This is a genomic window from Nostoc sp. (genome assembly GCF_036919575.1).
Classification (GTDB): Bacteria; Cyanobacteriota; Cyanobacteriia; order Cyanobacteriales; family Nostocaceae; genus Nostoc.
Genome location: NZ_JBALBY010000074.1, coordinates 1 through 57,671, shown reverse-complemented (window position 1 = coordinate 57,671; position 57,671 = coordinate 1). Strand labels below are relative to the sequence as shown.

At 41.2% G+C, this 57,671-nt stretch carries 52 protein-coding genes, 1 tRNA gene and 1 pseudogene; 19 read left to right on the top strand and 35 right to left on the bottom strand.

Annotation, left to right across the window (positions count from 1 at the left end; all coding sequences use genetic code 11):
- Nucleotides 1-134 precede the first annotated feature (134 nt).
- From V7K27_RS19530 to psbD, 7 genes are all read right to left on the bottom strand, one after another.
- The gene (locus tag V7K27_RS19530) at nt 135-1,007 is read right to left on the bottom strand and encodes a 6-carboxytetrahydropterin synthase (protein ID WP_334949740.1); all 873 of its coding nucleotides are present in this window, start codon (nt 1,005-1,007) and stop codon (nt 135-137) included.
- A 126-nt stretch (nt 1,008-1,133) separates the two neighbouring features.
- A complete protein-coding gene (locus tag V7K27_RS19525) occupies nt 1,134-1,841 on the bottom strand; it encodes a J domain-containing protein (protein WP_334949739.1) in 708 nt (235 codons plus the stop codon).
- Nucleotides 1,842-1,856: 15 nt separating this feature from the next.
- Nucleotides 1,857-2,819, bottom strand: coding sequence for a cysteine synthase A (gene cysK / locus V7K27_RS19520; RefSeq protein ID WP_334949738.1), 963 nt, complete (start codon nt 2,817-2,819; stop codon nt 1,857-1,859).
- Nucleotides 2,820-2,966: 147 nt separating this feature from the next.
- Nucleotides 2,967-3,404: an RrF2 family transcriptional regulator gene (locus tag V7K27_RS19515; RefSeq protein ID WP_334949737.1), complete on the bottom strand. Its 438-nt coding sequence runs from the start codon at nt 3,402-3,404 to the stop codon at nt 2,967-2,969.
- Nucleotides 3,405-3,883: 479 nt separating this feature from the next.
- The gene (locus V7K27_RS19510) at nt 3,884-5,611 is read right to left on the bottom strand and encodes an iron uptake porin (RefSeq protein WP_334949736.1); all 1,728 of its coding nucleotides are present in this window, start codon (nt 5,609-5,611) and stop codon (nt 3,884-3,886) included.
- Between the two features lie 657 nt (nt 5,612-6,268).
- Nucleotides 6,269-6,553 (bottom strand): 4a-hydroxytetrahydrobiopterin dehydratase, encoded by a 285-nt coding sequence (locus V7K27_RS19505; protein ID WP_334949735.1) that lies wholly within the window; start codon nt 6,551-6,553, stop codon nt 6,269-6,271.
- A 765-nt stretch (nt 6,554-7,318) separates the two neighbouring features.
- On the bottom strand, nt 7,319-8,374 hold the full coding sequence (gene psbD / locus V7K27_RS19500; protein ID WP_334827233.1) for a photosystem II D2 protein (photosystem q(a) protein): 1,056 nt from the start codon (nt 8,372-8,374) through the stop codon (nt 7,319-7,321).
- Between the two features lie 344 nt (nt 8,375-8,718).
- On the opposite strand from psbD, the gene V7K27_RS19495 reads away from it, so the two are divergent.
- From V7K27_RS19495 to V7K27_RS19480, 4 genes are all read left to right on the top strand, one after another.
- Nucleotides 8,719-8,991 (top strand): hypothetical protein, encoded by a 273-nt coding sequence (locus tag V7K27_RS19495; RefSeq protein ID WP_012410874.1) that lies wholly within the window; start codon nt 8,719-8,721, stop codon nt 8,989-8,991.
- 13 nt (nt 8,992-9,004) lie between these two features.
- A complete protein-coding gene (locus tag V7K27_RS19490; RefSeq protein ID WP_334949734.1) occupies nt 9,005-9,682 on the top strand; it encodes an ABC transporter ATP-binding protein in 678 nt (225 codons plus the stop codon).
- 291 nt (nt 9,683-9,973) lie between these two features.
- A complete protein-coding gene (locus V7K27_RS19485) occupies nt 9,974-10,525 on the top strand; it encodes an NYN domain-containing protein (RefSeq protein ID WP_334949733.1) in 552 nt (183 codons plus the stop codon).
- Nucleotides 10,526-10,668: 143 nt separating this feature from the next.
- Nucleotides 10,669-10,740, top strand: a tRNA-Asn gene (locus V7K27_RS19480).
- A gap of 523 nt (nt 10,741-11,263) precedes the next feature.
- Here the strand turns inward: V7K27_RS19480 and V7K27_RS19475 are convergent.
- Nucleotides 11,264-12,103, bottom strand: a complete 840-nt coding sequence (locus V7K27_RS19475; RefSeq protein ID WP_334949774.1) for a M56 family metallopeptidase — start codon at nt 12,101-12,103, stop codon at nt 11,264-11,266.
- Nucleotides 12,103-12,522 (bottom strand): BlaI/MecI/CopY family transcriptional regulator, encoded by a 420-nt coding sequence (locus V7K27_RS19470; protein ID WP_334949732.1) that lies wholly within the window; start codon nt 12,520-12,522, stop codon nt 12,103-12,105. Before V7K27_RS19470 ends, V7K27_RS19475 begins: the two co-directional genes overlap by 1 nt.
- A gap of 433 nt (nt 12,523-12,955) precedes the next feature.
- On the opposite strand from V7K27_RS19470, the gene V7K27_RS19465 reads away from it, so the two are divergent.
- Nucleotides 12,956-13,696 (top strand): 2-phosphosulfolactate phosphatase family protein, encoded by a 741-nt coding sequence (locus tag V7K27_RS19465; protein ID WP_334949731.1) that lies wholly within the window; start codon nt 12,956-12,958, stop codon nt 13,694-13,696.
- 195 nt (nt 13,697-13,891) lie between these two features.
- Here V7K27_RS19465 and rfbD read toward each other — a convergent pair whose 3' ends face one another.
- The 17 genes from rfbD to V7K27_RS19380 all read right to left on the bottom strand — a co-directional run bounded on the left by rfbD (nt 13,892) and on the right by V7K27_RS19380 (nt 33,865).
- Complete coding sequence (gene rfbD, locus V7K27_RS19460; protein ID WP_334949730.1) at nt 13,892-14,782, bottom strand: dTDP-4-dehydrorhamnose reductase; 891 nt, start codon at nt 14,780-14,782, stop codon at nt 13,892-13,894.
- Between the two features lie 39 nt (nt 14,783-14,821).
- Nucleotides 14,822-15,367 (bottom strand): dTDP-4-dehydrorhamnose 3,5-epimerase, encoded by a 546-nt coding sequence (gene rfbC / locus V7K27_RS19455; protein WP_334949729.1) that lies wholly within the window; start codon nt 15,365-15,367, stop codon nt 14,822-14,824.
- A 118-nt stretch (nt 15,368-15,485) separates the two neighbouring features.
- Nucleotides 15,486-16,562, bottom strand: coding sequence for a glucose-1-phosphate thymidylyltransferase (locus tag V7K27_RS19450; RefSeq protein ID WP_334949728.1), 1,077 nt, complete (start codon nt 16,560-16,562; stop codon nt 15,486-15,488).
- A 97-nt stretch (nt 16,563-16,659) separates the two neighbouring features.
- Nucleotides 16,660-17,727: a glycosyltransferase family 4 protein gene (locus V7K27_RS19445; RefSeq protein ID WP_334949727.1), complete on the bottom strand. Its 1,068-nt coding sequence runs from the start codon at nt 17,725-17,727 to the stop codon at nt 16,660-16,662.
- Between the two features lie 14 nt (nt 17,728-17,741).
- A complete protein-coding gene (locus tag V7K27_RS19440) occupies nt 17,742-18,590 on the bottom strand; it encodes a glycosyltransferase (protein WP_334949726.1) in 849 nt (282 codons plus the stop codon).
- 145 nt (nt 18,591-18,735) lie between these two features.
- The gene (locus tag V7K27_RS19435) at nt 18,736-19,656 is read right to left on the bottom strand and encodes a glycosyltransferase family 2 protein (RefSeq protein WP_334949725.1); all 921 of its coding nucleotides are present in this window, start codon (nt 19,654-19,656) and stop codon (nt 18,736-18,738) included.
- A gap of 181 nt (nt 19,657-19,837) precedes the next feature.
- On the bottom strand, nt 19,838-20,206 hold the full coding sequence (locus V7K27_RS19430; protein WP_334949724.1) for an EamA family transporter: 369 nt from the start codon (nt 20,204-20,206) through the stop codon (nt 19,838-19,840).
- Nucleotides 20,207-20,242: 36 nt separating this feature from the next.
- The gene (locus V7K27_RS19425) at nt 20,243-20,938 is read right to left on the bottom strand and encodes a hypothetical protein (protein ID WP_334949723.1); all 696 of its coding nucleotides are present in this window, start codon (nt 20,936-20,938) and stop codon (nt 20,243-20,245) included.
- A 72-nt stretch (nt 20,939-21,010) separates the two neighbouring features.
- Nucleotides 21,011-22,174 (bottom strand): glycosyltransferase family 2 protein, encoded by a 1,164-nt coding sequence (locus tag V7K27_RS19420; RefSeq protein WP_334949722.1) that lies wholly within the window; start codon nt 22,172-22,174, stop codon nt 21,011-21,013.
- Nucleotides 22,175-22,293: 119 nt separating this feature from the next.
- Entirely contained in the window at nt 22,294-23,961 is a 1,668-nt protein-coding gene (locus tag V7K27_RS19415) for an ArnT family glycosyltransferase (RefSeq protein ID WP_334949721.1), read from the bottom strand.
- A gap of 98 nt (nt 23,962-24,059) precedes the next feature.
- Nucleotides 24,060-25,235: a methyltransferase domain-containing protein gene (locus tag V7K27_RS19410; protein WP_334949720.1), complete on the bottom strand. Its 1,176-nt coding sequence runs from the start codon at nt 25,233-25,235 to the stop codon at nt 24,060-24,062.
- An 83-nt stretch (nt 25,236-25,318) separates the two neighbouring features.
- Nucleotides 25,319-28,513 (bottom strand): glycosyltransferase, encoded by a 3,195-nt coding sequence (locus tag V7K27_RS19405; protein ID WP_334949719.1) that lies wholly within the window; start codon nt 28,511-28,513, stop codon nt 25,319-25,321.
- A 28-nt stretch (nt 28,514-28,541) separates the two neighbouring features.
- A complete protein-coding gene (locus V7K27_RS19400; RefSeq protein WP_334949718.1) occupies nt 28,542-29,888 on the bottom strand; it encodes an ABC transporter ATP-binding protein in 1,347 nt (448 codons plus the stop codon).
- Nucleotides 29,889-30,046: 158 nt separating this feature from the next.
- On the bottom strand, nt 30,047-30,895 hold the full coding sequence (locus tag V7K27_RS19395) for an ABC transporter permease (RefSeq protein ID WP_334949773.1): 849 nt from the start codon (nt 30,893-30,895) through the stop codon (nt 30,047-30,049).
- 702 nt (nt 30,896-31,597) lie between these two features.
- Nucleotides 31,598-32,293, bottom strand: a complete 696-nt coding sequence (locus V7K27_RS19390; protein WP_334949717.1) for a Uma2 family endonuclease — start codon at nt 32,291-32,293, stop codon at nt 31,598-31,600.
- Between the two features lie 12 nt (nt 32,294-32,305).
- Nucleotides 32,306-33,061, bottom strand: a complete 756-nt coding sequence (locus V7K27_RS19385; RefSeq protein ID WP_334949716.1) for a Uma2 family endonuclease — start codon at nt 33,059-33,061, stop codon at nt 32,306-32,308.
- Nucleotides 33,062-33,067: 6 nt separating this feature from the next.
- On the bottom strand, nt 33,068-33,865 hold the full coding sequence (locus tag V7K27_RS19380; protein WP_334949715.1) for a Uma2 family endonuclease: 798 nt from the start codon (nt 33,863-33,865) through the stop codon (nt 33,068-33,070).
- A gap of 401 nt (nt 33,866-34,266) precedes the next feature.
- Here V7K27_RS19380 and petP point away from each other — a divergent pair, with 401 nt between their 5' ends.
- Entirely contained in the window at nt 34,267-34,455 is a 189-nt protein-coding gene (petP, locus tag V7K27_RS19375) for a cytochrome b6f subunit PetP (protein WP_334949714.1), read from the top strand.
- A 121-nt stretch (nt 34,456-34,576) separates the two neighbouring features.
- Complete coding sequence (locus V7K27_RS19370; RefSeq protein WP_334949772.1) at nt 34,577-35,677, top strand: Get3/ArsA fold putative tail anchor-mediating ATPase NosAFP; 1,101 nt, start codon at nt 34,577-34,579, stop codon at nt 35,675-35,677.
- Here V7K27_RS19370 and V7K27_RS19365 read toward each other — a convergent pair.
- A complete protein-coding gene (locus tag V7K27_RS19365) occupies nt 35,674-35,844 on the bottom strand; it encodes a hypothetical protein (RefSeq protein WP_334949713.1) in 171 nt (56 codons plus the stop codon). The genes V7K27_RS19370 and V7K27_RS19365 overlap by 4 nt on opposite strands.
- A gap of 37 nt (nt 35,845-35,881) precedes the next feature.
- Here V7K27_RS19365 and chlG point away from each other — a divergent pair, with 37 nt between their 5' ends.
- The 4 genes from chlG to V7K27_RS19345 all read left to right on the top strand — a co-directional run bounded on the left by chlG (nt 35,882) and on the right by V7K27_RS19345 (nt 38,327).
- The gene (chlG, locus tag V7K27_RS19360) at nt 35,882-36,949 is read left to right on the top strand and encodes a chlorophyll synthase ChlG (RefSeq protein ID WP_334949712.1); all 1,068 of its coding nucleotides are present in this window, start codon (nt 35,882-35,884) and stop codon (nt 36,947-36,949) included.
- A gap of 76 nt (nt 36,950-37,025) precedes the next feature.
- Nucleotides 37,026-37,313, top strand: coding sequence for a hypothetical protein (locus V7K27_RS19355; RefSeq protein ID WP_334949711.1), 288 nt, complete (start codon nt 37,026-37,028; stop codon nt 37,311-37,313).
- Between the two features lie 235 nt (nt 37,314-37,548).
- On the top strand, nt 37,549-37,935 hold the full coding sequence (locus V7K27_RS19350) for a DUF433 domain-containing protein (RefSeq protein ID WP_334949710.1): 387 nt from the start codon (nt 37,549-37,551) through the stop codon (nt 37,933-37,935).
- Nucleotides 37,932-38,327, top strand: coding sequence for an ACP S-malonyltransferase (locus V7K27_RS19345; RefSeq protein WP_334949709.1), 396 nt, complete (start codon nt 37,932-37,934; stop codon nt 38,325-38,327). Before V7K27_RS19350 ends, V7K27_RS19345 begins: the two co-directional genes overlap by 4 nt.
- Before the next feature lie 117 nt (nt 38,328-38,444).
- Here V7K27_RS19345 and V7K27_RS36530 read toward each other — a convergent pair whose 3' ends face one another.
- The 3 genes from V7K27_RS36530 to V7K27_RS19335 form a co-directional block, all read right to left on the bottom strand.
- Entirely contained in the window at nt 38,445-38,591 is a 147-nt protein-coding gene (locus V7K27_RS36530; RefSeq protein ID WP_442947630.1) for a DUF7660 family protein, read from the bottom strand.
- Nucleotides 38,592-38,695: 104 nt separating this feature from the next.
- Nucleotides 38,696-38,908 (bottom strand): DUF7660 family protein, encoded by a 213-nt coding sequence (locus tag V7K27_RS19340; protein WP_334949708.1) that lies wholly within the window; start codon nt 38,906-38,908, stop codon nt 38,696-38,698.
- A 336-nt stretch (nt 38,909-39,244) separates the two neighbouring features.
- On the bottom strand, nt 39,245-40,168 hold the full coding sequence (locus tag V7K27_RS19335) for a nucleoside hydrolase (RefSeq protein ID WP_334949707.1): 924 nt from the start codon (nt 40,166-40,168) through the stop codon (nt 39,245-39,247).
- A gap of 15 nt (nt 40,169-40,183) precedes the next feature.
- On the opposite strand from V7K27_RS19335, the gene V7K27_RS19330 reads away from it, so the two are divergent.
- Nucleotides 40,184-40,615: a nucleoside deaminase gene (locus V7K27_RS19330; protein WP_334949706.1), complete on the top strand. Its 432-nt coding sequence runs from the start codon at nt 40,184-40,186 to the stop codon at nt 40,613-40,615.
- Nucleotides 40,616-40,797: 182 nt separating this feature from the next.
- Here the strand turns inward: V7K27_RS19330 and V7K27_RS19325 are convergent, their stop codons facing one another.
- Nucleotides 40,798-41,922, bottom strand: a complete 1,125-nt coding sequence (locus V7K27_RS19325; RefSeq protein ID WP_334949705.1) for a metallophosphoesterase family protein — start codon at nt 41,920-41,922, stop codon at nt 40,798-40,800.
- 704 nt (nt 41,923-42,626) lie between these two features.
- On the opposite strand from V7K27_RS19325, the gene V7K27_RS19320 reads away from it, so the two are divergent.
- Nucleotides 42,627-43,277 carry a peptidoglycan-binding domain-containing protein gene (locus tag V7K27_RS19320; protein ID WP_334949704.1) on the top strand — a complete coding sequence of 217 codons (651 nt, stop codon included), beginning with the start codon at nt 42,627-42,629 and terminating at the stop codon, nt 43,275-43,277.
- Here the strand turns inward: V7K27_RS19320 and wecB are convergent.
- Nucleotides 43,274-44,383, bottom strand: coding sequence for a non-hydrolyzing UDP-N-acetylglucosamine 2-epimerase (wecB, locus tag V7K27_RS19315; protein WP_334949703.1), 1,110 nt, complete (start codon nt 44,381-44,383; stop codon nt 43,274-43,276). The genes V7K27_RS19320 and wecB overlap by 4 nt on opposite strands.
- A gap of 266 nt (nt 44,384-44,649) precedes the next feature.
- Nucleotides 44,650-45,021: a hypothetical protein gene (locus V7K27_RS19310; RefSeq protein WP_334949702.1), complete on the bottom strand. Its 372-nt coding sequence runs from the start codon at nt 45,019-45,021 to the stop codon at nt 44,650-44,652.
- Between the two features lie 732 nt (nt 45,022-45,753).
- Between V7K27_RS19310 and V7K27_RS19305 the strand changes: the two genes are divergently transcribed.
- From V7K27_RS19305 to V7K27_RS19290, 4 genes are all read left to right on the top strand, one after another.
- Nucleotides 45,754-47,040, top strand: coding sequence for a type IV pilus twitching motility protein PilT (locus V7K27_RS19305; RefSeq protein WP_334949701.1), 1,287 nt, complete (start codon nt 45,754-45,756; stop codon nt 47,038-47,040).
- A 439-nt stretch (nt 47,041-47,479) separates the two neighbouring features.
- Nucleotides 47,480-50,188, top strand: coding sequence for an MGH1-like glycoside hydrolase domain-containing protein (locus V7K27_RS19300; RefSeq protein WP_334949771.1), 2,709 nt, complete (start codon nt 47,480-47,482; stop codon nt 50,186-50,188).
- A gap of 663 nt (nt 50,189-50,851) precedes the next feature.
- On the top strand, nt 50,852-52,285 hold the full coding sequence (locus V7K27_RS19295) for a sensor histidine kinase (RefSeq protein ID WP_334949700.1): 1,434 nt from the start codon (nt 50,852-50,854) through the stop codon (nt 52,283-52,285).
- 20 nt (nt 52,286-52,305) lie between these two features.
- Nucleotides 52,306-52,980 (top strand): response regulator transcription factor, encoded by a 675-nt coding sequence (locus tag V7K27_RS19290; protein ID WP_334949699.1) that lies wholly within the window; start codon nt 52,306-52,308, stop codon nt 52,978-52,980.
- A 296-nt stretch (nt 52,981-53,276) separates the two neighbouring features.
- Here V7K27_RS19290 and V7K27_RS19285 read toward each other — a convergent pair whose 3' ends face one another.
- Nucleotides 53,277-53,597 (bottom strand): RNA recognition motif domain-containing protein, encoded by a 321-nt coding sequence (locus tag V7K27_RS19285; RefSeq protein ID WP_334949698.1) that lies wholly within the window; start codon nt 53,595-53,597, stop codon nt 53,277-53,279.
- A gap of 359 nt (nt 53,598-53,956) precedes the next feature.
- Nucleotides 53,957-55,132 (bottom strand): annotated as a pseudogene (locus V7K27_RS19280) (group II intron reverse transcriptase); the annotation flags it as partial.
- Between V7K27_RS19280 and V7K27_RS19275 the strand changes: the two are divergent.
- Both V7K27_RS19275 and V7K27_RS19270 read left to right on the top strand, forming a co-directional pair.
- Nucleotides 55,072-55,608, top strand: coding sequence for a hypothetical protein (locus tag V7K27_RS19275; protein ID WP_334949697.1), 537 nt, complete (start codon nt 55,072-55,074; stop codon nt 55,606-55,608). The pseudogene V7K27_RS19280 and the gene V7K27_RS19275 sit on opposite strands and share 61 nt — an antisense overlap.
- A gap of 11 nt (nt 55,609-55,619) precedes the next feature.
- Nucleotides 55,620-57,671, top strand: a 2,052-nt coding sequence (locus V7K27_RS19270; protein WP_334949696.1) for a recombinase family protein, incomplete at its 3' end; no start/stop codon positions are given.

The window sequence follows — 57,671 nt, the reverse complement described above, 5'->3', positions numbered from 1 at the left end:
ACCCCGCTTCCATTCCTCTCCCCCACTCCTGAGAGGCTTTGATTCTTGCTCCCCAACGCTGGTAGGGAAGGGGTTGGGGGTTAGGTTTGAAAGAAAGTTGAACACGGCGTTATGTCCTATGCCTTTCCAATTACCTAAACTTGTGCCAATACTGGCTGATTCACGGCTGCACTGGCCGACTCTGATTCTGACTCAGTACAGTAGATTTCACAGGAGTTATTAGGACTTTCAATCAATTTTACTTTGTAAAGTTTAGCTCCCAATTCCTGAATAGGCGATCGCAGTAAATTACTAATGTAAAGTGCGATATTCTCAGCAGTCGGCACAACTTCGGCAAAGTAAGAAATGTCTTTGTTCAAAAAGGTGTGATCGAATGGCTCTATCACATAATCTTCTACCACTTGATTCAGGGCAACTAAATCGACAATCATGCCGGTGCGTGGGTCAATTTTCCCTTTGACAGTGACTTCTAGATGGTAGTTGTGTCCGTGACCGTTGGGACGAGCGCACTTACCATAAATCTCAGTGTTTTCTTCGTTACTGAGGTTAGGATGAGCTAGCCGATGGGCAGCGCTAAAGTGAGTACTGATGGTGAGGTAGGCTTCCATTGCGTTTCCCATATAATCTGCCCAAAGTTCAGGATGTTCAAATAACTGCACACGGACTAGAGGCAAATGGGGTGCTAACCTCTGCCAGATAATCCGTGCAATATTCTCAGTGGTGGGCAGAGTTTGTTGAAATTCTGCCCACACATCGTTGAGATAAGAAAAGTCCAATTGACTGGTAATTTCCCGTTGGATTACGTGTTTCACATCAGACAAGTTCAGCACCATGCCATATTGATCCAATTCCCCGGCTAGGGAGATGAATAAGACATAATTATGTCCGTGTCCCGGAAATCTAGAGCAAGCACCAAAGTTCTCAATATTCTCGGCTTCACTCAGTTCTGGCAACCAATAGCGATGACTTGCCGAAAACTGGGCGCGGCGATTAACAATACATTGCATGAGTACACTATGAGCAGAATTTAAAATTTCTTAATCTTTTTCTGTTTCCAGCATAAACTAATTTCTTTGTCAGTTGTCATTAGTCATTTGTTATTTGACTAATGACCAATGACTAATGACCAATGACTAATGACTATTTACAGACACTTGCGCCTCACAATGTAATCCCGTAGCTATGCGGAATAATTCTTGACCTGTGTGTAAATAACGCTCATCGTAGTTCAAAGGAAAGTAACCCAACTCTTCAAGTCCATCTGCTACTTGATCGAGGCTGTAGTAAAGATGAGCCGCCGTTCTTGCTAGACTAGGGGGATTTGGCAGGGAGCGAAAAGTAATTTGTGCTTGCTTGAGGTCATCTCGACAGGCTTGTAAATATTCCTGAAATTCATCTAACAACTGATCATCAAAGGGATCAGCCGCTAATTGATCCATTTGTTCTTCTAGAGAATACAAAATGTTACAAAGTAAGCGATTAACTGGTTGGTAAACTTGGCGCAGCCATTCCTCAACTTGCTCGTCAACATCCCGTCCTGTTTTTCGTCTTGTCTGGTAATGCTTTTGCGCCGATGCTGTACGCTGTTGGCGATCGCTATTTAAATTTTGAGACTCATCTTGCAGTTGTTGGTCATAATTGCGGCGATTTTGGTTATCGCCTAAAACCTCATAAGCTGCATTGATGCGGATAATCTGCTCGTAATCGGCTGTTTGGTGATTACTGTCGGGATGAAACAACTTAACCAAGCGGCGATAAGCTTGCTTAATCTCCGCAAGGCTTGCACTTGGACTAACTTTGAGAGTTTCGTAATGGTTAGAAACGTGCTTAGAATTGACCATTAATTCAATGTATCGTTAACTGACGCTAGCGGCTAACCTTGCCTCCAGGTCTTGGAACAACGGCGTACTCAAATACCTCTCACCAAAACTGGGCTGAATCATCACAATTAAACGCCCTTTGTTTTCTTGACGTTGAGCAACGCGAACTGCTGCACATAAAGCTGCACCACTGGAAATGCCAGATAGTAGCCCTTCTTCTTTTGCTAAACGCCGACTGTAGGCGATCGCTTCTTCATCGGTGACGGTAATCACTTCATCAATCAATTTTATCTTTAGGACTTGGGGAATAAACCCAGCACCAATTCCCTGGATTTTGTGTGGGCCTGGTCGTCCCCCCGATAAAACTGGGCTATTGGCTGGTTCAACAGCGATCGCCTTAGAACTAGGCTTGCGTGCTTTAATAACTTCTGCTACACCAGTGATCGTACCACCTGTGCCGACCCCTGCCACAATTATATCCACTTGTCCATCGGTATCTTCCCAGATTTCAAGAGCAGTAGTTTCCCGATGCACTCTTGCATTGGCTGGATTGCGAAACTGCTGCAACATATAGGTATTTGGTGTAGTATTAACTATTTGCTGCGCCCGTCCAATTGCCCCACTCATGCCTTCCATACCTGGTGTTAGTTCCAGTTCTGCTCCATAAGCCCGCAACATTGCCCGTCGTTCCCCAATCATTGTCTCTGGCATTGTCAAAATTAATCGATAACCCTTTGCTGCTGCTGCCATTGCTAGGGCAATTCCTGTGTTTCCAGAGGTCGGTTCTACCAATACTGTCTTAAAAGGAGTAATCAGCCCTTCCTCTTCGGCGGCATTAATCATACTCACCCCAATCCGATCTTTAACTGATGCGGATGGGTTCATACTTTCCAGTTTCACCACAATTTCCGCAACACATCCTTCTGTTTGGGGAATGCGGTTCAACTGCACTAGGGGCGTACAACCAGCCAATTCTGTAATGTTACGAGCTATTCGCATAATTTAGTCCTTAGTTATGAGTTATGAGTTATGAGTTATGAGTTATGAGTTATGAGTTATTTGTCATCAACAAATGACCAATGACAAATGACCAATGACAAATGACCAATGACAAATGACAAATGACCAATGACAAATGACTCTTGACTAAATGTAGTACATGATATCGAACTGCCGCCGGGAATCTCGTTTTTCACAAAGATCCTGGAGCGTATATTTTTGCAACACTGAATTTGCCGCGCGACTTGCTTCTTGCCAAATTTCGTCTATAACCGAACTGTCTACCGTTTTGGAATTAACGTTTTCTTCACAAGTTCGCACATCTAACCCTTCTAAACATTCCAAAATCTCAAAAAGGATTATTTTTCGGGGTTCTCGCGTTAACAGATAGCCACCTTTTGCTCCGCGCTGACTCTTGACTATACCCCCACGCCTCAAGGTTGCTAGTAGCTGTTCCAGATAGCGATCGGGTATGTTTTGTTGTGCTGCAATTTGTCGAATTTGCAGAGGTTCGCCACTTTCGTAATGAGCCGCCATCTCTAATAAGGCCAGAATTGCGTATTCCGATTTACATGATAGTTCCACAAGCAGCAATAAGTTAGGGGTTAGGAGTTAGGAGTAGAGACGCGATTAATCGCGTCTGTATTGGAGTTAAGAGTTATTCAATTTGGATTTTAGATTTCGGCGTGAGCGCTCAGTCCTTAAAAATCAGGACGCTACGCGTAGCAAGATCCCGTTCGCCCCTGGCATCTCGTAGGGAAGGGTACGACAAGGCTCAGGAACCATCGAACGCTTTTTCCTTGAATCTAAAATCCAAAATTCAAAATCTCAAATTTTTCTTAGTCCGCCTTTGCGGACTAAGTTTCTGTAGCCGCGAATGTCCTTCGCCAGGGCTTCAGATAAAACCCACCATAACTCCTAACTCCTAACTCACAACTCCTAACTTTTCTAGTATACTCCGGTTAACCACTGGGGTTTGTTAGTTGTTGCTATGGGCAACAAAAAGCCCCGCCTGATGGCGGGGAGCAATAGAGTTCAATAATTGTCAGTGGATAGTCAACACTCTAGAAGGTGAAAGTTGTTCTGAGCGTACCGATAATCGCATCGTCGTTATTGCTGTTTTGACCAGGAGAGGTCAACCAGATTACACCAGGGGTGATTGAGATGTTATCAGAAACACGATACTTGTAGAAGCCTTCAAAGTGATAAGGTATATCATTTCCAACAAAACCTGGTCGGTTAAAGGAATAGGGTTCTGCACCAGCAAAAATACCTAAAACGTTACCCTTTTTACCGAAATCAGGTAAGGCTACTCCAATACCATAGCTCCAAGCTTGAAAATTATCATTTGCACCGAAGCCGATGACATCGTGGTAAGAGACGAAGCCACTAATTGACAGCTTGTCGCTGGGTCTAAACGCAGCCTCCACACCATAGGAATTACTTGAAGATCCATTTGTGGTACTCAGAATATTAGCTTGTCCAGTACCTACTGCAACATCATTTCCAAAAGTTCCATCTGAGGTGGAACCTGAGTTGAACAACAAACCACCTGGACCATTATATCCGTGAACGTAGGTAGCAGCTAAAGCTATGCGATCGCCAACACTAAAGTTCAACTGTCCAAGAGCTGCATAGTCGCCGTTGGTCAGACCTTGACCAATACCAGGATTATTAGCTTCCGATGCCAAGTAACCCGCAGTGATTGAACTATTTCCCAGGATGCCGCCACCTTTACCAAGGGGTAGATTGAGCGCTATACCTGCACCTCCACCAATCCGATAGATGGGACTTTCAGAAGCCAAGGTAGATAAAGCACCGTTACCGCCGTCGGTTTGGTCGAAAAAGTAAGGGTTGTTGACGGAAGCATAATGGCTGTGTCGTCCGCCACTAGCTGCGAGGTAAACATGGGCTGGGCCTATGGGAACTTCATATGTCAAGCGGTCAATCTTGACACTGTTGTTACCATCCCCAGCACCGACTTGAAATGTTTGTGTGCCTTCAGCAGTAGAAAGCGGATTACCAGCGTTATCAAATGTTGCAAAGGATCTTGCATTACCAGCAGATAGACGAGTATGTAAAACGTCTCTACCCGTGAAACTGGTTTGCAAGTCTAAACGTACCCGATCTTGGAAGACGGTATTGTTGTTGTCACCAATCTTACCCCCAAACACATCAGTAACACCAAAAATGGCTTCACCGACTAGTTTGGTAGTAGTGGAGAACTGATTAGCTTCCAATTCAGCAGTCCGCGCTTCTAAGGAATCTACACGACCGCGTAGAGTTGCCAATTCTGCGGAAAATTCTTCTTGCAACCGTTGTAAGGTAGCTAAATCTTGTTTCGTCACCAAGTCAGCTGTTGCTGTGGCAATCAATTCGTTAACCCGATCTAAACAGGCATTCAAACCAGCCGCAAATTCATACCGAGTTAAAGCCCGATTACCGCGATAAGTGGCATTCGGATAACCTGCAATACAACCATAGCGCTCAACCAAGGACTGCAATGCTTGGAATGCCCAGTCGGTGGGTTGGACGTCGGAAAATTGAGAAACCGATGTTACTTGAGACTGAGAGTTATTTTGGTTGCCTTCGTTGCTGTAGCGGTTAACTTGATCTATCGTTGTTTGAGCCAATATTTCTGGCTGTTGGGCAACTTCCGTTACACTCGCTTGTTTGGCTGCTGATACTTCAGTGCTTGTACTTGGAGCCGCAATTGCTGTTGTCGAAACTAACAATGTTGCTCCCAAAATTGCTGGGCTAACCACTAAGGATTTCCACAAGAGATTAGACATTTTCCTTTACTCCTCACACCTTGTTTAGATAATTGGCTTCGTTACACCTAAATCTCAAAAATGCAACATCTCATTGAAACCTGTGGATGAGGCATAGTCGTCACTACTACAATTTTAGTTTTTGCAAAGCTAATAAACGATTAACTTAGGGTTAAAAACTTATGTGATTAACTTATGCAAAAACATATCTTTATATCATAACATTATAAAACATTCGATCTAGATGGCAAGAGGAGAGGGATCGCCTTAGTAACTGTCACACATAGTTATCTAAATATCTAAGTAGGGAGTAGAGTTTAGGGCATTCGCTCCCTACGCAAGCTAAATTACTTAAAGGTTTAGACACTTAGCAGTTTCTCAGGAAAAATCACTTCTTGCACTTAGCCCTAGTCTAAATCCCACACCAGTTAGAACACACTCGTCGGCTATATACAAACGTAGGCAAAGCCTTCTCGCAGGCTAGTTCCCCTAGTATTGTTTGAATAAACACAAAATCAGGAATCAAGGTTATTTAAACCCGCGCACTCCAAAGCAAAACCCATACCTCTATTCTTTAGCAAGCTACGGGCTGCGTCTATCTCAGGAGAAGGATAGGCGGGTTTTGTCTGCGTCGCGGTCACTTCCAATCGCCTGGTGCAAGATGTCAGAAGAAATCACTTAGTTGATTTGGGAAATCACCTGCGCTACATCAAAGTCTGTCTGCGTCAACCCGCCTGCATCATGTGTTGTCAGTGTAATCTTCACTTTGTTGTAGGAAATCTCTATATCTGGATGATGTCCTGCTGACTCAGCCGGCTCCACCAGCTTATTGACAAACTCAATTGCTTGGATAAAATCCTTGAATGTGCGGGTAATTTGCAACTTCTTGGAGTCTTCAACAGTCCAATCTGACAGAAGCTTTGCTTGTTCTTGAATTTCCGCTTTAGTGAGTAGTTGTGCCATATCAAAAAATTCCTCTCCTATATATTTGATTTGTTACATCTTGCATCTGATAAAGGCAAACCCCTTTTATTTTCCACACAGAAAGTATGAGAGGAGAAACTAAGGCATAATGCGTGTGTGTATATTTAAATCACACTTGGTAGATAGAGCCTATTGCTCACTTCTGGTCAGACTCGAAGGTTTAATGCAAAATATTTTTCTTTTTAAGAAAACTTCAATGCGTTGGCATCGCCATCTAAGTTTTTAACAGCAACCCTTGATAAAACAAAAGTCACCCACAAAAAACTATCCGCGCTGGTTTAGATCAGTTGATCTAAATCAGCGCGGTCTAGCGGGTCTTCAGGTTGCAACCAGACTGCCGGAAGGAACTCCGAGCTTGCCTAGCTACTTGAGCTAACTTAGTCTCTCAAGATGACTAAGGCTAACTTTAGAGAACAGCCCCGGCACACAGCCGGCTAACTGCAACCTGATGACCCATGCTTTTACTACTTTCAATCATGGGCATCACCTCCTTATTGCCTAAGCGGTCTTAGTTTTAAAAGGGCAGAGTATTTACTCTGGGTTTATCACCTTCACCTAATATAACACATAAATTTAGAGATATTAACCATATACAGAAAAAATCCCCCACCAAAAGGCGGGAGATCCTGGAAAATGGGGAATATTGACACTTTATTGGCTGATCACAAGGAGGTTATTTAATCCGGGTGGTGTCAATTTTCAGCAACCACAACCTTGATTCAAGTCATGGTCAGCTTTTAATTCTTAGAGAGCATTACCGCGAGGTAGAACTTCCTCAGGGAATACAAATTGTTCGTGGGGTTGATCTTGAGGAGCCATCCAAGCGCGGATACCCTCATTCAGCAAAATGTTTTTGGTATAGAAGGTTTCAAACTCTGGGTCTTCCGCCGCCCGTAATTCTTGGGAGACGAAATCATAAGCCCGCAGGTTGAGTGCTAAACCGACGATGCCGACGGCGCTCATCCATAAGCCTGTGACTGGCACAAACAACATGAAGAAGTGCAACCAGCGCTTATTTGAGAAGGCAATCCCGAAAATCTGTGACCAGAAACGGTTTGCCGTCACCATTGAGTAGGTTTCTTCTGACTGGGTGGGATTGAAGGCGCGGAAAGTATTAGCACCTTCACCATCTTCAAACAAGGTATTTTCTACTGTGGCTCCGTGAATGGCGCATAATAAAGCACCACCCAATACACCAGCAACGCCCATCATGTGGAAGGGGTTGAGTGTCCAGTTGTGGAAGCCTTGCAGGAATAATAGGAAGCGGAAAATTGCCGCAACGCCAAAGCTAGGTGCAAAGAACCAGCTAGATTGTCCCAAGGGGTACATCAAAAAGACGCTGACGAATACCGCAATCGGGGCAGAGAAGGCGAGGGCGTTGTAAGGACGGATACCTACTAGACGCGCAATTTCAAATTGCCGCAACATGAAGCCAATCAAAGCGAAGGCTCCGTGTAGAGCCACGAATGGCCACAAGCCACCCAGTTGGAACCAACGGGTGAGGTCGCCTTGGGCTTCTGGTCCCCACAACAGCAATAGGGAATGTCCCATGCTGTCTGCGGGGGTGGATACTGCCACTGTGAGGAAGTTAGCACCTTCTAGGTAGGAGGAGGCTAATCCGTGGGTGTACCAAGAGGTGACGAAGGTGGTGCCGGTCAGCCAACCGCCTAGTGCTAGGAAAGCGCAGGGGAATAATAGTATCCCTGACCAACCTACGAATACGAAGCGATCGCGCTTGAGCCAGTCGTCTAGAACGTCAAACCACCCTCTACTGGGGGCGCGTCCAACTGCGATGGTCATGAGAGCAAATCTCCAAATGTTTATAATTACAGGTTGTATCTGTATTATAGATGGCTAGATAAAAGCCTTCCATAAGCAGAAAGTTAACCGGGTTGTTAACCAAGTTTACAATTTTTTACATACCTTTAATCATATTAGGTGCAAATCGCTAATTTTTCTAGGGTATTTGTCATAAAAATTAATTTTTGATCTAGATAAAGTTAGATATAGATGTGGAGCAGGGAGTAGGGGGACAAAGAAAATAACCATGCCCAATGCCCAATGCCCAATGCCCCATGCCCATTTCCCTAGAATCACTCAGCTGACGCTAAAATGAGTCCACAGTTAAATTTGATTATTGCTAAATGTTTACCATCGATTTAAGCATCAGAAACACTGCTTTCCCGATCTCAGTACAACGTAAGTCAGCAGAGGATGCTGAGGCTGTCTATCAGCTAATTTTGGCAGCAATACGCTCTGGGAACCCTGATATTGTGGAACTCAAGTGCGAGGGCAAGACAGAGAAAAAAATTGCTGTCCGCGCTAGTGAAATTTCTGGGGTGCAGATTGTTCAGAAAGATGGTACAACCCCTGGTGGTGGCAGACCTCCTGGCTTTTTCGCTGTAGCTGCTGAGTAACCAAGGTTGACAAATGGCTCAAGTGGGCATTGAGGTCAAGGATTTAAATTTCAGCTGGCCGAATGGAGAGAAAGTTATCAAATCTTGCTCTTTAGAAGTACCCAAGGGTGAGTTTTGGATGCTCTTGGGTACAAATGGCAGTGGAAAATCAACGTTACTTAGACTGCTGGCGGGGCTATTAGCTCCTGAATCTGGCGAAATTCGGGTTTTGCACCCGGTTGGCTTTGTCTTCCAAAATCCTGATCATCAACTGGTGATGCCAACGGTTGGTGCTGATGTGGCTTTTGGTTTGGTGGAAGAAAAGTTGCCACCTGCTGCTACAAGAGCCAGGGTTGAGGAGGCGCTAGGGGCGGTGAATTTGCTTACCCTGCAACGACGCCCTATCTATGCACTCTCTGGGGGACAGAAACAGCGAGTCGCGATCGCTGGTGCGATCGCCCGTCGCTGTGAAGTCTTATTATTAGATGAACCCACTGCCTTACTAGATCCAGATAGCCAACTGGATTTAGTTGCTGGTGTCCGCCGCCTTGTCAAAAGTCGAGGTCTTACAGCCCTGTGGGTAACGCATCGATTAGACGAGTTAAATTACTGTGACGGCGCTTTCTTACTAGAAAAAGGTTCTCTTGTTGATGGGGGTGAAGCCCAGCGCCTTAAACAACGTCTGATGGAGGTAGACAGCGAAGCCTCTTAATTAGGTGCTGAGTTACGAGTTCTGAGTAAAGTAAAAACTACTCAGGACTTTTGCGCCGAGTATATGTTTCGTTCTTTCTGGGCGGTCTTTTCACTCAGCACTATTAAATAAAGTGATGCCACGCGCCTTTGTTCAAAAGGCGCGTTTTAAATTAGTGCGTCTATTTTAAGGTAAGTTTTATGAGCTTATCGCATTTTTGTCTTGTGTAACATAGTGCTACACACAACGCATCAATTATTATAAAACTTATGAATGAATTTTGTAAACTCTAGAAAATTGTGATTAAAAACCATGTCCCGTTCCTTACTCCAAGCCGTTTTGTTAGTGGACGGCTACAATATAATAGGCGCTTGGCCTTGCCTTAAAAAAACGCGTGATAGTGTTGGACTAGAGGCAGCACGGGGCGAACTTGTGGAAGCGATGACTGGTTATAGTGCGTTTCAAGGTTATGCAACTCAAATAGTTTTTGATGCCCAATATCAGAATTGCTCTAGTAATAAAGAAATTATTACTGAGCTTTTATCAGTTTATTACACTGATTTTGGGCAGACAGCAGATACTTATATTGAAAAATCTTGTGCTTCTTTTCGCCAGCAAATAGCCCAATGTCTGATTTCTCGTGTGATTGTCGCTACATCAGATCGGGCACAGCAGCTGATGATACAAGGGTATGGGGCTGAATGGTTGTCGGCACAACAACTCTGTGGGGAAGTGGAAGCTACAGTTTGTCGGATGCGACAGAAGTATCATACGCGCAAACAATCTAAGAGTAGGTTTTTAGCCAATGCCATTGATGCTAAGGCGCGGCAGCGTCTGGCTGAATTACGAATGGGATTACAGTAAATATTTAGTATTTAAAAGTCTCTGCTTAAGTTTCTGAATGGATTTTGGCTGCAAAATTTCTATAATTAAGCATTTAAAAAAAATATTGGCCAAAGTACTTGCCAAATCCTATTTTTAGCCCTACTATTATAAATCGTGGGTGGTCCTCAGTAGCTCAGTGGTAGAGCGATCGACTGTTAATCGATTGGTCGCTGGTTCGAATCCAGCCTGGGGAGTTTAGCAATTTTGGATTTTAAATATACAGCAGAATTCAGAATTAAGGAGTCAGAATTCAGAAGTAAAATAGGCTTTATATCTGGATTTGAAACGAATTCTTGTATACTTCACTTTCCTTGAAATCTGTTGTAAAAGCCTTAGCGATTAGAAATCGTGGCTGCACAGACAAAACGCGCCTACGCGGGTTATTTCATCAAGTCCACGCAGTTGAACTTGGTTTGTATCGTAGTAAATTCTATTCCAATACGCTTGGATTAAGGATTTTTGGTGCTGATTTTAAACCTGTAAAGATGCGAAATTGGACTTCGCTTCTCTACTAAGGATTTTGGGCTTAAGGTGAATTGTAGTAATAAATTTACCATAGTCGTTGGTTTCGACTCAGATCAACCAACTTGGGAGCATCTCAATGAGTGTAAAAAGCCTTGTAAAACCTCACCCCAACCCTCTCCGTGGGTTCGGAGAGGGAGCAAGAATCTTGTTTCTTATCTGGTATATTTGCTTTTACTGAGATGCTCCCAAGCATTAACTATGAAATATCACAGCTACTAAAGGCAATAATGCCAAAAGAAAACTATGCCAAGACTGCAATTGAGTTTCTTGGATTGGTTCTGGTGGCGCTAATAAGGCTTCGATTCTTTGTTCTAAGCGATCTGCACCAGAGGAACCTAATGCAGCACAGCAAATTTCCGATAAGACGGGGCTGCTACTAACTACTAATAAAAGTGATTCCGCTAGCACCAGAGGGTCTACTTGTAATGCTGCATAGCCATCGGCACGGAGTTCGCGCAAAGATAACAGTTCTTCCCACAAAGGCTCTGTATTCGGCAACCATGCAGTGCAGGAACGCACCCAACCCAGCCAAAAAAACCAGAATGTATCCCTATAATAGTGATGCCCTTGCTCATGGGCTAAGACGCTTTCTAAATGATGTGGTGAGAGAGTTTGTAGTAATCCCTGACTAACCACTAATTCTGGTTGCCAAAAACCAATTTGACCCGCAAACAACGCGCCCGTTTGCAGTAACCTGGCTCGTTTATCCCCCAAATTCACCAGAGGACAGTTACGCGCAGATTCTACAGACTGCCAACCCTGGAAGGCAAGTTTAATACATAAAATGGCAAAAAATGCCAAATAAATTAATGCCACTACATAGCTGATCGAGCCTGTGTACATCCCGCCCATTTGTCCTTGAGGCCCCATAAACAGCACAGCGATCGCTGTCATGAAAATTAACAGGGGCGGGAAGAGGAATAGAAATAGCGATCGCCTCCACCGCAAACTCCAACTGCCTTGGTGTTGATTCCAAGAGGATCTTAACCACCAGGCAACTGCCAAAGCATTCAAAATCATTATTAGATGCATCATTTTTCCTCCCTGGCTTGGCGTGCAGATTGAATGCGTTTAGCGATCGCTGCTATTTGCTCACTAGCGGCTTCATCTAGGCTATCGGCGAAGGCAGCAACAACATCGGGGTTCCCCACCGCCAGAAATCGCTGTAACTGCTCGTGAGCTTTAATGATATCTGATTGCTGCTTACTCAGCATTGGTCGCCAATAGAATGCTCGCTCTTTCTTATCGCATGCCAGCCAACCTTTATCAGTGAGGCGTCGTAGAACGGTGGTTACAGAAGTATAAGCTAATTCCCGGTTGGGATCAGCCAGAATGCGATCGTGTACATCCTTTACTGTGGCTGAACCAAGTTCCCAGATGATATTTAAAATTTCCGCTTCTAATGGGCCTAAAGATAGTTGTTTAGGGCGGTAGTCGGGTAAAGGTGCCATAGCGATTTTGATGGGGAGTGGGGAATGGGGAGTGGGGAGTGGGGAGAGACGCGATTAATCGCGTCTGTACTGGAAAATGAGTGAATATTTGTCCCTTAGCGCTGTAACCTTGAAGCTGTAACTTTTTCCCCTTTTAGAAGGTCTGTTCTTGTTTTAGATTACAAGATGGTGCAGCAAGTCTGAAAGTCTAAAATCATAAAAATGGGCTTTTTGAGTATTTATTAGGGATTAGGGACTCTTAAGATTTACTTAAAACCCCGCCCCTAATGAGCGGATTTCTTCCCCACTCCCTACTCCCCACTCCCATTTATATATTCCATTGTGCATTTTGATGGTAAAAAATGCTCCAGCAGCAAATGTGACTATAGTTAGTGACATTAACTAGGTAAAATGTTATTTGCGGCAGTAGTATTAAAGCAGGTGTATCCAGCGCGTGAAGCTATTCGTATATCACACTCCTGAATTGACTCCAACGGATAAAGTACCAGAATGTGCGATCGCAGTCGATGTATTGCGAGCCACTAGCACAATTGCGACAGTTTTGGCAGCTGGAGGCGAAGCTGTACAAGTATTCAGCGATTTAGATCAGTTAATTGAAGTTAGCGAAAAATGGCCTGCCCAAAAACGTCTGCGGGCTGGAGAACGCGGCGGCGCAAAAGTAGCTGGCTTTGAGTTGGGTAACTCTCCCCTCGACTGCACACCAGAATTGGTGGAGGGGCGGCGTTTGTTTATCAGTACCACAAATGGCACTCGTGCTTTACAACGGATAGAAGACTCCCCAAATGTATTAGCAGCAGCCTTAATTAACCGGGCGGCGGTGGTGCAATTTCTCCTAGAGTTGCAACCAGAGATCGTGTGGATTGTCGGTTCCGGTTGGGAAGGCAGTTTTTCTTTAGAGGATACAGTTTGTGCGGGTGCGATCGCTCATAGTCTTTTACAGCAAACCACGTTGTCAGCAGAAGAACTAGCTGGTAATGATGAAGTAATTAGTGCGATCGCTCTTTACTCTCAATGGCAAGATAACTTATTGGGATTACTTCATCAAGCTAGTCACGGTCAACGCTTGTTGCGTCTTGACTGTCAAGAAGATTTAAAATATTGTTCCCAAACCGATATTTTAGATGTCTTGCCCATACAACGAGAAACGGGAGTATTAAAAAGTCAAAGGAAATAGGGAATGGGGAATGGGGAGTGGGGAGTGGGGAATAGGGAAGAAACTTCGGAACGTAGATTAAATAAAATGGAAAACTTCATCCTGTCTCTAGCTTCCCTCTCCAATATATCGGAGAGGGATTGAGGGTGAGGTAAGCCAGGGACATAAATTGTATGTTATTTAATTCTTATTCCTTAATCAACAATGCCCCATGCCCTATACCCTATGCCCAATTTTCAAATCTGTGAGCATTTGTCGGAGTCTTTGTCGCCAATGGGGGGGATAAGTCCCTAGAATTGCTGAAATTTTTGCACAAGCAAGGACGGAATAAGCAGGGCGACGGGCTGGTGTGGGATATTCGGCGGTTGTAATGGGGACAATACGTTCAACTTTCAAAGGGAAGCCTAACTGTTGGGCTTCTTCAAAAATGGCAACGGCAAAGTCATACCAGCTAGCAACGCCGCTATTAGTGTAGTGATAAGTGCCGCTAATTTCTGGGGTTAATTGGGGAATCATCTGGGCTATAACTGTGGCTATATCTTGCGCCCAAGTCGGGCTACCAATTTGATCGGCCACAACACGCAGTTCTTGACGTTCTGCACCTAATCGCAGCATGGTTTTGACAAAGTTACTTTTGCCAAAGGTTCCATAAACCCAAGCAGTACGGAGGATAAGGTGATGGGCGCAAGTTTCCCGAATAGCTTCTTCTCCAGCGAGTTTGGTTTTACCATAAACACTCAAGGGGTTAGTCCTGTAGGTTTCCTGGTAAGGATTACACCCATTGCCATCAAAAACGTAATCGGTGGAAATATGAATTAGAAAAGCTCCTAATTTTTGGCTTTCTTGGGCAAGAATTAGGGGTGCAGTAGCATTAATAGCGGTAGCAAGTTCGGGTTCGCTTTCGGCTTTGTCTACAGCCGTGTAAGCTGCGGCGTTAATGATGATTTGCGGGTGCTTTGATCTGATAACGCTGCGGAGGGTATCGGGTTGGGTAAGGTCTACTGTCGGGCGTGCTACTGAGATAATATCGCCGTAAGAAGGGAGGATTTGTTGCAGTTCCTTACCTACTTGACCATTACTACCAATCAGCAGAATTGATTTACTCATTCTGATTAGTTCTGAAACCTACTTCAATTTTGAAAGTACTTAATCAAATATTTCAGCAGTTCTCAAAGGTTTACCAGCTTGGTCTTTAGCTGATAAAATAGGTGGCGCACTCAGAGGCCAATCTATCGCTAAATCTGGATCGTTCCATAGGATTGTGCGATCGCTTTGGGGTGCGTAGTAATCTGTAGTTTTGTAGAGAACTTCAGCTATTTCTGAAAGCACGAGGAAGCCGTGAGCAAAGCCTGGTGGTATCCATAGTAGGCGTTTGTTCTCAGCACTTAGTTCATAACTCACCCATTTACCAAACGTTGGAGAGCTTTTTCTAATATCTACGGCTACGTCAAAAATAGTCCCGACAACAGCACGGATGAGTTTACCTTGGGGTTGTTGAATTTGGTAGTGCAGCCCACGCAGGACGTTTTGCTTAGAATAAGAGTGGTTATCTTGGACGAAGTTCGTAACAATACCTGTCTGTTGAGCAAATTTTTGATCGTTGTAAGCTTCAAAAAAGAAACCGCGATCGTCTGCAAATACTTGGGGTTCAAGTTGTAGAACTTCGGGAATTTTGGTATGTACAATGCTCATTAATATTATTTATAGGATGTGCCGCAGTGTTCTGATTGTCAGATTAATTTCGCATTTATATTTTACAGGCACTGTGTTCAACCTTTGACGATCGCTTATCCTCTTTTTAACAAATAAATCACGTTAGTTCAATTTGACAGTCATCGCCAATCATAAATCGCAAGGCTTTGGGGCGACGGGGTGCAAGAGTCAATTGTGCCCTTTGTCCAATCACACTATCAATAATACGCTGATGAATTCCGGCAATTTTAGCACTTTCTAAAATTACACTGTTTTCTAAATCCGTATCAATGAGTGTGACATTGTTAGCAATACTACTAGAAGGACCAATAAAGCAGTTTTCTAAATGACAATTATTACCAATGACTACTGGCCCCCGAATTGTACAGTTAATTACTTTAGATTTTGCACCGATTTGGACTCGCCCAATAATCTGACTTTGAGCATCGACTTCGCCGAGAATTGATGTTGTCAAATAAGTGTCGAGAATTAATCGGTTAGCTTCTAATAAGTCATCTTTCTTACCAGTGTCTAGCCACCAGCCTTTGAGATTGTAGGCTAAAACTTGCTTTTCCTGATTAATGAGGTATTGAATAGCATCAGTGATTTCTAGTTCGCCTCTGGTGGAAGGTTGGATATTTGCGATCGCATCATAGATGAGGTGAGAAAAGAAATAAACTCCTACCAATGCCAGATTTGAAGGAGGAACTTTGGGTTTTTCAATTAACTGTAATACCCGTCCCTTATCATCTACCTCAGCCACACCAAAGGCGCTAGGATTGGCAACCGAACGTAAGAGAATCAAAGCATCTGGCTGTTGTTGGCTAAATTGTTGCAGAAAGTAACGTAATTCACCTAGTTGAATCAGATTATCGCCCAAGTACATGACAAAGGGAGAATCACCTAAAAACGGACGGGCGACTTGGACTGCATGAGCAAGTCCAAGTGGCTGGTTTTGTATGATGTAGGTAATGTTAGCTCGAAAGTATTCCCCATTTCCGGTTTTCGCTTGGACTTCTGCCCCAGTTTCCGGGCTGATGATGATGCCAATATCAGTAATACCAGCAGCGACCATTTCTTCAATGCCATACCATAAAACAGGTTTATTAGCAACTGGTACGAGTTGTTTTGCTCCGCTATAGGTGAGAGGACGTAGACGTGTACCTTTACCGCCAGAGAGAATTAGTGCTTTCATCAGGATTGAGGATTAATTACAAGTTATTAGTCAAGATAATCTGAAACCTTGACAAAATCCCAAATCCTGGCATCCAATTTTGGCGTTAGTTTATCTTTTATAAGTAACGGGATAAAACTTCGAGGGTTGCTTTTCCTGTTTTTTCCCAACTGAATTGTTGGGAGTGGGTGATACCTTGGCTAGAAAGGCGCGATCGCAACTCGAAATTAGTTGCGATCGCCTGCATTGCCTCTGTAATTTCTTCGGTGTTGTAGGGATTGATCAGAATCGCGGCATCGCCAGCCACTTCTGGTAAGGAGGAGAGATTGGAGGTAATGACGGGAGTACCACAAGCCATTGCTTCCAGGACAGGTAAACCAAAACCTTCCCAGAGACTGGGGAAAACTAGTGCGATCGCTTCATTGATGATTTTTGGTAGTTCGCTATATGGTACATAGTCGAGGAACTTTACCTGATTAGTTACACCCAATTCTGCAACTTGCACTTTTAAAGTTGGGGTGTAACGCGAATCAATTGGCCCGACTAACCATAGTTCATAGTCTTTGCAGTTAGGTAACGCAGCAAAAGCACTGATGAGTCGCTGGATGTTTTTGTATGGATCTTGGCGGCCAACGTAGAGAAAGTAGTTGCGGGTGGGGAGGTTGAGAGGGCGGAAGTGAGTGCGATCGTGTGCTAAAGGAATCGCAGTAATTTTGCTGGCGGGAATTTGGTAAAAATCGGTGATATCTTTAGCCGTAGTCTGGGAGATGGAAATAATGTGTTGTGCCTGGTTAAGGACTTGGGGAGTGTAATAGCGGTGGTAGGGTGTGAGTGGTGAGAAGCGTTTGGGAAAGCGCAACGGTATCATGTCAAAAAATGTGACGACAAAACGACAGTTGCTATAAAGGGGTGCTTCCGGTAGCGGAGAAAATAAGAGACTCGATTTCAGGTTTTTATATATTTGCGGCAATTGAAATTGCGCCCAAACAAGGCGATCAAAATGACCTTTAACCCCTTGTTCTGCGGTTTGGTTAGGAGGAACTGGGTAGCAGTTGTAACCAGGAATATTCTGGAAAACTAGGAGTGTGGGATAAAGTTCTTGCAAATGAGGCAGCAGATTGAGAGCATAGGTAGTGATGCCTGTGGGTTGAGTTAGTAGAAATGAGAGATTAATTAATAATGTCATGATAATTAACCATATTATTTATTCTGGTTGTTGATGACATAATCCCATATACCACAAATTTTTCCTAATGCAGCTTGTGGCTTTAGCATAATCGCTAAGAGCGCCTTTAAGATTTGAAAAATTAATCTAATATTAAATACAAATTTGTTTGTGTATTTACCTATTGTTAACAAATAGCTATATGTACTATTTCTAATTTTTTTGAAATTATTCCTATTAGTAATAGATGATGGTTGATGCAGCACTAAAAAATTATTATTTATGGCAACTAGATGTTCTTGACTAGCATAATGTAAGCAAAAATCTACATCTTCATAATAAAGAAAGTAAGCAGAGTCAAAATGGGGACATTCAGTAAATTTATTCAAATTAACAATTAGACTACACCCTGAAACCCAATCACAATTAACATAGTCTGCATCTATATTTGTTAATTTTTTTTGGGTAATGATTGCGCCAGTTTTCAGAATAAATCGACCGCCAGCAAACCAAACTTCGCCTGTCGGTGTATAGATAAGTGTACCAAGAATTGAAATTTCTGGATGTAACTCAAAAAATGGCTTAACTTTATCTAAAGTATTTTCTATTAAATAGGCATCTGGATTGATTATCCAAACATAGGCTTGGGGATCTTGAATGTAGATCCATTTTAAGCCTAAATTACAAGCACAACCAAAACCTAAATTAGTCCCAGCATCAAAAATCAATACAGATTCAGTTTTGAGATTATCAATAGAATTATCATCAGGTGAGTTATTGATGATAATTACTTTGTAGTCAACATGGCTTGTTTTCTGTATGGAAGTGATTAATTTAAATACTAAATCTGTAGAGTAATAATTAACGATTAAAAAATAAATCACTGTAGTTTATTTTAGTTATTACATCAGCTAATCTTGTTAAAAACTACTTAATTCATAGATGAGACGCTAATAGAAGTAATTTTATTGAATAATATGTTAATTTATTTATAGATTATTACTTTATTTAAATTCTCTTTTTAAAAACTCAACACCAAGTTTTACCAAGCTTTCCTTGAAAGCCGTGAAATGTTCCCAGCAAACAAGCCCATATTTTTACTTTTTTTTCTTCTGGATCATATAGCAAAATTGTAACTATCCTGCGGAGTAAATATTTTATGCGTCGTCCACAACTGGTTAGTCGATATAAGCCTTTAGCATAGTGAGTTTCTAAATAAGTATGGTTTCGATTAATGTAATAGTTACGTAGACTAGAGTATTGGTGAATAGTCATTTCTCGTTGACAAAATTTTACTTTGATTGGATTACCGAAATTATGATGCATGATAGCTGTAGTAACTATCAGATTATGGAATCCCTGTTGTTGTAATCTCAGTCCATAATCCAGGTCAATTCCATCTATAAACAATTCTGCACGAGGGGGGTTAACAGTTTTAGCAGCAGTAATGGAAATTAAAGAACCAGAAGTTATCGGAGAGCCGCACTCATAAAAATCAACATTCTTATTGTGCTTACAACCGATGAATTGGTCTCTGATAAAAACTGCTCCCTGTATAACTTTGTCAGTTTTGCAATCAATAGCAGTAGGAGCAATAATTCCAATTTTTTCACTATATTCTAGCGACAACTTATTGTAACTTTCTAACAGAATTTCCAAACAATTATTCGTCGGTAAACTGTCTTGGTCAAAAGCCCATAAAAAATCATAACCTTCCTTTATTGCCCATTCCAGCGCAAGTGTCAAACCTTGACCAATACCAATATTTTCAGGATAATGATGTATCAAAGTTGATGTACTGTTATCAGGTTCCAGTAATTCTTGCTCGGAATTGTCTACTACAAAAACAATATCTATTGGTATAGATTGAGATTTAATGGCTTGCAGACACTTGCTAGCAGCTTGCTTATCCTTATAGAGAGTTATATAAGCTGCAATTTTTGCTGTCATTTATTTTATTTAGATGTTATGTAATAAATCGATTTACGGGTTTTATATTATAATGCTGTCATTTTCGCACTTGCGTGTAAAATGAATCCTATAAATTAGAATAACCAATATTTCTAGATGCTTGAGCTTAAAGGAAGGAACTTATAAAAAGTTTTAAACCTTTAAGGCAATATTTTTATTATTATTTTTTCCACACGACTAATATAACTCCGCCAATAATTAAACTCAAACCTACTATACGGGTAATGGGAATAGGTTCTTTGAATACAAAGTAACCTAGCAACACAGAAAAAACATAGACTAGAGATGCAGATGGGGCAGCTATGCTGAGATTCACTCTAGTCAACAGCAAAATATAAGCTAAAGCACCTAAAGCATAAAAGAGTAACCCTATTATCAACTCTGGTATTGTGATAATACGGTTAATGTGAGTAATATCATTCTCAGTAATAAATTTTCCTAGTTTGTTTGCTCCTGTTTTTAAGAAAAACTGTCCTGCTATACTGGTCATAACTGATACAAGCAATAAGCAACATTCTCGCGGTGTCACAAAAATTCCCTCATGAAAAAACTAGCATATATCTATCTATTTTGATAGTAAGACTACAAGGTTAGAAACCATACCTAGAAATACTGGTTCGTACCAACTAAGATTTATCTTCAATTGACTAACTTTTGATGAAGCATTAATTATCTTACACAAATCTTGCTGAGACAATAAGTGCAGATTATTTTCACTAGCCCAGAAATTCATTCCAATAATTTTTAAGATTCTGCGATGCCAGTATCTTGGAAGCCAGTGTAAAAGTGGAATTTTAGTATGAAATTCTAGCCAGTGATATCTGTTCGGGGTGGTTAGCAGTATATTATTACTAATTTGAAGCAGATCATTGATATATTGGATTTGTTTTTTTTCTGAACCTACATGTTCAATTACAGCCGACGATATTATGTAATCTACTTCGTCAAAATTACTTTTTTTTGGAGGCCAAGATACAACCGTTAGTCTTGGGAATATTTTCTCTAGGTGATTAATGTCTTCTGGTGAAGTAGCAAAAACTTTTGCTCCATCCTCTATCAACCATCGAATAAAACAATTACTATCTTCTCTAAAAGTATCTGGAGTTGAACCATGATCTAAAAAGACTTTACCTTCTACACTGCCAACTTGCTTTCTTAACCATACATACATCTTCCTTCTGGCTTTTACTGCTGTTGTAATATGTAATTTACTAAAAGGTAGGTTGCGTCCAAAATAATCTATCCCGCGTACTTCTGACATATAGTATACCCTGTAAATAAATACACAAAAATCTTGTTCGTATTGCTAAAACTTTAGAGAAAACTTGCATCACTATCTAGGAACCTCATACGGTTCTACCTTTTTCATTGACATTGCAGAAATAAATAAAGATGTAAAGTCTATCTCAAAACCTATGATTACTATCGTTGCTGCAAATGTCAACCATTCTGGATGAGAAAGCGGTAGCAGATTAGAACGAAGCCACTGTAAGGTAAGATACAGAATAAATATACCACCGCTAATGATCATACTTGTTCCGATGAATAGACCAGTTTCTAAATTAAAGAACTTGTAAAACTTTCGTATTAAAAAATTATCCTTATCAAAACGCCGGCTCCATGAATAAGTCTTGGCATGTAAACCTAAGCTTAAAATCTCAAAACCAACTACACTAAATATCGTTGCAAATATACCTGTTACAACTCCGAGTGGTCTACCTTGATACTTTAAAAACTCTACTAAGACAGCAATATGAATTAGTATACCAAGGGTTAGCAAAAACATTCCTGGATAGATGAATAGTTTGTTGGGAGCATATAGTAACATCATCCGCAAACTACGCCAGCCATCGCGGAGTGTTCGCAGCTTGGACTCTCCCTTTCGTGGGGCTAATTGAATTGGAATCTCTTTTATCTTCAATTTAGCAAGTCCTGCATTTATCGCAAGTTCTAAGTTGAATTCCATACCTGGACTGATGGGTTCAATCAACTCATAAGCTTCACGACTAAAGGCACGAAATCCGCAGTAAACATCTGTATATTTAGTGCCAAACAGACCATTAAGAACACCTGTAATTGCGGGATTTCCGATTAGGCGATGCAGCAAGGGATTATTCTCTAGACCTTTTTTGCTCAAAAAACGACTACCTGTGACAAAATCATAGCTTTCGTTGATGAGAGCATCTAAAAATTGAGGAATTAAACGAAAATCATAAGTATCATCAGCATCTCCCATAATGAGATACTTCCCTTTTGCACTATTAAAACCCTTGAGATAAGCATTTCCATAGCCTCTCAAAGATTGATGTACGACTCTTACACCCATGCTTTCGGCTATTTCAACTGTTCTATCTGTTGAACCATTATCACAAACAACAATTTCACCATCAATGCTTGCCTTATTAAATGTATTTTGAATTTTCTCAATACAACTGCCAATAGCAGCTTCTTCATTTAAGCAGGGCATCACCACAGAAACTAAAGGTATATTTGACATACTTGCAACCTTTTTTTCAAATATTTTAGCTAAATTTAGTATTTCCTCATAACATTAGCTTATTTTAGATAAAGAATGGCAATTAATACTTTAAATTTTATACTGGTGTTAATAATGAGCTATTGATCACTTGCGTTATTCCATTTCTGCAATGTTTTTAAATTAAATATTTCAATAAAATAGGATATCCCAATAGCTACACTCATTAGCAACAAAGGAACAATAGGCCAAAGATATCGAAAGTCACCCGGAAAACTTGTAGTGTCAATATAAGCGATAAGTGCTACTCGGAGTATAATAGTTAGCAACATTATTAGAATTATAATTAATGGTATTCTTGCAGATACTTTTTTATAGTTTACACCTTTAAGATGACCTAATATTAAACTAATTGTTGATATTCCTAGTAATATGGGTAAACAAAATTTATATAATGCACATATCGAGTAAATGAATTTGTCCTTTAATTGATTAACTGGAAGATTTCGATATTTTATAAAATCAAATGATTCCCTAGTTATTCTTTCATAAAACTTTTTTCGGTGACTTAAGTCTTTTTCTCCATCATTTAAATTAACCATTAGCATTTGATTTAATAATGTCTGGCTTAGTTTGCTAAAACTTTTAAGAAAAGGTTTTATATATTCACTGCGAATTTCCGGGCTAAAAGCAGATATTGAAAATATACTATTATTACAAGACAATCTTCCAGATATACAAGCAGATTTTATCTCAGATGCTATTTGTTGGTAAAAAGCCTCCGTCTCAGGAGCCGATTTGTATTCGCCAGCATAAGCAACAGCATCTCTGAGTGCCCACACAAACCATCCTCCAGCATAGTCATCACAAACCTTTACTGCTTGACACCCAAATATAAACCATGCCTTTCCCAATCCCAATTGTTCTAAATATGTCGATAGCTTTTTGAAGCTTGGACTCACAGCATAAACTTTAAATCTAGTCTCTTCCTGGACAGGTACGAAACGCCTCAACTTTTCAGGTTCAATGCTAGTTAGTTGAGCGTAAGCAGTTTTTATCCCTGGAGATGTAAGATCACTAACGGTAAATACCCCATATTTAAAATAGGTTGTTAAAGAAATAAGTGATGTTACAATAACCACTGGAATAAGAATAAGTAATATTGACTTTTGCAACTGCTGCCATGCAATTCGCTTATTAAGTTGAGGGCGAAGTGCATTAATGAATAATGGTATATATAGTATTGCGATACTCGGAACTATTAATATGCCTTCAGGTCTTGTATTATAAAACCAAGCAAATCCTAGTCCTAAATTGAATGACCATAATAGAAAAGGCTTAGATACAAAGGGCTGATTAAATAAATGAATGAGACAAGACATTATGAAGATTGTGAGAGGTAAATACAATGACTCTTGTATTGTTGCTCTATTCCAAAGAAATGATGCTGGTAGAAAAATGTGTAATATCAAGAAAATGAATACAATAAGTTTGCTTTTATAGTATTGGTAAAAAGACCAAGCAAAGAAAAAACCAGAGCCTAGATATAATATTTCTTGTGAAAATCTTAATGAAAACCCTAATATATAACTGAGGCGAATAAAAAATGGATATCCTGGTGGCCTCATTAGAGTATATTGATCGTAATAAAAAGGAGCCTTAAAATTAAAGATTTCCCAAGCCATCTGTATATATCTCAAGTTATCATGTTCTCCATAAGAAGCTATAATAGGTAAGTGGCTTGTCAGCCATAATTTAATAATGGCTATAACTAAACATAACGTCCAAACAGATTTTAAAAACATCACAATTAACTCCACTTTGTCAACTTTTTAAGTATTAATGCAGGACAACCATTCATTATAATATAATACGGCTGAAGACGATTATTTTGACTATCAATGTATTATAACTTTCTTGCAATTAGACAATTTACGCAGGCTAACTCTTCATTTACTTGTGGACTAAGTTGGGTTACAAAATCTTGTTCAAGATACTTATGAGGATGTTCTAATAAATCGGAAATTTTCATGTTTTTGAAATTCTTAGCTGCTGCTTCTGGTAATCCACGAATATAAGAATTTAAGAACCAAGTCAAACACCAAACTGGTAATCCAGCCTGGGGAACACTACATTCAAGTATTTCAAATTCTTCTGAAAACAAATTTTTCAGACCACTACTTGTCATGTTGTAATAGTGGTCTGGATAACCGTGAAAAGGCTGTAGAAATGGAACAGCAGCATAAAGTGTACCGCCAGGTTTGAGCACTCTAGTAATTTCTTGAGCACACTCAAATGGATTTCTAACATGCTCTAATACTGCTAAAGAAAATACAGCATCAAATACTTCTGACTTAAATGGTAATTTTTCCCCAATTCCAATAACATCTGTAGTTGGGTAATCAACTATTTCAAAGTTTACAATGTTGTCATAATACACATCTCTTAAACCGCAGCCATTATCAAGTATTAACCCATTTTTAAATTGCTGGATTATGTTTATAGCTACAGAATCATATTTGTTTGCAGAGATATTCTCAGTTGACTTGACAATACCATGCACAATCAATTCTTGTGTTAGTAAATTAAATTTACTGGTATTAAAGTTAAATTCTGATTGACAGTTAAGGCATTTCAGTGAAGTTTCATCATCAATATTTGAAAATTCTTCATTCCCACATATAGGGCAACGCAGAATATTTCTGATTTTATTCAGCTTTTCTTGCTTGTCGTGAATGAATTTTTTACCTATTTCGCTATCGAATTCAAAATCTACAAGGAATCCATGTTTATTATGATCTATGGTAAATTCAATAGAGAATTTTCCCGCTATGGAAAAGTCAGAAAATAATAAAAAATCAGAAAACCCAAAAACAGAATGATCGGGGTATGCAAGTTGTACATCAGGACGACTAACAATTGTTAAAGCCTGAAGAGGTTTATTTGCATAACAAATGCTTAAATCTTCAATTACACTTCCTTTTCCATAAATTATCCAACCACTAATCAAGACAAATGGGGAATTAATTATCTTATTATGGCTAGGAGTGTCTATATAGTATTGAAAAGCTTTTTCTTGCATGTTTCCACCTGTAATTAAAGTCCATTTTATGGAAAATAAGATTTATTATCAATTTTATTTTTTATGTAAAAAATCGACTTGTTTTATACCCTAATGCTGTAATCTTCATGCTTGTATGTCAAATTGATATTATAACAAGGGTCGTATTCTATAAACTTTTTCCACTTGTTCTCCATATACGCTGTTTCTTTAATAAATCTAGCTAGCTTCGCAGGTGTATCTTCAGAACCTCGGCTCTTAGATTCATAGTGATACAACATAACGTGTGGTAAATAGATATTCCTGTAACCTTTTTCAACAATCTTTAAGCATAGGTCAACATCATTAAATGCAACTGCAAGTTCCTCTTCAAAACCGCCAACTACTTCAAAAACTTCTCGTCTACACATTAAACAAGCTGCTGTCACAGCCGAGTAATTATTTACCGTTAAGATTTGACCAAAGTATCCTGGAGAATTAACCGGATAATGTTTATGACTATGATTAGCAACTCCTCCAATACCCATGACTACACCAGCATGTTGAATAGTGTTATCTGGATATAAAAGCAAGGCTCCGACAGTCCCAATACCAGGTCTTTGGGCTTGCTCAACCATTGCGTCCATCCAGTCAGGAGTAATTACCTCGATATCATTATTCAAAAATAGTAGATAATCTCCCTTAGCGTAAGTAACTCCATAATTATTAATCTTGGAATAGTTAAAAGGTATATCAAGTCGGTAGCATTGAAACCTACTAGATTCCTTTTGTTGCCATTTAGAAATCACATTAGCGGTATTTTCTTCTTGACTACCGTTATCTATGAGAATCACTTCATAATTTGGGTAAGTTGTCTTCTCAAAAATAGATGTGAGACATTTGTCTAAGATATTACCTAAATCTCTTGTGGGGATGATAATACTGACAAGTTTATAATCTTTGATTGTATATCGAATTATGTAATGCCCCACAAGATTTCCAGCCTGTATCAATTGTCCATCTTCACCTCTTCTCGCAAGAGCATCTAGTAATGCTTTCTCAGCTGCTATGACAGCATAAGGTTTTTGATCCGGTTTACTTGCAGCAGATTGGGGATGAATTCTCCAGTGGTATAATATTTTGGGTATATGAAATATTTGTGTTGTTTGTTCGGTTAATCTTAAGACCAAATCATAATCTTGACTTCCCTCATAACCTGTTCTAAAACCTCCAACGGCGTTTACTAACTCTCGTCGATAAGTTCCTAAATGGCAGGTATACATCCGAGATAAAAAGGAGTCTGGACACCAATCTGGTTTAAAGAAAGGATCTTGAAGTTTACCATTCTCATCAATTTTATCTTCATCAGAATAAATCATATCTGCTTCTGGATGCTTATTTAGCAGTAGAGCAATTTCATACAGAGCATCTGGAGTCAGCAGATCATCATGATCAAGTAAGGTAATAAAATCACCAGTTGCGATTTCTATTGCTGAGTTAGAACAGCAAGAAATATGGCCATTTTCAGTTCTAAAAACAACTTTTATCCGAGAGTCTTTTGATGAGTACTTCTCTAAAATTTGTCTAACGTAATTATCTGTAGAGGAATCGTCAGCAATACATAATTCCCAATAGGGATATACCTGATTCAATACAGATTCAATAGCTTCTCGTAGAAAACATACAGGAGTATTGAAAACAGGCATAATAAGACTAATAGTAGGCTTATAAGCTAATAATTTTGCCGTCTTACCCATCTTTTGTAAGCCTGGTTGAGTAGGGTAGTTTTCATTCAGCCACTTCTGGTAATTAATATCATCAGTTTGAGGAATATCTGCCAGTACTATGGTAGGTAGTAATGCATCATTAAACTTTAACTTTGAAGAAGTTTTTTCCCATAATTTGCTCAAGCAGTAACGAAGTCCCTTTATTCTGAAAACAGACCAAAAGTTTTTTACCTGTGACAAAAAACTTATGTGAAATGGATTATGATCGTCCACTAAACCAATAGCAAGTCTAAATTTAAACCAGATTTTTCGCATCTGCCAAAATTTACTAGTATCTATGGCTGCAATAGTGCATTGCGAACGCTCCAATTCAGTCTGGGTTTGTTGGAGTTGAGATTGCGAACGCTCCAATTCAGTCTGGGTTTGTTGGAGTTGAGATTGCGATCGCTCTAATTCTGTCTGAGTATGTTGGAGTTGAGATTGCGATCGCTCTAATTCCGTCTGAGTTTGTTGTAGATTAGATTGCGATCGCTCCAATTCTACTTGAGTATGTTGGAGTTGAGACTGCGATCGCTCCAATTCCGTCTGAGTTTGTTGTAGATTAGATTGCGATCGCTCCAATTCTACTTGAGTATGTTGGAGTTGAGACTGCGATCGCTCTAATTCAGTCTGAGTCTGTTGTAGATGAGATTGCGATCGCTCCAATTCTGTCTGAGTCTGTTGGAGTTGAGATTGCGATCGCTCCAATTCTGTCTGAGTCTGTTGCAATTGAGACTGCGATCGCTCTAATTCTACCTGAGTATCTTGGAGTTGAGATTGCAATTGCTGCGATTCTTCTAACAGCTTAGACGAGCGATCGCTGATTGCAGCATATTCTCCTTCTATAGTGCAAGGATCTGCCCTAATAATAAACTGTAAAGTGTCAGCATCTTTATCTTCTTCAATTTGTTTAATAGTATCACTGTTGAATTCTTCTCTCTTATTTTGAGGGATCAAAGAATTCTCTGAAAAAATTTCTAGTTTTGTCCGATCGGCAATACTTACTAAATACCCTGATCTTTCAAATAACTCCTCAACCGTTTTTCTGGTAAAAAACCTCAGGTGAGTATTATCTAAAATACCTAATTCTGTATATTCAAATTTACCTTGTAATAAAGACAAGCGAATTGCACCGTGAGCAATATTTGGAATAGAAGCAACTACATATCCATCTTTTTTTAATATCTGCTTGGTTTCTTCCAAAATTTTCCAAGGGTTTCGCAGATGTTCCAAAACATCTCCAAACACTGCTACATCGAACTCCTGGCTAGGTAAGATTTCTGTAACAGAAACAAAATCCAAGTCGGCAACTATTACCTCTTTACAGTACTGCTTGGCAACTTTAGCAGCATCTGGGTTTATATCTACTCCTGTGACAATACACCCTTTTTTATTAAGTAACTGAGCAAAGTAACCAGTCGCGCACCCAAAGTCTACTACTCGCTGATTGTCTCCAATCAGGTTGAACATTTTCCTTAAACTGTGGTTTTCCTCCAAACCTTCTTCTGTAAGGTTTTCAGCCGATGGATAATCTTTTGACCAATCTTTATTCATAATAATAGGACTTTAATATGTGTATTAATTAAGCTGGTGTCACGACTGCTGGTAAATTTTTTTTGTTTACTTGAACGACCATCGGTTGATAGACTAAAGCATGAATGTGCTTTCCACTATCTGGGGGCAAAATTTGAAAAACCATTATATTATCAATCCAGTCAAAGCTAAGAGCTTCATAGCTTTCAGCCCCAGCAACTGTTAAGCTATAAGAACTAGGTCGAAGAGGTAAATTAAATTTAAACTTAATTTCTATTTCCTCTCCTGGATCTAATTTATCTATTTTGATATTTTCTTCTAAAGTATTGCTACCAATTACCTCGTTACCATTTTTATCGCACACATGAAAGCCAATAATACAACTTTTGATCACAGAATAAACTTTTAAATTCACAACTAATGTTACTTCTTCATTAAATGCAAATATGGGAGTTTCGCCAGCATATTCATCTAATTGATTCAGGATTTTTACGCTTTCGATTCTAGCTTTTCCACTTCCTCTGCGTGTTGCCTTGCTGAAACTTGAACTCGGAGATTCAATATCAAAATTTGGAGAATTTAAAGCCTGTATTCCGTTATCTACAACGGTATTTATTTGCTGTTGGGAGTTAACCTCAATCTCTTGCGCTAAACCTAATTCAAGTTCTGTAACTAATTTTAAATATTCAATTACAACGGCATTTGGCAATCCTGTCGTATGTATTTTTCCGTCATGAATCATCACTGCTGAATTGCACAATGTTTTGATTGCGCCTGCATCGTGGGAAACAAATAATGTTGTCACTCCAGAATCCATCATTGTACGCATTCGCCGCATACAACGATGTTGAAATACAATATCTCCAACAGCAAGTGCTTCGTCAACAATTAAAATCTCTGGATCGACATTGACTGCAACCGCAAATGCCAAGCGGACATACATACCACTAGAATAAGTTTTAACAGGTTGCTCGATGAAATCGCCGATATCGGCAAAAGCGGCAATATCATCAAATCTGTCTTCGATTTCTTTTTGACTCAATCCTAACAATCGTCCGTTAAAAAAGACGTTTTGCCTTCCAGTAAACTCTGGGTTAAAACCACTTCCTAATTCTAATAAAGCAGAAACTCGACCATCGACTCGCACATCACCACTGGATGGTGTGAGGGTTCCCACTATAATTTGTAGCAATGTACTTTTTCCCGAACCGTTGCGTCCAACGATTCCAACTGTCTGTCCTTTGGGAATCTCAATGTTGATATCCCGAAGTGCCCAAAATTCATCTGTTCTACTCTTACCGGGTAGCAAAACTTCTTTTAGCCTATCTACAGGGCGGCTGTAGCGTTTGAAACACTTCGAGACATTCTTAAGGGAAATAGCAATTTCTTCACCCATATTTTTGCTGTCAATCCTCAAAACTCACACACTAAACTAAAGCTAAAATGCGATGTCTACGACGGGCTATTCGGCGTCGCACTCATTGTGCCAGATGTCACTACATAATCAACGCTGGCATCTCTAGCTAAGTGACCCTATCCTATCAAAGTGCCAGTTCACAATACATCCGCGAATGCTGGACGCAGGCGGCGATAACACCACAATCCCCCAAAAAACACTACAACTGCAATTAGTGAGGAAACTCCCCACTCGCCCCAGTGTTTGACTTCTCCAACTAAAACTATGTCACGATAGACTTCAGCGATCGCTGTCATGGGATTTAACCAAAATACCCATCCCCGCCATTCCTCTGGAATTGCTGAGGCTGGATAAATAATTGGTGTCGCATAAAACCAAATATTTAAAATCACTCCTAAAGTCTGCGGGATATCTCGCAAAAACACCGTTAGTCCTGCTGCTAAATAGCCCAACCCTGCTGTTAGCAATAACTGCGTTAGCCAGACCAAGGGTAATAGCGCCAAGGTTGTATGTAAAGTATGAGAAGTTAACGCCACGAAAAAAATCAACGCCATTAAACCAAAGGAACTCTCAATGAATGTTGATAAAATTGGCACGAGCGGTAACAAAACTACAGGAAACACCACCTTCTTGACTAAATTCGGTTGTCCTAGTACTGAACTAGCGGACTGCATCAGACCACCCGTAAAAGCAATCCAAGGAAGTAACCCTGCAAATAGCCACAAACCAAAGGTGAAATCATTTGCTGGTAAACCCTTGAGAGTAGTCAACTTCACCTTCAGTACAGTGGAAAACACATAAGTGTAAATCAGTAATTGTGATAGCTGATTTAGCAAAGGCCACAAGTTGCCCAAAACAGAACCCTTGTAACGCGCCTCTAAATCCCGGCGTACTAGAGTTCTTAGTAAGTCGAACTTCATCCACAACTGTTCATTTATGGGCAAGATGCCCCTCCATCTCCCTACCTTACGTACAACTCCCCGCATTGTCGGCAACAATTTCTGCTTCCTCGCTCACTACTCACTACCCACTCACCTAATTGCTCTCACTGAAGTATTATATTGATGAAAGTTCCTTTTTTAGGGACTTTCAATTAAAAAATATCCGACTACTTATTGTGGGGTGGGCGTCTCACCCGCCTTTGGTTGTGGGCGGCCAGGATGCCCACCCCACAAGATTGGATAATTTATTTTACGCGGTGTGCAACTTTCTCTCAAACCTAACCCCCAGCCCCTTCCCTACTAGCGTTGGGGAGCAAGACTTAAAGCCTCTCCCCGCTTCGGGGAGAGGAATGGAAGTGGGGTTTCAGGAATAAGTTGCACATCACGTTATTTTATTGGTTGGAAATCCCTTTAGTGCTTTTAGAATCTATCATCACGAGAAAATTGTATCCAAATTATCTTGGTGATTGTACAATGAATCGGCTATTTTAAGTATATTTTTAATACAAATCTAAATTCTGTTTGCAACGCTGCTTTCCTTGTTAAGGACGCGAGTTTTTGCTTAACGGGACTTAAACATTTTAGAGGGAGAAACAAGCCTCAAACCCATGTAGGGTAAGGGAAATACACCAAATGCTCAATAATAGCCCAAACCCAGATATATCAAGAAACTAAGCAAAACGATGTCAAAGTCTTTCTGTCTATAGATTTAAGGCTCTTTTTTGGATGTTTTTTGTCTAAGTCCCATTAACTCAAACTATCTGGATCAACTCCTTGCGATCGCAAATACTCTGCTAATTTATCAGCTCGTTGGCGTTCTTGGTTAGCCCGTTGACGTTCTTGTTGGGCCCATTGACGTTCTTGTTGTAATTGTTCAGCTAACTCCGTCGGTGTGAGTAATTTATCCCCCGTATCTAGACGATAAAATCCCAATAATTCTCCCTCCACCGCCACTCTTAATCCTAGAGGTTGAGATATACCATCCGCAATTAACTGGTAAGTCTCACCCTCTAACCTATATCCCCTTAACTTTTCTTCAATCCATTCCCCCTTGGGGTCAAATAACCAATATTCTAAAATCCCTAATTGTTCATAGAGATTTTTCTTTTGCTCTTGGTCTTGTTTTTGAGTTCCTTGAGAAGTCATTTCAAATACCACCTGGGGAACTTGACCTTCCTCCCAAACTTTATAACTATCCCGACCCCCAGGCGGCACATCAAAAATTACCATCACATCTGGTGCAACTCTTAATTTAGGAAAACCTTGAGCATAGTAGAGAAATTGGTCTGCTAAAACTGTGGCTTGTCTACCTGCTAGGTATTGTTTAATTACTTCTAGGGTGGTGAGAATTGCGTAGAGATGTAGGTATGATTCTGCCAATGGTTCACCGTCGGAACTGGGATATTCGATGTTGGGATTGACTATTTTGATGGTTGTAGTCATGGCTACCTTTTACTAGGGTAGGTTGTTTGGATCAATTCCTTGCGATCGCAAATACTCTGCCAATCGCTCTGCACGTTCATGCTCTTGTTCAGCTCGTTGGCGCTCTTGCCCTGCCTGTTCCGCCAACGTCGGCACCCAACCTGCGGTATTATACCAACGTAACCATAAACCTGTTGTTTGCTGATAAGTACCCTGCCATAGCCCCAATCCTAGTTCTAACTTCTCCAGCCAGAAACGGTTTTCTGTTAGGGAAATTGCCTCATAACTAGTGCCAGTGAGTCGAAAGGCGCGGAGATTATTTTCATAACGGTCATAAACAACGTAGTAGGGAACCCGCAAAATTCCTTCGTATACTTCCCACTTCGTCGGCGGTTGATTTACCTCCCTTAATCTTTGTCCCAAGTCATCTTGTTCTGTACCTGGGGAAAGTAATTCCACGATTAAAAATGGATCAACTCCCTCTTGCCAAACGACGTAACTTAAGCGGAGGTTTTCTTGTTGACTAGCACTCGCTACTCCCAAAACTAAGTACCAATCAGGACGCTTGTACCATAAGGTATGGCGGGGGTCGTAGTAAAGGTTCAAGTCACTAGCAACTAAAATTTCCTCAGATGAATAGTTGGGAGGTTGACAAGTTTCACTGAGGAAATCCGCCTGAATGCAATGAAATTCGTCTGGCAAACCTGATTCCCCGACTAATTCACTAGGTAAATCATACATCGTCGGCATGGTTTCTTGGGGCGGACGGGGTGGAATTGGTTGATACATATTCACTTATCTCAAATTATCTGGATCAACTCCCTGCGATCGCAAATATTCTGCCAATCGTTCTGCACGCTGATGTTCTTGTTCAGCTCGTTCATGCTCTTGTTGGGCCCGTTGATGTTCTTGTTGGGCCCGTTGATGTTCTTGCCCTGCCTGTTCCGCCAACGTCGGCACCCAACCTGCGGTATTATACCAACGTAACCATAAACCTGTTGTTTGCTGATAAGTACCCTGCCATAGCCCCAATCCTAGTTCTAACTTCTCCAGCCAGAAACGGTTTTCTGTTAGGGAAATTGCCTCATAACTAGTGCCAGTGAGTCGAAAGGCGCGGAGATTATTTTCATAACGGTCATAAACAACGTAGTAGGGAACCCGCAAAATTCCTTCGTATACTTCCCACTTCGTCGGCGGTTGATTTACCTCCCTTAATCTTTGTCCCAAGTCATCTTGTTCTGTACCTGGGGAAAGTAATTCCACGATTAAAAATGGATCAACTCCCTCTTGCCAAACGACGTAACTTAAGCGGAGGTTTTCTTGTTGACTAGCACTCGCTACTCCCAAAACTAAGTACCAATCAGGACGCTTGTACCATAAGGTATGGCGGGGGTCGTAGTAAAGGTTCAAGTCACTAGCAACTAAAATTTCCTCAGATGAATAGTTGGGAGGTTGACAAGTTTCACTGAGGAAATCCGCCTGAATGCAATGAAATTCGTCTGGCAAACCTGATTCCCCGACTAATTCACTAGGTAAATCATACATCGTCGGCATGGTTTCTTGGGGCGGACGGGGTGGAATTGGTTGATACATATTCACTTATCTCAAATTATCTGGATCAACTCCCTGCGATCGCAAATATTCTGCCAATCGTTCTGCACGTTGATGTTCTTGTTCCAACTGCAATTGTGCTTCCAATGCTTGTTGCTACGCTGCAATAGCAGCTTCCTCTAAATCACCATCGGGTGTAAAGTAGCGCAATTTACCTCCTTCTACAGTTGCATCGGGCATCTGCTGTTCTAGCTCTTGCACTGTGACAAACATTGGGTATATAAGAGTTTGGTTGTTGATTTAATTTTAAGCTGTTAGGTCAGAAGTTTGGAGTTTGGAGTTATGATTCTCTCCCTCATCCCACCTCATTTCAACTGAATTTGTGAGAGCAGAGTCACGGATTCGGCTACACTGAGACTTGGTTTATTGCATTGTAATCAGGCATGGAAATCGGACAAAAGGTTAAAGTTTTTCGTTTGCGCGATCGCGTTTCTCCCCCCATTGTGAAAAAACTAGGACAAGTGGGCATCATCCAAGGCTACAAAGTCATTGATGGTGGGATCGGTATAGTGGTGCTGTTTGACGACAATTCTTCAACTTGGTTTTTTGAAGATGAAATCAAAGCTGTGTAGTAGTAAATAACTCAGAACCGGGTTTTTCTTGGCATCTGAAGTTGAAAGCACAGGCCCAGAGTCTTTATTGAGTGCTAAGTTGGAGTTGAAAAGCAAAGGCGGTGAAAATAGGAATCAACTAATGGCTCTAATATTGACATTTTTGGGCAAAGGCGGCACCGCTCGTACCAAAATTGCGATCGCCGCAGCCAAATTATTGGCAAGTCAAGGCAAGCGCGTACTTCTAGCAGGACAAGCAGAACCAACATTGGCAATTCTGCTGGGTACTCCCATTGCTGCCGATCCCCAGCAAATCGCTCCCAATTTGCAAGCAGTCCAGTTTCAAGCATCTGTACTACTAGAACGCAACTGGGATGAAGTGAAGAAACTTGAGGCGCAATATCTCCGCACGCCCATCTTCAAAGACGTTTTTGGTCAAGAACTGGTAGTATTACCAGGAATGGACAGCGCCCTGGCACTGAATGCTATCCGCGAATATGATGCCAGTGGCAAATATGATGCGATCGTCTACGATGGCACGGGTGACTCTTTAACGTTGCGAATGTTAGGTTTGCCAGAATCTCTCAGTTGGTATGTCCGGCGATTTCAGCAATTGTTTGTCAACTCCGATTTGGGAAAGACGATTGCTGAATCACCCTTGATTCAACCACTCATTAGCAGTTTTTTCAATGTCAACTGGACAGCAGATAACTTTGCAAGTCCCACTAACCAAGTCAATAATTTCTTAGAAAAGGGGAGAGCCGCTCTTGCTGACCCCAAGCGTCTAGCTGCTTTCTTAGTGACCACAGGAGATCCCATTGAGGTAGCAAATGCTCGTTATTTGTGGGGTAGCGCTCAACAAATCGGTTTAACTGTCGGTGGTGTTCTGCTTATCTCTACTGAGACTAATGTTAACCTGTCAGAGGAATTTATACCCTTAAGAGTGAGCGTCGTTCCCAATTCGTCAACAGGTGACTGGCAACCATTGATAGACGCGCTACCCAACTTTGAAGCACAAGCATTACAGGCTCCCAAACCAATTGAAATAGACATCCACAATCGTCAAGTACGCTTATTCTTGCCAGGATTTGACAAAAAGCAAGTCAAGCTTACCCAATATGGGCCAGAAGTCACGGTAGAAGCCGGAGACCAGCGGCGCAATATTCCCCTACCCCCGGCTCTGAGTGGCAGAACCGTTGCTGGAGCAAAGTTTCAGAATAATTATTTAATAATTTCGTTTTAAGTTATGGGAATGGGGAGTGGGGAATGGGGCATGGGGCATGGGGCATGGGAGATGAGGGAGATGAGGGAGATGAGGGAGATGAGGGAGTGAGGGAGAAAAATTAATAACCAATACCCAATGCCCAATGCCCAATGCCCAATGCCCAATACCCAATACCCAATGCTCAATGCCCAATACCCAATGCTCTATTAATCAGTAAAAATTATGTCAGAATCAACTCCCATTACCCCAGATCCCAACCCATCTGAGGCGCTAGACTCAGTGGTAAATAATCCCAACGAGCAAGCGATCGCTCCGCCCGCCGCAGGCATCGCATCAGCCGATCGCAGTGCGAAAACTAGGCAACTTTTGGGGATGAAAGGTGCAGCACCTGGGGAAACTTCAATTTGGAAAATTCGTTTGCAGCTAATGAAGCCGATTACCTGGATTCCCCTAATTTGGGGCGTAGTCTGTGGTGCGGCTTCTTCTGGTAACTATACTTGGACACTAGAAAATGTGTTGAAGGTAGCAGCCTGTATGTTACTGGCTGGCCCATTAATGACAGGTTACACCCAAATCCTCAATGATTACTACGATCGCGAAATCGATGCGATCAATGAACCCTATCGCCCCATCCCCTCTGGGGCAATTCCCCTACCCCAGGTAATTATTCAGATTTGGGTATTACTGATTGCTGGCATTAGTTTAGCATTTGTGCTAGATGTATGGTCGGGTCATGAATTCCCGACAATTACAGCGATCGCAATCATCGGTTCTTTCATCGCCTACATTTATTCTGCACCTCCCCTGAAACTCAAGCAAAACGGCTGGTTAGGTAGCTACGCCTTGGGTGCAAGCTATATTACCCTACCTTGGTCTACAGGACACGCTTTGTTTGGGGAACTGAATTCCACAATTGTGATTTTGACAATGTTCTACAGCTTGGCTGGATTGGGTATTGCCATTGTCAATGATTTTAAGAGTGTAGAAGGCGATCGGCAGCTAGGATTAAATTCACTACCTGTAATGTTTGGTATCACCACTGCGGCTTGGATTTGTGTAGTGACGATTGATGTCTTTCAAGGATTGATCGCAGCTTATCTCGTCAGCATCCATGAGAATTTGTATGCAGCAATACTAGTACTGTTAATCATCCCGCAAATCACCTTGCAGGATATGTATTTCCTGCGCGACCCCGTGAAGAATGATGTTAAGTACCAAGCCAGCGCCCAACCGTTCCTGGTTCTGGGAATGCTCGTCACTGGTTTAGCGCTGGGTCATGCTGGCGTTTAACTTATACTTTTATAGTGAGAAGTTAGGAGTTAGGAGTTAATATACTCCTAGCTCCTAATTTGTATCACAACATACCGTGTTTAAACTGATATCTTTCCTCATTCATGGGATTCAACCTTTGTTAGTCCCGATTTGCTTTGTCGTTGCTTGGACTGTAATTATTCTCGTTGTTTTTAGTCTCTGGGCGGCAGTGCGAGATAGTCTGACTACAGCCAAGCAAATGCATCAAATCCCCTGTACTGGTTGCCAATTTTTTACCGACAATTACCGTCTTAAATGTACAGTACACCCATCTATTGCCAATACAGAAGAAGCGATCAATTGTTCTGACTATCAACCGAAGACGAATCCTTATTTGTATTAGGGAGTGCGACAATAAAAGAGATGAGGAAAGGGTGAATTATAAGAATGCAGGTTCAAAACCCCGAAGTTCAATCTTCAAAACCCAAAAAGTTTTGAAGATTGAACGTCTTTTAAGTCGGGGATGAAAGCTGCTAGAGAGTTAGTATTGATTTGAGATAGAGCGGCTTACTAAGAGCCAATTTAATTAATTTTACATTGTGTAACATAATTTGATTTCTTCTTGCTTACTTAAAGTTATGACTCTAGCATCTAATGAACAAGCTGCGATCATTCGCACAGAGCGAGGACTCACGATCGCCGGCACCCGCATTACCCTCTATGATGTGATGGATTACGTTACCGCTCAGTATCCGTCTAAGTTTATCCGTGCTTTATTTGATCTCACAGACAATCAAATTAACGCTGCTTTAGCTTACATTGAGGCAAATCGATCTGAGGTGGAAGCAGAGTATAAAATGGTTCTCAATGATGCCGAAGAACTTCGACAGTATTACGAAGAACAAAATCGTGAGCTAATTGCCCGAATTTCTGCAAAACCACCTAAACCAGGTATGGAAGCTGCTTGGGAAAAGCTTCAAGCCCAGAAAGCCAAACATCAAGCTCAACTTGAGTCCCAAGGATGATTTTCTTGGTCGATCATAATCTTGAAGGACATACTCTGATTCTGTCAGGTAATATTGCCAACCTTGGGTGGCTATATCTGCTACCCATTCGCTTTATTACCTTTGAAGAGGTCTCCTTATCGATTACTAGCGATGACAGACTAGTTTGGCGATTTGCTCAGACAAACCAAATGATTTTGCTAACAGCCAATCGCAGCATGAAAGGCAGAAATTCCTTAGAGCAAGTGATGCGTGAAGAAAATACATCAACTTCATTGCCTGTTGTCACAATTGGAAATGCTGATCGAATCTTAACTGATCCAGATTATCGCAATCGTTGTGTTGATCGGCTGATTGAGATTGTATTTGACATTGATGATTACAGAGGTTCAAGGAGAATTTTTATCCCCTGATGTGCCTAAAAATTGAGCTAGGGTACAACCGATAGAATCGGTACGATTCTACTAACGGAGAATTAATTCAAGCATTTCTTAAACCTGTGTTAGCTATATTTCACAATCAATGTAATTCTAGTTTCCATAGATAGAAGCCGCTAAGAGCATTTCTGCTGCAATACGCCAAGTGATATCATTGACATTAATATCTTCCTTCAAATTTGCATAATAGCTAGACATGTCAATTGCAAACTGAGCAAGACCATCTAATTGAAGAAGAATTCAGAATCCAGAATCCAGAATTCAGAATCAATCAGTCGGGGATTCAGACCCGCGACTGATTGAAGACCACCAAATTTTCAATTTGGTGGGGGTCTTAAACCCGATTATTCATCCGCCAGTCGCACAGAATTCATTCTGAATTCTGACTCCTGACTCCTGAATTCTGTTCGATAACGAGATAAATCCGCATTTTCCCAGTCATTTTGATTTTCCTTGTAATCTTGGAGAAGACATTTTAAGAAATGCTCGAATTCTTCTTTTGAACTAATAGTTTTAGCATATTCAACTAGTTCGTCACCAGTAAATATCTTCTTCATGCTTTATTCCTTACCTTAAGCGCAAAGACATTAATAGATTTTCATGCTTGATGAACGGTTAGGGTTATTTCATTCTAGACAGAAACCGCCCAGAACTGAAGTTCTTTGGCTTTTAGCTAAAGTCCGTTAAAACGGACTATAACCTTTTCTTAGTCGTCTTTAGACGACTTTCGCTATTAGACTTAGAATTCATTCTGAGGCGGACTAGATGAGAATGAAATAGCCCTGGATGAACGGTTAACGAAGACTCTGAATCATGCTAAATTTTAATGAAATAAATTTTATTGAGGAGGATATCGTTGACTACTTCAAAGTTCTTGCTGATGAAACAGTTTTTTATCTTGCCCATTGCTGCAAAATGTAAGCATAAAAAGCCTCTTTATCTACCTGAACCATTGCATAAATTTTCCGACCACTAGGAACTACTTTAGTACGTCCCTGACTGACTCCAGTAGTGATAATTTCTGTTTCCCATTCGCGCAACTGATAAAATTCTGGATGTCCCAGATAAGCTGTCGCCAGCACATCCCAAAAATAATAATCTTGAGGGATAACCAGTGCATAACATTGTCCGGCTAAATCAGAGATGGGATAGTGGCGTTGTCGCCCCATTTTTTGCACTAATTCTGATGTGACTGGAACATTGTTAGTTAAATCCAAAGGACACATAATAATTTCAATTTGGGTTTGCCATACCCGCGCTGCTGAAATTGCGTCCCAATAAACATTCCATTCGGCGGAACCATCTTGTCCTGCTTCTAAACTTTTTTCCACATTACCACCAACATTCAACGCACCCCCCATCCACACAATTTTGTGAATCTTCGCTTCAATTTCCGGTGCTTTGTCCAAAGCTACTGCAACCGTCGTCAACGGCCCAGTTACCATCAACGTTACGGGGCTTGATGCGTCACGTAACACCTGTATCATGAAATCTTGACCTGTTTCGGCAACCAGAGGCGTAGTGATGGTTTCGCTTTGATTGAGAATGGGGAGATGGTCAACGATAAACGAATCACGGCGATAGAGAGTAGGAAATGGATTGATACCGCGCACAGTACTTTCTGCAACCGAGATATGAGAAAATCCCATCAAATCTATAATTTTACGTGTGGCGCTAACAGCAGGTTGAACATAACAATCGGCTGGAGTGACGACAACACCAAGGAGTTCAATATGATCCATTGTCAACAGCAGCATAGTTGCTAGATAATCATCTACACCACCATCGTGATCCATTAATATTAGTTGTTTTGTCATAAAAGGAGAATTAATATGGATGAGTTTATAGAAGCTGCAATTCAAGAAGCAAAACAAGGCAGACAAGAAGGTGGAATTCCCATTGGTTCGGTTCTCGTCAAGGATGGCAAAATTCTCGGCAGAGGACACAATAAACGTGTGCAAGATGGCGATCCTGTGACTCACGCCGAAATCGATTGTCTCCGCAATGCTGGGAGAGTTGGCAGCTACAGAGGTACAACACTCTATTCAACCTTAATGCCGTGTTATCTGTGCGCTGGGGCAGTGGTACAATTTGGCATTAAAAAAGTTATCGCTGGAGAATCCAGAACTTTTCCTGGTGCAAAAGAATTTATGGTATCTCACGGTGTGGAAGTAATTGATCTTAATCTTGATGAATGCGAACAAATGATGAGTGAGTTTATTGAAACTAACCCGGAACTTTGGAATGAAGATATCGGTAATTAGTTAGGAGTTAGGAGTTTGGAGTTTGGAGAGACGCGATTAATCGCGTCTGTACAGGAGTTTGGAGTAGCGCTGTTAAGGTGACTTTCGATCGCAGAATTATAGCAGGTGCGATCGCTATCTAAAAAGAAACACAGGATAAGATGATAGTACGGGGGCTGATGGAAAGCGGCTACTCATCACTCCTAATTCAGCAAAAGTGTGCTGTTATTATCAATCAGGGTAAGAGCTTCACTACTACCCATGCCTGGGTTAGGCTGCGCCAATGCACCATAAGTCTGAATGTAACGCCGCACTTCTAGCGGAAAGTCGGGGTAATCTAATACTGCATCCCCATCGGCAATAGTTGCCCAGAAGTCACGCAAACTAGGAGCTAATTCTTTTGCCTGTGATAATGGTAAGTATAATGGAGAGTCAGTTAGTAACTTGACTAGGAAGGGGAAAGAGCGATCGCCCATCCACTGCCGCGATGACTGTTGCAAGTCGGGGAACTCAGGCACTGACTCTACGCGATGGGATAAAATTTGCAACGATTCTTTACCTTGGTTATCTCGATGAAACTCTAGCACCCGATAAGGGTGAGGATAACTAACTAAAGAACCAGTGGTAATATCATATACTCCTTGGGAGTAAGCAACATCCTGAATGTGCAAATGCCCGGTAAACACTAGCTTGACTCCGTAGCGCCTCAGCAACTGCAAAAGTTCTGCTGAATTGGACAACATATAGCGATATGCCAGTGGATGGTTCGATTGATTGGGCAAATGCTCCACCACATTATGATGCACCATCACCAGAACTAATTCATCACCAGATGCCGCCAGCACCTCTTCTAACCACCGTAGCTGTTTGGTATCCAAACACCCCACTTGCTCACCCTGGTCATTAAAGAAGTTAGAATTCAGTCCAATCAGCTTAACTCCAGGCAATAACTGACGAATGTAGTAAATCTGCTGTGGATCGTCATAGCCAAACTTCGTGTAATAGTAGGGAAAATCCGCAAAACCAATTGATTGCTGCGAAGCCAACAGCACAGGAACGTCATGATTACCAGGAACAACATAGACGGGAAAAGGTAGCTGGGCTAAACATTGTTGCAACCAGGCGTGGTTCTCTGGTTCTCCGTGCTGGGTTAAATCTCCTGGTAACAACAAGAAATCTAAATCGAGTTGTGTTAAATGTTCTAATACACTTTTAAATGCTGAGATACTGACTTCCACTAGATGAAATCGGCTGGGATGATCCCAGATTGTGTGGGGAAGTGCCAAGTGTAAGTCGCTGACTACCGCAAAGCGAAAATTGAGAGCCATTGATTTATGAAAATGTTAAAATAAGTCTTTTCCCAAAAGTATAACCCTTACTCTCTCTCCCTGCTCAGGAGTGGGTTTACTTAACATTTGTATACATGAGAGCAATTTTCAGATATTTAGACCACAACTGAGATGACTGGGCATTGTATCTATAAGAGGCGTAGCGGTTACTCTCCGAGAACGCTAAAGGCGAACCCATAGGGTACGAAATATTGGAAGATGGCTCGATGGTGGAAGTTGGGATAGTGAGCAAGGAAGGCATGGTGGGTATCCCAGTGATTTTAGGAGGCAACACAACAATCACAAAAGCGTTTGTGCAAGTTTCGGGCGCGTAGCGTCTCGCAGAGAGCGTCTGAATAACCGGGTTTAAGACCCCACCAAATCGTAGATTTGGTGGTCTTTAATCAGTGGTGGTAAGAGAGCTTGCCTGCCCTGAGCCTGCGCCGTTCGCGCAGCGTCTCCAAGAGTTGGGTCGAAGTGCTGGCCTGAATCCCCCACTGATACCGCCACGGAAAGCGAGTGCGTGAGCGTCTTCATTCTGAATTCTGAATTCTGAATTCTGCATTCTTCTTTATTTTTTCTTAATTTCGCTACCAGTAAAAACCTGTTGAAAGGTAGAGATATAAAATATACTAAGAATAAATACAGAGAATAACCAAGTAATTCTCTGGAAGTACTCATTTTTGTATCTAAGGGAGCGCATCATGGAATATCTTGCTTATTCTCACATGTTTATTGCTCAAGAAGCATCTGGAAACACCAAATTTCAATGGAATTGGAAAAAACTTTTTAAATCTTCCGACATAGTTATTGCTCAAGAAGAGGCATCTGGAATCACCAAATCTCAATGGAATTGGAAAAAACTGCTTAAATCTTCGGCTTGGTTAGCTTTAGCTGGCGTTGGTGTATTACTTGTTGCTGTTACCCAAATTGAAATGAGTTCGGCTGCATATGTCAAGACTAATGGCAGTTGTTTACGTATCCGTACAGGCCCAAGCAGCAACTACTCATATGTGGACTGTGTACCAAATGGCGCAACACTTCCAGCGATTGAAAGGTATGAAAACGGTTTTGCTAGGCTTTCTACGGGTAGATACGTTTTTGCCCGATGGATTGGTGACAAGCCTAACAATCCTAGTGTGACTAGACCTGGTGGTGTTGGCGGTTCGGTGATTCTTACCCCTGGTTCTAAAGGTCTGCTTGTCAGAGACGTTCAAACAGCTTTAGGTAATCTCAGAGTTGACGGAATTTACGGTCAAGAAACTGTTAGCCGAATCCGCAGCTTTCAGGCAAGTAAAGGTCTACTTGTAGATGGTGTTGTCGGCCCCGAAACTCGGTCAGCTCTGGGTATTTAGCCCAAGTAATTTTGCACAATCTGTAAAATGCGCTCTGCTGCATGACCATCGCCAAAGGGATTGATGGCATTTGCCATTGCTTCATAAGCATCTGGATCACTGAGTAACTCCGCAGCAGCTGCAAAAATGTTCTCGCTCGTAGTACCTACAAGTTTAGCTGTACCAGCTGCAACAGCCTCTGGTCTTTCGGTGGTGTCTCTCAAAACCAGTACTGGTTTTCCTAAACTGGGGGCTTCTTCCTGCAAGCCACCAGAGTCAGTCAGCAAAAGATGCGATCGCCCAATTGCTCCCACCAATTCGCCATAATCTAGAGGTTCTGTCAAGAAAATTCGGGGATGATTCCCTAAAAGTTCCTGCAACGGGACTCGCACTGTCGGATTGCGGTGCAATGGTAAAAGCATTGCTGTATCTGGAAACTTGTCTAAAATTTGTAAAAAACCCTGAGCGATCGCTTCGAGTGGTTCTCCCCAATTCTCCCGGCGATGAACTGTTGCCAACAAAACGCGATATGATTCCCAGTCTAACCCTGGCACATTGCAGACTGCTTGGGTTGCAGCTACATTCAACAGCGCATCAATTACCGTATTACCCGTCATGTGAATTTCACCCAAAACACCCGAACGGTGCAAGTTCTCCACAGCCCAAGGAGTCGGTGCAAAGTGCAGGTGAGTAATTTGAGAAATCAACCGCCGATTAGCTTCTTCTGGATAAGGATTGAATAGATCATCAGTTCTTAACCCTGCTTCTACATGACCGACAGGGATTTTTTGATAAAAAGCTGCCAAAGCTGCGGCAAAAGCCGTGGTAGTGTCTCCCTGCACCAGCACTAAATCAGGTTTTTTCTCCTGGAATAACGCTTCTAACCCTTGTAAACTGCGGCAGGTAATATCATTTAGAGATTGCCCAGCCTGCATAATTTCCAAGTTATAATCTGCCTTGATGTTGAACAACTGCATAACTTGCTCAACCATCTCCCGATGCTGTCCAGTTAGAATTACTTGTAACTCAAAACCTGAAAACTTCTGGAAAACCTGAATTACTGGAGCTAGTTTAATCGCTTCTGGACGAGTACCCAAGATAATGCAAACGCATTTTTGATTAGTCATTTGTCATTTGTCATCTGTCATTTGCCAATCGTCAATGGTTTATGGTTAATAGTCAATAGTTGGCGGTCAATCATCACACAAATCATAAATATAAAATGATAAATGACACAAAATATCAAAAAACCCAGATGAACTGGGCAAATGCACTATTTATCGATTCAACTGTAATGACTATATCTTGATCTCACAAGTTCAAATCCCAAAGAGCATGAAAAAACCCGGCTTAACCGGGCAGACGCACTGTTTGTCCTATTTACCTGTAATGACTACTTGATCTCACAAGTTAAAGGGCAAGCAGCATAAACAGTAGTCTGCATTTGGTCTGCCTCTCCATGCAACCAGCTTAACCATTTGATTTGATTAGGATGAACTCCTTTAACAGTTAGCACACCCGCAGCCAATACAACGGCGATGACATTAAACATGATTAAAGCGCCTGCTACAAGCAAAACTGCACTAACAGGCATCACAGATTGCAAGACAATTGATAACAGACATCCGACCGTCGCCATTAAGACAACTAGTGGAAAACCGACAACCAACAAGCATACTGCCAATGTAAAAGTCCATATTAAAAAGCTTTTAATCATCAACAAGGAGTAGGTCTTTCCTAGATTAGAGCTTTGAGCAGAAACCATGACTTTTCCTCCTAAAAATACACAACAAATTTTAATTTCAGTCAGTTCTCGCTTTTGGCGAGTCTAAACTAATTCGTTCCTCAGTGAATTTCAGTATATAAAAACTAATCGGGAAAATGAGCATTTATTTACTAAAGTTTACAGTTAATTTTTTGTAATTATGAATTTAAAGTCAAGTTTATATCTATTAGAAAAACTTATTTTATGCATCCATCTTTAGGTATAGAACCTAAAAGGTATGAGCTTTTAACCTTGATCCCCAGGATATTGCTCCGATTCAACTTAACATTTCTTATAAAAATTAGTAGTGGCTCTCATAATTCATAGATGGGCTGAATAAATGATCTGCTAGTGTTTGTGCTGTTAATTGCTGGCAATTTGTGTCCATATCGGAGATAAATTTCTCATCTAAGTCTTGAGAATATTCATGTTTGATTAAAAGCATTATAAATTACTGAAAATCTATGTATATTTACTGCTGCATTTTGAGTCCCTGTGTGTGTTAAACCAAGTTAGATAGGTTAAATAACTTCTCTCAATCTTCCGAGTAGTAAAACTTTAGGCAAAAAAAGATACAAATCGAGGTGGATAAAATGGATTGACCGTGGTTTTAGAGTTTCAATCGCCTCCCATCACCGCCGGGGCTTCACGCAAGCATCTTCCAAAAGTCATCAAAGCAAGTGACTTGACTTCTCGCTAATTCAACTTTTTAACTGCCAAATTTTAAGATATATGACAGAATCACAATCTTCATTAAATTCTAATCCTGCTGCCGGACGTAACGTGCCACCAATGCCGCCACCAATGCCGCCACCACCGCCAACCTCTAGTACGCAGCGGCAGATGACACAAACATTGGATATGTCTATGGAGCGGGGCGCCAACGCACCTGTTGCAGGTCATCGTCCGGTTGGTCCACCGCCAATACCTAGTTCAGTTCGCCCTCAAAACAGCATTCCACAAATCACTTTAGCGAAGTTAATCAGGGTAGCTTACGATGAGGGATATTCTGACTTGCACTTGGGTGTAGGTGAAGTACCCCGCTTCCGCAGCCGAGGAGAAATTCAATCACTGGATTATCCAGAAACAGATAAAGAAACTTTCATGAATTGGTTGCGGGAGGTAATGACTGAGGGAGAAATTCAGCGCTTTGAAGAGAGCTTAGAATTTGACGGAGCAACTCAGTATGACTTTGCTCGCGTGCGGATTAATGTTTTTGGCTCCCTCAAAGGGCCTGCAATGGTGTTGCGGTTGATTCCACTGAAAATCTTAACTATGGAACAGTTGAATTTACCCCCAATTTTCCGGGATATTTGTCATTACCACAAAGGTTTAATTTTGGTGACTGGACCCACTGGTTCTGGTAAGTCCACCACAATGGCAGCGATGGTTGACCACATCAATAAAGAGATGGCCAAGCATATCATCACCATTGAAGACCCGATAGAATTTGTCCATCAAAGCCGCAAGTCTTTAGTTAAACAGCGCGAAGTCGGAATGCACACCCGGAAATTTGACAATGCTTTGAAAGCAGCTTTGCGGGAAGACCCAGATTTGATTCTGGTGGGGGAAATGCGGGATAAGGAAACGGTTAATACCGCCCTAAAAGCCGCTCAGACTGGTCACTTAGTTATGGGAACTCTGCACACCAATAGCGCTGTTAAAACCATTGAGCGGATTCTCAATCTCTTCTCTGGTGACGAACAGGATGCAATGCGGGTGGCAATTTCTGAGTCTTTAGTGGCAATAATTGCTCAAGGTTTGTGTCGCACAACTGACGGCAAGCGGGCTGCTTTCCACGATGTGCTGATCAATACTGAGGCTATTAAAGAATGGATCAAAGACGGTAAGTATGATGAAATTGGCGAGTTGATGAAACAAGCTGGGTTTGACGGCATGATTACGATGAATCAGTCGTTGCTCAATCTCTATCAAGATGGTCGCATCACTGAAGAAACTGCTTTAGAAATGTCACCAACTCCTAACGAAATGGCGCAGTTTCTCCGAGGTCGAGTTTAAGTCTGGCTATCTGCTCTACAGTGAGTTTTTATTTGATGCTGTGCCAAATTAGTGTCATTGAGGGTGTGAAGTCTAGAATCAGCACGGGGAACTTAGAGGCTGCATCAACACAAATTGTTGCAAGCCTAAAGTTTATAAGACTCAGCTTGATCACACGAATTTGTCACGGTGTCATTTAATTTATCAGTATAGAAATGTTGAATCTTTCGTTAAGCGATCGCAACCCTAATTGAAAAATCGGAACCATATTCAATGCAATAAATATAGGTTAGCTTGATTTAGTAACTAAACTTAATCTGAGTTTTCCTGAGTATATCCTACATTTTATTTACCAATTGCCCTATAAATTTTTAATCAAAACTTCAGCACGATCTCAGTTAAAAAAGGGATACTCAAGATGGCAAATTAATTAAAGTGCAGATATGTAGGGGATGATATGATGACAAATCTAACCCAAGAAGAAATCAGATTAGCAGAAGCCTTGAGTCACAAAGCTCACTGGCGTAGATGGGGGCCATATTTGAGCGATCGCCAATGGGGAACGGTGCGTGAAGACTACAGCGCAAACGGTACAGCCTGGGACTATTTCACCCACGATCAGGCTCGTTCTCGCGCCTACCGTTGGGGTGAAGATGGTATTGCTGGTATTTCTGATAACCATCAACGGCTTTGTTTTGCGATCGCACTTTGGAATGGCGAAGATTCTATTCTCAAAGAAAGATTTTTTGGTCTAAATGGTAGTGAAGGGAATCATGGAGAAGATGTTAAGGAATATTACTTTTATCTAGATAATACCCCTACCCATTCCTACATGAAAGCGCTTTACAAATATCCCCATAAAGCCTTTCCGTACTCCCAATTAGTCGCAGAAAATCAACGCAGAAATCGTCACGACCCAGAATTTGAATTACTAGATACAGGTATATTTGATGAAAATCGCTACTTTGATGTATTCGTTGAATATGCTAAGGATTCTGCTGAAGATATTCTCATCCAAATTAAAGTAGTCAACCGTGGGTTAGAAGTAAAGACACTACACCTGTTACCTACTCTCTGGTTTCGTAATACTTGGTCTTGGAATGGGCATACTAGCAAACCTACTTTAAAAGAGGTCGAATCGGGTAATGGCTTTCATGTGGTTGAGGTGTTTCACTCAACTTTAGGTAAAAGGTGGCTGTATTGTCAGGAAGCAAACGAAATTCTCTTTACAGAAAACGAGACAAATTATCAGCGAATATTTGGCTCTCCTAATTCATCTGCCTATGTCAAAGATGGGATTAATGACTACATCGTTCATGGTAAAAAAGAGGCGGTAAATCCAAATAAAGTTGGTACTAAAGCATCTGCTGATTATTTGTTAACACTAGGTGCAGGCGAAACTAAAATTGTGAAATTGCGATTGAGTGATCTACCCAATTTAGTTGAGCCAGTTGGCCAAGAGTTCGATACAATATTTTGGGAACGACAACAGGAAGCAGATAAATTTTATCAGCGCGTCACGCCATTTCCACTCAGTGAAGATATGCGAAATGTGCAACGACAAGCATTTGCGGGAATGCTGTGGAGCAAGCAATATTATCATTATGTTTTAGAGGATTGGCTGAAAGGCGATCGCAATACACCACCGCCACCTCCAGAACGCCAAAAAGGTAGAAATTGGGAATGGTTTCATCTCTACAATAAAGATATTCTTTCTATGCCTGATAAATGGGAATATCCTTGGTTTGCAGCTTGGGATTTGGCATTTCATACTATTCCTTTGGCACTTATTGACCCCGATTTTGCTAAATATCAGTTGGATGTTTTAACACGGGAATGGTATATGCATCCTAATGGGCAAATTCCTGCCTATGAATGGGCATTTGGTGATGTTAATCCCCCTGTTCATGCTTGGGCAACTTGGCGGATTTACAAAATTGAACAGAAGATATATGGACGAGCAGACACACAGTTTTTAGAACGGGTGTTTCAAAAGCTAATGCTCAATTTCACTTGGTGGGTGAATCGCAAAGATGCTGAGGGTAACAACGTCTTTCAAGGGGGATTTCTCGGTTTAGATAATATTGGTGTATTTGACCGTAGCGCGGCTTTACCTACAGGGGGACACATCGACCAATCTGATGGTACTAGTTGGATGGGAATGTATTGTTTAAATATGTTAGCGATCGCTCTAGAATTGGCAAAGACTAATCCTGTTTACGAAGACATTGCTAGCAAGTTCTTTGAGCATTTCCTTTACATTGCCGATGCCATGAATAAAATTGGCGAAATGGAAGCCAGTTTATGGAATGAATCAGATGGATTTTACTACGATGTGCTGCATTTATCTGAACGGCAGATTACCTTAAAAGTCAGGTCAATAGTAGGATTAATTCCTCTGTTTGCCATTGAAAGTATTGAATCAGATACTTTAAAAATGCTTCCCGGTTTTAAAAAGCGATTGGAATGGTTCATCCAAAACCGTCCTGACTTGCGGCAAAATGTGGCTTGTATGGAAACAAAAGGAGTGGGTGCGCGGAGGTTATTGGCGATCGTTTCCAGAGATAAGCTCAGAAGTATTCTGCAAAAAATGCTGGATGAAAGTGAGTTTTTTGGCCCTTATGGCATTCGCGCACTTTCTAGATTTCATGCTGAACATCCTTACACTTTTGATGTCAACGGTTCTCAATTTCGGGTAGATTATGAACCGGCTGAATCTAGCAGTGGTTTATTTGGTGGTAATTCTAACTGGCGCGGTCCCGTCTGGTTTCCAGTGAATTTCATCCTCATTGAATCTCTGCAAAAGTTTCATTATTATCTAGGAGACGATTTCAAAGTGGAATGTCCTACAGGTTCTGGTCAAATGATGACACTTTGGGAAGTTGCATCAGAATTATCTCAAAGGTTAACCAGAATTTTCTTGCAAAATGCCTCTGGTGAACGTCCTGTTTATGGTGGAATCCAAAAGTTTCAAAATGATCCACACTGGCGAGATTTGATTTTATTTCATGAGTATTTTCATGGTGATAACGGAAGCGGAATTGGAGCTAGTCATCAAACTGGCTGGACAGGTTTAGTTGCGAAATTAATCCAGCAATTTGGTGAATATGAAGCACAGGATCAAGAAGCAGAAATAGAGAAGGATAAAGAAGCGATCGCTCTAATATAAGGATATCCAAATCTGATCCTCCCTAGCCCTCTTTAAAACCAAATATTTGTAAGGTTAAAAACCACATATTTCGTAGGGGTTTAGCATTGCTAAACCCCTAGAACATGGTCTATTTACGATCAAATTATAATTAAGAAAAGCCTGAAACTACCTATTTTCCTTAATCCATATCACGATGAATTTGTACAGTGCGTAAGTCCTATAAAGAGCAAGGTTTACTTTCAGCGCTTGTGTTCATACAAGAGTACAAAGGTAAACCAGACAAGAGTATAAATTTTAAGGTAATTCTCAGCGTAAACTAATTTAATTATTATTAAATCAATTTATATTATTCTTATAGAAAGATTTGTATAGTTGAGAATGCAATAAAATAAAAATATTTAGCAATCTTTTTGGAATGGCTGCCATTTTCACTGTAGGGATGCAACAGAGGTAAGTTCAAATCAGCTATAACTAAAGATGTAGCAGTTGATAATAACTTTACATTTACAGCAAATTTCAAGTTAGTAAAGTACACAACGATTCGTCTCAAACCCAGGTATAAAGCCTGTTTTACTTCTGAATTCTGAATTCTGAATTCTGACTCCTGAATTCTGAATTCTGCTGTAGCAGTCCGATTTTATTGATAAAGCCTTTTTAAACACCTCAAACGCAACCAGAATAGTGAAGCAAATCAGAAAAGTTTGGATAAATATAGACCCATTTTCTTTACAGTCACGCCTCACGGTTGGGATTGCAGCTTTTTCAGCTTTGGTATTAGGTAGCCTTGCTACATGGACTAGTTGGAAAATGCAGCAAATTTTAGTTGATAGTCATAATAATAATATAGAAGAAATCGCCAAGCGCTTACCGCGAGATGTGCAACTTTATAGTGAAATGATGCAACCTGAAACTGGGTTGCAAAAGGCTATTAATAACTTGGCAAATACCAACACATTATTATGGTTAAAAAGTCCTGATAATAAAATCTTGGTTAAATCTGCCACTTTAGATTTATTATCTGATACTACGGTAGCTGAGTTAATGTCCCTGACGAAGATGCAGATTAAACCACAAGTTTACAAAGTAAACCAAAGCTACTTTGTTTTATGCGGTAGTTCTGTGCAAGTGCAGGGGAAGTTACTGGGTGAGTTATTTGTAGTAAAAGATATTACCCGCGAACAGAGAATGTTTGTAGTAATGGTACAGAGTTTAGCTATTACTAGTGTTTTGGCAATTATTATCCTAACTACTGCGATCGCACTTTATATTAGGCGTTCTCTGCAACCTCTGCGCCAGCTAAATCAAATGGCTTCGACCATTTCTGCTGAAGATTTAGGACAAGCACAGCTATATCTTGATAATGCACCCAGCGAAGTCAAAGAATTAGCTCAAACCTTAACCATGCTGTTATCGCGTCTCTCCCAATCTTGGGAGCAAGAGCGAGAATTTGTGAGTAATGTTTCTCACGAGTTACGTACACCTTTGACAATTGTACATGGTTATTTGCAAAGTGTGTTGCGAAGACAGAATAACTTAACCCAAACCCAACAAGAAGCTTTAGAAACTGCTGCATCGGAAGCTGAACGCACTATCCGCCTGCTACAAGATTTACTTGATTTAGCACGAGCAGATAGCGGTTACTTATACTTTCAAATGAAATCTTATGTGCTGAATGACTTAGTTGAAGAAGTTGTAGTCATGGCAGAAAAATATAGCGATCGCGTCATTACAATCGAGTCAAAAGTTTATCCAATTGAGGTAAAAGCAGACTACAGTCGCCTGAAACAAGTATTATTGAATTTAATTGATAATGCTGTTAATTATTCTGAAGCTAATACACCCGTAATTTTTAAGTTAAATCAGCTTCAAGACAAGGCAATTATTCAAATTTGTGACAAAGGTTATGGTATTCCTTTGCAACAGCAAGCACGGATTTTTGAGAGATTTTACCGCGTAGATGAATCCCGCTCTCATGCTACTGGGGGTTGTGGTTTGGGTTTATCGATTGTCAAGACACTTGTAGAAGGTATGGGGGGTAGTGTAAGTGTGCAATCAAAGTTAGGCGAAGGGAGTACGTTTACAATCAGTTTACCTACATATAGCAGTTTAATCTGACATTACCTAGGAGCAAAAATATGACAGCACATATCCTTTTGGTAGAAGATGAAGTCAAACTGGCGCGATTTGTCGAATTAGAACTTAGTAGCGAAGGATACCAAGTAAGTGTCGCCCATGATGGCATCGCAGGTCTAACCCTGGCGCGAGACTCATCGCCAGATTTAGCGATTCTGGATTGGATGCTACCAGGACTGACAGGCTTGGAAATTTGTCGCCGTTTGCGAGCAACAGGCAATGCAGTACCAGTAATTTTGTTGACAGCAAAAGATGAAGTGAGCGATCGCGTGGCAGGATTAGATGCAGGAGCCGATGATTATGTGGTTAAGCCCTTCAGCATTGAGGAACTACTAGCGAGAATTCGCGCCCATCTCCGCCGCACGCAAGAAACAGATGAAGATTTGTTGCAATTTCAAGATTTAAGCTTAAATCGCCGCACCCGTGAAGTATTTCGGGAGAAACGAAGCATTGAGTTAACAGCAAAAGAGTTTGACTTATTAGAATATCTCCTTTCACATCCCCGTCAGGTATTTACTAGAGATCAAATTCTAGAGAAAGTTTGGGGTTATGACTTCATGGGTGATTCTAATATTATTGAGGTTTATATTCGTTATCTGCGACTCAAGTTAGAAGAAAATAATGAAAAGCGTTTGATTCATACAGTTCGTGGTGTAGGTTATGCACTGCGTGAGTAATCATCAGAAGTCCTGCTGAAGAGAGAATTCAGGAGTCAGAATTCAGAATTCAGAATATGATTATGAAACGCTATAATATTTTTTCAACATGGTTGTGGGGTGGGCATCTTGCCCGCCTTCGGCTACGGGCTCTCGTGTCGCCCACCCCAGAAGAAATAGTTGAGTATTTTTTTATTTGGAAGTCTCAAAGCGTCCCAACCGAAATTATTTAGAGTCAAAGTTTTGCATAGAAAAGGCTCAAGCATTGCTACCTGAGCCTTTTCTAAATTCAATTAAGTTACTTTCGTCTATTTAGCTTAGTAGCGGTTACGGTTGTAGCCGCCGCCACCGCCGCCGCGATTACCACCACCGAAGGAAGAAGAACCACCTCTGTCTTCTCTGGGCTTGGCTTTATTTACTTTCAAGTCACGGCCAAGCCATTCAGCACCATCAAGGGCTTCAATGGCTTTTGTTTCTTCATCTTCTGAACTCATTTCCACGAAAGCAAAGCCGCGTAAACGACCTGTTTCACGATCAGTAGGTAGCTGAACACGTTTTACAGCACCATATTCTGCAAAAACAGCACTCAGCGCATCTTGTGTAACTTCATAGGAGAGGTTACCTACGTAAATTGACATTAAATGTCTCCAAAATCATAAGTTTGTAGAGATTTAGATTTCGGAGAGAAGTCTGTAATACCAAAAGGGAAAAGCCTGTCAATACTAAAAACAAACACTGTCGCCGAATTAATTCTCATTTCACTTCCCATGATGGCATAACAACTAACTTTCTGGGGAAAGTTTGAAAAACTGTTATAAAAAGTTATATAAGCAGTTGATAGCTAGGTGCTGGCTAGTCCCAAAACGGGTGAGGCTATAGGGAACCGCACCCACGAGATCAACTAATCCACTGGTTGAGTCGATGGGGGATATTATTCCCCGCACCTCTCAGTTAAATCTGGGCGTGCGACTTTCATCGCACCCAGCTTCCGATGTTCTTAGCTTGCACTTTTGCTCATGTGTTTGTAATCGTGGCAACTCTCGTGGATTGCTTCAAGATTATTTTTCTTCCAGTTGGCGTGATTTCCATCGATGTGATGCAGGTGAACCCGTTCTTCCTCGATGAACTTTAAGCCGCAGGAAGCACATCTATGGTTTTGCTTCTTAAGAGCAATAGAGGTTTCGCCATCGTAGAGCTTACTTTTGCGTTCGCTCCAGTAGGCTATATCTCCGTCGTAAGGTGATTTAATTCCTTTGACAGAAACGTGTTTGTTTTCGGAGTGAGGAACCTTTGGGAATGCTTTATCTAGTATTTTCTTGCTAGAGTCGCGGTTTTGCTTGGTTTCCTTGTTGAATACCGTGTAAGCTCTTTTTTGGATGTGGTATAACGAGTTTCTAGACCCGTTCATCTTGCAGAACTTATGGTAGTTTCTCCAACCTCTAACTACCGGGGCTAATTTCTCAGCCTTTGTGGTAGCACCATAATTCGAGTTGTTGACGATGTGTTTTACTTTCTTGCGAAAAGCTTTGAAGTTGTCCACTGAGGGAGTACTTCTAAACTTTCCATTGCTCTGCACTTTGAAGTGCCAGCCGAGGAAATCAAATCCATCTGTCGCGGCGGTAACTTTGGTTTTCTTTTGGCTTACATTCATTCCGCGTTTGCGGAGGAACTCGCTGATTCTTTCAAGTATCTCTGTTGCATCATCTTCGGGTCGAAGTATAATAACCATGTCATCCGCGTATCGGATTGATGGCTCGTTGATTCGCCCGTTGGCTCTGTATCGGTGGATACTTTCGATTCCATTGAGTGCGATATTAGCTAATAGTGGGCTGACCACTCCCCCTTGAGGTGTTCCTTGTTCGGGGAATTCTGGGTTGACTCCTGCTTTTAGGCATCGGAAGATACCGAGCTTTAGTCCCTTTGGGGCAATGAGTTCGTCCATTATTGCTGAGTGGTTAATCCTGTCGAAGCATTTTTCGATATCGAGTTCAATAACTCGTTTTTCTATTCCGTTGCAGTTGGAGCGGAGATTTACGAAGATGTGCTTTTGTGCATCGTGGGCAGAGCGCCCAGTTCTGAACCCGTAGCTCCTAGCGTGGAAAGTGGCTTCGTGTGCTGGTTCAAGTGCATATTTTGCGAGGCATTGCCAAGTTCTATCCGCAATGGTTGGAACAGTACAGTAAGACTGCACATAACTTCAAGTCACTTTTGAGAAGTTGTGTCACCATCATCAATCCCATCCACCCGTTATGTGGTCAGTCAGTTGTAATACAGCAAATTCGTAAAGTTGGCCAAGAGACTAAATTAACTGTAGAAAGTCCTTTGGGAGGATTTTTGTCTCTACCAGCAACGGAAACCGACCTATGGACACAGCAAGCTTTCACAGTCCAAACAGTCGGGAAGTTTTTACCTGAGAAATTACTGCAATTAAGCGAATGGGTAGCAGGGCGATCGCAAATTATAACGTCCGAATCTTCTTGTGTTCTTGATGATATTGAAGTCGAACACAAGAAAAAAAATGAGGAAAAAGCATCTACTAGCAACCGCTCAACCCAAAAACGAAGAAAGGCTAAGTCGCCTCATAAAGCTAACAGCACGGTTAGTGGACAAAATACTCTCTACTCAACAGACAGAGAAAGCGATAACTAGGAGTAAACCAGATGAATAATAAAATTAGTTCAACCCATCTGGAACGCCGTGCTGTTGTGTATTTAAGACAGTCAACACCCAATCAGGTAGAATTTCACCGTGAAAGTACTGAGAGACAATATGCCCTAGCTGACCGTGCATTAACCTTGGGTTGGGACAAGAGTCAAATCGAAGTATTGGATAGTGACCTTGGTAAAAGTGGTCAAACTACAACAGGACGCGAAGATTTTCATCGACTAATGGCTGCTGTTGGTTTAGGGGAGGTGGGGGCTGTTTTGGCTCTGGAAGCTTCAAGATTTTCTCGTTCCCAAGCAGATTGGCATAAACTTTTAGATATCTGTGCCCTAACGGATACCTTGGTAATTGACCACGATGGGATTTACGACCCAAATGATTTTAATGACCGAGTGATACTGGGGTTTAAGGGAACTTGGAGCCACACGGAACTACATGGTATGCGCTTACGGTTACAAGGAGCCAAACTCAATAAAGCTAAAAAAGGAGAACTGCGCTGTTCTCCACCTACTGGCTATGTCTACGACCCAGAAGGTAAATTGGTACTAGACCCAGATGAAGGTGTAGTTGCCGCAATACAGTTAGCCTTTCAAAAGTTCCGCGAACTTAGAACAGCATTTAAGGTGATGCGCTACTTTTGTGTAAACCAAATTCCTTTCCCAAGAAGACGTTGGCGACCTGGGGATATTGGTACACTTCATTGGGGAAAAGCCTTCCTTAGTCGTATAACTGCCCTACTGCACAATCCAACTTACACAGGAACATACGTATATGGTAGACGACGCAGTTTTAATGTAATTGAGGCTGGGCAAATAAAGAAGGTTAAAATCCAGCAACTACCCCAAGAAGAGTGGAAAGTAATCATCCACAACGCTCACGAGGCTTATATGAGTTGGCCAGAATATTTATCTAATTGTGAGCGACTCAGACGCAATTGCCCAATTTCTTTATCAGATGGATGTCCAGGCACACCAAGAGTTGGCTTTGCTCTCCTCCAAGGTTTAGTAATTTGTGGTAAATGCGGTCGTCGTATGAGTCCTCGCTACCACGGTACTGGTGGTTGTAGAGCAGCTTACGAATGTACCCAAGCTCGTAAACAAGATGGTAGCGTTGGTGCTTGCTGGAGCGTTGCGGGAGCAGCAATTGATACAGCCGTTTCCGCTCATGTGCTGTCAGCTTTTACGGACGAGCAACTAGACATTTCCCTTGCTGTCCTATCTGAACTTGAAAATATTGCAGATGAGGCAGATAAAACATGGCAACTGCGACTGGAAAGGGCACGTTATGAAGCTGAAAGAGCTTTTCGACAATATGATGCAACCGAGCCAGAAAATCGTTTAGTCGCCCGTACACTAGAAAGGCGATGGAATGAAAAATTACAACAGTTAGCAGAGTTAGAAGAGGCATACCAAAAAGCTCGCCAAGTACAACGGCTGGAATTAACAGCAGTGCAACGGCAACAAATTTTACAGTTAGCCAATGATATTCCCACACTTTGGCACGCCAGTACTACTACGAATCTTGAGCGTAAAGAAATACTAGGGTTGTTAGTAAAACAAGTTGCTATCACCCCAATTGATGCTCCAGAACGTTCCACTCGTGTCCAAATACTCTGGCATACAGGAGTTACAAGTGAATTGATTGCGACACGCCCAACAAATGCAGAAAAATTCCGAACACCCAACCAAGTCATTCAACTCATTGAAGAATTAGCTGTGGGTCGAACTGATAGCGAAATTGCTCATGAACTCAATCGCCGAGGTTTGGTGGGTGGTACTGGGCGTGCTTTTACGAAAAAAGGTGTCGCCTGGATTCGTTGGAAGTTTGGGATTGAAAAGCCTTTAAGTAACCCACAAGTAGCACACTTAGGGGTTAGTCCAGAAGGTTATTATTCCACCAGTGCCCTGGCTGAAAAACTTGGTGTTGGAATTCATACTGTCTATTACTGGCGAGACAAAGGAATTATTCAGGCATTCCAAGAAACTCCTAGAAGTCCTTGGTGGTATATAGTCACACCCGAAATTTTAGAGACTTTACGTGAAAAAATC

What these genes read in the sequence shown, in the direction of transcription:
- V7K27_RS19445 (WP_334949727.1), bottom strand. Translation starts at nt 17,727, where the DNA reads ATGACATTATTAATTAATCTCTCATTTCTACTAACTCAACCCACAGGC.
- chlG (WP_334949712.1), top strand. Translation starts at nt 35,882, where the DNA reads ATGTCAGAATCAACTCCCATTACCCCAGATCCCAACCCATCTGAGGCG.
- V7K27_RS19470 (WP_334949732.1), bottom strand. Translation starts at nt 12,522, where the DNA reads ATGGCACCTTTACCCGACTACCGCCCTAAACAACTATCTTTAGGCCCA.
- V7K27_RS19330 (WP_334949706.1), top strand. Translation starts at nt 40,184, where the DNA reads ATGGATGAGTTTATAGAAGCTGCAATTCAAGAAGCAAAACAAGGCAGA.
- psbD (WP_334827233.1), bottom strand. Translation starts at nt 8,374, where the DNA reads ATGACCATCGCAGTTGGACGCGCCCCCAGTAGAGGGTGGTTTGACGTT.
- V7K27_RS19490 (WP_334949734.1), top strand. Translation starts at nt 9,005, where the DNA reads ATGGCTCAAGTGGGCATTGAGGTCAAGGATTTAAATTTCAGCTGGCCG.
- V7K27_RS19300 (WP_334949771.1), top strand. Translation starts at nt 47,480, where the DNA reads ATGACAAATCTAACCCAAGAAGAAATCAGATTAGCAGAAGCCTTGAGT.
- V7K27_RS19505 (WP_334949735.1), bottom strand. Translation starts at nt 6,553, where the DNA reads ATGGCACAACTACTCACTAAAGCGGAAATTCAAGAACAAGCAAAGCTT.
- V7K27_RS19400 (WP_334949718.1), bottom strand. Translation starts at nt 29,888, where the DNA reads ATGGGTGAAGAAATTGCTATTTCCCTTAAGAATGTCTCGAAGTGTTTC.
- rfbD (WP_334949730.1), bottom strand. Translation starts at nt 14,782, where the DNA reads ATGAGTAAATCAATTCTGCTGATTGGTAGTAATGGTCAAGTAGGTAAG.
- V7K27_RS19450 (WP_334949728.1), bottom strand. Translation starts at nt 16,562, where the DNA reads ATGAAAGCACTAATTCTCTCTGGCGGTAAAGGTACACGTCTACGTCCT.
- V7K27_RS19530 (WP_334949740.1), bottom strand. Translation starts at nt 1,007, where the DNA reads ATGCAATGTATTGTTAATCGCCGCGCCCAGTTTTCGGCAAGTCATCGC.
- V7K27_RS19395 (WP_334949773.1), bottom strand. Translation starts at nt 30,895, where the DNA reads ATGCGGGGAGTTGTACGTAAGGTAGGGAGATGGAGGGGCATCTTGCCC.
- V7K27_RS19385 (WP_334949716.1), bottom strand. Translation starts at nt 33,061, where the DNA reads ATGTATCAACCAATTCCACCCCGTCCGCCCCAAGAAACCATGCCGACG.
- V7K27_RS19340 (WP_334949708.1), bottom strand. Translation starts at nt 38,908, where the DNA reads ATGAAGAAGATATTTACTGGTGACGAACTAGTTGAATATGCTAAAACT.
- V7K27_RS19475 (WP_334949774.1), bottom strand. Translation starts at nt 12,103, where the DNA reads ATGCATCTAATAATGATTTTGAATGCTTTGGCAGTTGCCTGGTGGTTA.
- V7K27_RS19510 (WP_334949736.1), bottom strand. Translation starts at nt 5,611, where the DNA reads ATGTCTAATCTCTTGTGGAAATCCTTAGTGGTTAGCCCAGCAATTTTG.
- V7K27_RS19420 (WP_334949722.1), bottom strand. Translation starts at nt 22,174, where the DNA reads ATGTCAAATATACCTTTAGTTTCTGTGGTGATGCCCTGCTTAAATGAA.
- rfbC (WP_334949729.1), bottom strand. Translation starts at nt 15,367, where the DNA reads ATGAGCATTGTACATACCAAAATTCCCGAAGTTCTACAACTTGAACCC.
- V7K27_RS19325 (WP_334949705.1), bottom strand. Translation starts at nt 41,922, where the DNA reads ATGGCTCTCAATTTTCGCTTTGCGGTAGTCAGCGACTTACACTTGGCA.
- V7K27_RS19410 (WP_334949720.1), bottom strand. Translation starts at nt 25,235, where the DNA reads ATGCAAGAAAAAGCTTTTCAATACTATATAGACACTCCTAGCCATAAT.
- V7K27_RS19485 (WP_334949733.1), top strand. Translation starts at nt 9,974, where the DNA reads ATGTCCCGTTCCTTACTCCAAGCCGTTTTGTTAGTGGACGGCTACAAT.
- V7K27_RS19335 (WP_334949707.1), bottom strand. Translation starts at nt 40,168, where the DNA reads ATGACAAAACAACTAATATTAATGGATCACGATGGTGGTGTAGATGAT.
- V7K27_RS19390 (WP_334949717.1), bottom strand. Translation starts at nt 32,293, where the DNA reads ATGACTACAACCATCAAAATAGTCAATCCCAACATCGAATATCCCAGT.
- wecB (WP_334949703.1), bottom strand. Translation starts at nt 44,383, where the DNA reads ATGACTAATCAAAAATGCGTTTGCATTATCTTGGGTACTCGTCCAGAA.
- V7K27_RS19380 (WP_334949715.1), bottom strand. Translation starts at nt 33,865, where the DNA reads ATGTATCAACCAATTCCACCCCGTCCGCCCCAAGAAACCATGCCGACG.
- V7K27_RS19310 (WP_334949702.1), bottom strand. Translation starts at nt 45,021, where the DNA reads ATGGTTTCTGCTCAAAGCTCTAATCTAGGAAAGACCTACTCCTTGTTG.
- V7K27_RS19320 (WP_334949704.1), top strand. Translation starts at nt 42,627, where the DNA reads ATGGAATATCTTGCTTATTCTCACATGTTTATTGCTCAAGAAGCATCT.
- V7K27_RS19345 (WP_334949709.1), top strand. Translation starts at nt 37,932, where the DNA reads ATGATTTTCTTGGTCGATCATAATCTTGAAGGACATACTCTGATTCTG.
- V7K27_RS19350 (WP_334949710.1), top strand. Translation starts at nt 37,549, where the DNA reads ATGACTCTAGCATCTAATGAACAAGCTGCGATCATTCGCACAGAGCGA.
- V7K27_RS19290 (WP_334949699.1), top strand. Translation starts at nt 52,306, where the DNA reads ATGACAGCACATATCCTTTTGGTAGAAGATGAAGTCAAACTGGCGCGA.
- V7K27_RS19305 (WP_334949701.1), top strand. Translation starts at nt 45,754, where the DNA reads ATGACAGAATCACAATCTTCATTAAATTCTAATCCTGCTGCCGGACGT.
- V7K27_RS19525 (WP_334949739.1), bottom strand. Translation starts at nt 1,841, where the DNA reads ATGGTCAATTCTAAGCACGTTTCTAACCATTACGAAACTCTCAAAGTT.
- V7K27_RS19495 (WP_012410874.1), top strand. Translation starts at nt 8,719, where the DNA reads ATGTTTACCATCGATTTAAGCATCAGAAACACTGCTTTCCCGATCTCA.
- cysK (WP_334949738.1), bottom strand. Translation starts at nt 2,819, where the DNA reads ATGCGAATAGCTCGTAACATTACAGAATTGGCTGGTTGTACGCCCCTA.
- V7K27_RS19435 (WP_334949725.1), bottom strand. Translation starts at nt 19,656, where the DNA reads ATGACAGCAAAAATTGCAGCTTATATAACTCTCTATAAGGATAAGCAA.
- V7K27_RS19285 (WP_334949698.1), bottom strand. Translation starts at nt 53,597, where the DNA reads ATGTCAATTTACGTAGGTAACCTCTCCTATGAAGTTACACAAGATGCG.
- V7K27_RS19425 (WP_334949723.1), bottom strand. Translation starts at nt 20,938, where the DNA reads ATGTCAGAAGTACGCGGGATAGATTATTTTGGACGCAACCTACCTTTT.
- V7K27_RS19370 (WP_334949772.1), top strand. Translation starts at nt 34,577, where the DNA reads ATGGCTCTAATATTGACATTTTTGGGCAAAGGCGGCACCGCTCGTACC.
- V7K27_RS19405 (WP_334949719.1), bottom strand. Translation starts at nt 28,513, where the DNA reads ATGAATAAAGATTGGTCAAAAGATTATCCATCGGCTGAAAACCTTACA.
- petP (WP_334949714.1), top strand. Translation starts at nt 34,267, where the DNA reads ATGGAAATCGGACAAAAGGTTAAAGTTTTTCGTTTGCGCGATCGCGTT.